Raw genomic sequence first — 57671 nt, forward strand, 5'->3', positions numbered from 1 at the left:
GGTGACAGAACGAAGTGGCCAGAAATCCTGGGTTCACTGGCGATGGCAATGTGCGAAGTTCGTCAGGCAGACCTTTGTTGAATGGGCTGCCAAGACGGTTAACTCATCATACTGGGCCAAATTGTATTATCAGGGGCAGCGAGAAAAGGGAAAATCTCATCAATCCGCGATCCGGGCTCTGGCATTCAAATGGCTAAGGATCATTTACCGCTGCTGGAAGACCAGAACCCGCTATGACGAAGCGAAATATTTGCTGGCACTGGAAGAGCGAAAATCGCCCTTACTGATGCCGTAAAAAACTTGTCGAATGTCTCAGGGCGTGAAGCTGGCCGTTGTTGGTCACAACCGGTGCCGTCACGGTCAGGCCATTACCCGCCGATATCACGCCGGTGCCCTGATTGGTCAGACTGCCGGTAACATTCACGCCGACGTTACCGCCGGAGATATTGCCCTGATTGACCAGCGTCTGGCCTTCCAGCGTCATCTGGTTCTGCGCAGACAGGCTGCCTTGCTGCTGCAAGGTACCGGCTTTCACATGCAGGCCGTCGTCGGCGGTGATGGCACCGCTGTTGGTCAGCGAGGTGGCCGTGATATCCACATTGTCCGCGCCCAGCGCCGCGCCGTTGGTCAGCGTACCGGCCTGCACCGTCAGCGTGCCCGGTGTCACCAGTTTCCCGGCCAGATCGGCTTTTTCAGACGCACTGATCCCCAGCGCGTTTTTGCCCTGCGTCTGCGAGCCGTTGCCGGTAGTGAGCTGTTGCGTGGTCAGCGCCGCGTTGCCATCTGCGGAGAGAAAACCCTTTAAGTTCGCAGTATCCGCATTGAGGTTCACATCGCCCTGGCTGGACTGTACCGATCCGGCGCGGGTGGTCAGCGCGGTGGCGTTAAGTGTTGCACCCTGCGTGCCGGTCAGCGTGCCACCCAGATCTGCCTGGGCGGTGTTGAGTGTCAGCTGACCATCGGCCAGTAAGGTTGCCGCATCACCGTTGGTCACGCCGTCCCGCGCGTTCAGTATGATGTCGCCGCGGGTGCCGGTCAGCCCCTGATTATTGAACTGACTGAGGGTCAGCGTCTGGTCACCGCCGGACTGCGCCGTGCCGTTGTTATTGAAGGTATCGCCGTCAAGCTGCTGCGTGCCGAGGGACTGCAGCAGGCCGTTATTGGTCAGGGTGCCGAAGCTGAACTGACCGTTGCGGTTGGCGGCCAGCGTGCCGCCGTTGCTGAAATCGTGCGAGGTGAAGTTCAGGTCACGCCCGGCAATCAGGCTGCCGGACCACTGCCCGCCGCTGGCAATCGTGGCCTGCACGTCATTTTGCGCCGAGGTTTTACCACCCTGTGCGGCATTAAGCTGGTCAGCGTTAATCGAAAGAGTATTGCCCGCGCTGGTGGTGCCGTCGAGCTGCTGCTGCGCGGCAGATAACTGCATATCTCCCGTGGAGGCCAGCGAACCGGTGCCGGTCACCTGCAATGTGCCGCCACCGGCTTGCAACGTGTTGCCGTCGAGCGCACCGGCCAGCGTGGCGCTGCCGGTTGCCGTCAGGGATAAATCTTTATCGCTGTGAACGGCCCCCTGCGCCCCGACGGACAGATCCGTAGCGTTCAGGCCGACGTTGCCGGAGGTCGACAACTGGCCGCCAAGCGTCTGCTGCGCGGCAGTAAACTGAATATCGCCGAGGCTGGTGATCAGCGAATTTTTCCCGGCGTTCAGGGAAGTGCTGTTGAGCGTCAGGCCATTTTTGCCGGTCAGCGTGCCGTCCACGTTCATCTGACCGCCGCCGATGTTCAGCCGGTCACCGGCAAACAGCGAGCCTTGTTCGCCCACGGTCATCTGGTCAGCAACCTGCAACCCCAGCCCCTGCTGCGAACCGATCAGCCCCTGATTGCTGAGGGTGCTGGCGGTAATATCTTGTTCGCCGCCGGACTGCATTTTGCCGCTGTTGTCCAGCTCTGTGGCGTTCAGAGTCTGTGTGCCCTGCGCCTGGATCAGGCCGCCGTTGGTCAGTTTTTGCGTGGTGAGCTGCGTGTTGCCGCTGGCGGCCAGCGTGCCGTTGTTGGTCATGTCGCCCGCACTGACGCCCAGATTACCGCCCGCCGTCAGGCTGCCGTTCCACACACCGTTATTGCCCGCATTGGCCTGCACATTCCCGACGGCGTAAAGCTTAGCGCTGCTGGCCGAACTCAGTGAGCCGCTGCTGAGCTGCAGGTTTTGTCCGGCACGGACGTTACCGCCGAGCATCGCACTGCCCTGCACGCCGATATCCGCATCATTACCGGACTGAATCTGCGACCCTGCGAGGGTGGAAAGCTGTCCGAAACGCCCGGTCAGCTGATTGTCGCTCGACAGCAATCCGCCAAGCTGCGTCTCTCCGGCGGTGAGGGTCAGGGCACCGCTGGCCTGCACCACCCCGCTGTTATCCAGCGTTGTCGCCTGAAGATCTTGCGTCCCCTGTGCCTGCAGCGTGCCGGTATTGGTCAGCCGCTGCGTGGTGATACGGGCGTTACCGTTTGCGGCGATCAGCCCGTTATTGGTCAGATCCCCGGCGTTCAGTTGGAGATCTTTCCCCGCCGTCAGCTTGCCCTGCCACTGGCTGTCATTACCGGCGGTAGCATGAATATTGCCTGCCGCAGACACCTGCGCGGTATTACCTGAATTGAGCTGGTCAGCGGCCAGCGTCATATTGCCGCCGCTGGTCACCTGACTCCCCTGAACGGCCAGTTCCCCCTGGCTGTTGAGCGCCATATCGCCGCCCGACTGCTGGGTACCGTTAAGGGCGATGGCCTGCGCATTCGCCGTCAGCTTGCCGGCGGCGGTCGCATTACTCAGCGTCAGCCTGCCGCTGGCATCAATCTGCATATCGCCGACCGAGGCGTTCAGGTTGCCGAGGTTGACCCCGACGCCCTTGTCGCTGGAAACCAGATGAATGCGGTTGGCGTACATACCGCCGAGTGCGCCGGTGTCAATCGCCACAGACGGTACGCCTGTGCCGGATATCGGCGTGGCATTGCCCTGCGCATCGACGTGATTGGCACCTAAGGTGACGTTAAGGTCTCTGGCATACAGCCCGGCGTTAATCTGCGCGGCGCGGGAAATCAGCGAGAAAGAATCGCTCGTGCGGGCGTCCAGGCCCTGACCTTCAACGGTGATCGCGCCCTGCGTGACGTCGAGGGATTGCAGCGAACCGTCCGCGTTCAGCACCGGCCTGCCGGTGGTCAGCGTGGCGTTCGGGGTATTGAGGAAGCCGCAGCCGTTACAGGTGATGCCGTAGGGGTTGGCGACCATGACGTTCGCGGCTTTACCGGCGACTTCCATGTAGCCGTTAAGCTGTGAAGGGTTCGACGACACCACTTCGTTAATGATGCCCTTCGCTTCCTGACCTGCCGTAAGATTGGGGTTGTTCTGGATCAGCCCGCCCAACTGAGTCTGGGTCAGTTTGCCGGTGGCGTTGTTGAGAATGAGGCCCTGCTGGCCGACGTTGAAATCGTTATATTTGTTATGCGAAATCCCGGCCTGATTCGGGGTGGCGATATTCACCACCGGCACGCCGTTGCCCGCCTGATCGGTTCGGGTGTTGCCTTCGGCTACCGTGATACCGGCGGCAAATGCGGGCATCACCGGTTGCCAGACCAGCCAGCCCATCAGCCCGTACGCCAGCGCTTTACGCCATAACGCGACCGGTTGCTCTTTGATCGATTTCATCGCCGAATTCCTTCTCTCTTATGCAGAGGTACAACGCTAAAGTGCAAAACCGATACGGTAGTAGACCGTGACGCGATCCGGTGCCAGTGAGTCCGGATAGCTCAGCGGCCAGCCGACGGTAAACTGGCTGGAGAAATGTGCGTTACTGCTCGATAAACCCACCGACCCGCCCCATAAGGTGCCGGACGCATTGGTGTCGTGATTGCTGCGTTGCAGGTAGCCGCCGTCGAGGGCCGTTACGCTGCTGATTTGTCCGAGCCCCGGCATGGCGAACAGTTGAGTGTCCAGCTCATTACGCCAGTAGCCGCCGTTGTCGCCGGAGAGGTATTGCTCTTTGAACCCCCGCACCGAGCTTTCACCGCCGAGTGTGAGGCGTTCGCTGCCGTAAAGACGGTCATCGCCCCACTGACCGTAGGCGCTGGTCAGCCAGGTAATGCGTTGGGTGACAGGCCGGTAATAGCTGGTGGACAGCGTCCATTTAGAGAACTCCGCGCGCGGGGCATCCGGATTTTTATCTTCATCGCTTTCGCCGCCAAACCACGGCACACCACGGCTGAACGCCGGATTGAGCGTGGCGTATCCGCCCCAGAGTTTCTGGCTGTGATTGATGCCTGCGGTCCAGCTGGTCAGGCTGCGGGTGCTGCTTTCCAGCGGGGCATCGTTGAGATAATTTCGGTTGAGGCGGTGCGTCAGCCCGAGGCTGGCGGCGGTTTTCATGTCGCCGTTGCGAAACAGTACGCGGGAAAGGGTGAAGCGGTGTGCCTGGCTGTCGCCGGTGGAGCGCCACAGATAGCCCTGCGATTCAATGGTGCTGAGGTAGTCGCTGTAGCTGTAATTGTAATCGAACAGCCAGTAGCCGTAAGGCAGATTAACGCCCGCCTGCACGCTTTTCGCGTCGTGGTCGCTTGCGCCGTCGCTGCTGCGTGACGCACTGACAAACCACTGATCCGCCAGCCCGAGCAGGTTATTGCCCGTCAGCGCGCCGCTGACCTGTCCGGTGCCGGTGCTTTTCTGCCCTGAGTTATCAAAACCGGCGCTGGCCTGCAGGGGAAACTCAGGCTTTGAGGTGAGGTTGACGATGGAGTATCCCGGCTGGCTGCCGGGCTGGATTTCAATCTGTACCGGCGTTTTGCGCAGCCGGTTAATCTGCTCCATCCCCTGTTCGATATCACGCAAATTAAGGATATTGCCGGTCAGCCCCGGAAACGCCATCGCCAGCATTGCGCCGCGCTGGTTTTCCATTTTGATGGCTTCCAGCTTGCCTTCCATCACCGTCAGACTGAGCGCGCCGGAAGACAAATCCTGTTCAGTGAGAAACGCGCGGCTGGTGATATAGCCCTGGCCGATATACCAGTCGGAGACCTGTTTCACCAGGGCATTAATCTGGCCAATGCCGAGGCACTGTTGCAGATAGGGTTGGGTCAGTTTTTGCCGGATGCGCGCGGGCATATGGTCTGCGCCGCTGAGGGTAACTTCGTGAATATCAAAGCACGGGCCGCCGGGTTGCGCTGGGGTTTGCGGTGCGGGGGCGACTGACGTGCTGCGCTCCAGTTCCTGACGCTGCTGCTGGTTCTGCTGCAGAAGTTGCCGCTGCTGTTGTTCGATACTGCCGCGGTCGGCGGGGCTGAGCGGCGCGGCCTGCGCGGTGAGGGAAAACATTCCGGTAAGTACCAGCAGGCAGGAAACTCGCCACCGCAGGGAAAGACACGCGCACGCCGAAACAGTGCGGGCTAATGGTGTAAGAAAGCTTATGATTTCCATATCCGGTGTTTTCTATCGCCAGAACCGCTTTCCTGTACGCCTCAAAAACACAGCATCAGAAGTGGCTATGGCATTGATTTAAGATTAAACATTCGGTTTCTATCGGCAGGGATAAGATTTACTTTAGGTTTTTTTTAAGTTTATAAAAAAAATTCTGCAAGAAGCATAGCGCGAAACATAAGAAATCATGGTTTATAGGGGTATTCATCCGGTTACCCCTGCCTGCGCCGTTTGTGGCCTTCAGGGATATTTTCTTCTGGCTTACAAGCAGGATACAGGGAATATAATTGAGAGGCTTAATAGCCATCCGCTTATTTAAAATTCAGTGCAAGATGCTGGTAAAAATAACCCATAAAAAAAGCCAGAGGATTTCTCCTCCGGCTTTTCTGCATAATTTCCCGGGGGAAATTACAGACCGTACACCAGGTTTACAGACGTCACGGTGTCGGTTTTATCCGGCGCACTGGCTGGTGGTTTGGTGTTATAGGTTACGTCATACGCCACTTTCAACGAGAAGTGGGAGTTGATCGCAACGGTCAGCGCGGTTTCTGAGTTCAGCGTAGTTTCGTCGTTCGCTAATACAGAAACCCCCTGCGTGAAACGCGCAGTGTCGCTGATCTGGTAACCGTAAGTGCCTGAAGCGTAAGCCAGCGCACGAGTGGTGTTACCGCCCTGTTCGAATTCATCATGACGAACACCAGGACCTGCTTCCAGGTTCAGCGTATGAACCGGGCCGCTCCAGATCTGACGACCATAACCGACAGCGCCCACAGTCCGCGAACGGTAACCGTTATAACGGTCGCTCAGCCAGCTCCCCTGACCGAAAATATAGTTCGCGTTGTCAAGGTTATAACGCGTACGGGCACCGGCCTGATACTTCTCGGATGAACGCACACCGGAAGAAGAGGTGTTACGCGCAGAACCCCACAGGCTGTTAGCCGTGTTGGTATCAAACCAGGTCATGGTGGTATCAGCATTCAGCGTGGAGTTGCTGGTGTTACCGGTTTGCGCACTGTAACCCGCCTGAATATTGCCCTCGAACGGCTTTTTCGCCTGAGCCGGATCATCTAACGCGGTGAAGATGGTGGTGTCTGCAAGGCTTGAAATACTGAACAGCGCTGCACCGCAGACTACGGCACAAGCTGGTAAACGACGTACAACCCGAAAAAACATTTTGTTTCCCCAATAAGACTTAAGGCAAATAACGAGACTGGAACCACACGATTTATGCCATTAATTAGGATCCGTTAATCAAGCCTGGCAACTCCATTTCGATGGCATATGCATACAAATATTTCTACCGCAACAAATATAACGCACTCAGCCCGGAATATCTTAATAAAGCGGCTTTTTTGGATAGTTCCGAGTGACATATATTTCCGGCAATAGAAACATACAAAATCATTACCCTTTCTTGCATTGATTTCTTATTTCAATGAGGAATGGAAATGGTTCATTACGCGCCACACTTTACGTCTTCCTGCCACTTTGGTTCGAAATATTGCGAGCCGGCAGCGTACAGATTTCCGCCTAACTCGTCGCTGAATCTTGTCCTTTTGAGCGATGCGGGGTAGTTTTGTCCTGATAACGTCTTATTTTTGCCTCGGGTTCCTCGAAGGCAGCCTTCAGGAGGAGTGGTCATGGCTTTACAACAAGAGATTATTCAGGCTCTGCACGTCAAACCCCACATCGATGCCGCACAGGAAGTTCGTGTCAGCGTCGATTTTCTCAAAAGTTATCTGCTGGCCCACCCGTTCATCAAGACACTGGTTCTGGGTATCAGCGGCGGGCAAGATTCTACTCTTACCGGCAAACTTTGCCAAACAGCAATTAGCGAATTACGCGCACAAACAAATGATAGCGCTTACCAGTTCATTGCGGTGCGCTTGCCATATGGCGTGCAAGCTGATGAATCGGACTGCCAGGATGCCATTGCGTTCATCCAGCCAGATCAGGTTCTGACCGTTAATATCAAGAATGCCGTCCTGGCAAGCGAAGCGACCTTACGTGAAATCGGTATTGAACTGAGCGATTTCATTAAAGGCAACGAAAAGGCCCGCGAGCGCATGAAAGCGCAGTACAGCATCGCCGGGATGAAAAAAGGCGTGGTGGTCGGGACTGATCATGCTGCCGAAGCCGTGACCGGTTTCTTCACTAAATACGGTGATGGCGGCACGGACATTAACCCGATTTTCCGTCTGAACAAGCGTCAGGGAAAAGCCCTGCTCAAAGAATTGGGTTGCCCGGAACATCTCTATACGAAAGTCCCGACCGCTGACCTTGAAGACAACCGCCCTGCCTTGCCAGATGAAGCTGCGCTCGGCGTGACTTACGAACTGATCGACGACTATCTGGAAGGCAAGAAAATCGACGATAAATATGCCACCATCATTGAGGGCTGGTACCTGCGCACTGAACATAAACGTCAGCCGCCGGTCACGGTGTTTGATGATTTCTGGAAGAAAAAATAAGTCTTTCGTCACCGCTTAGATCACGGGCACCTGCGGGTGTCCGTTTTTATTCACAGTGCCCGCCGCTCTGATTATCACAAGCTTCTTTCCATTCATTAACGAAATCATTACCCTTAGCGTCCTTTCGGATGACTGACAGTGATGTTTTCAATGCAAAAATTCCTTTTCCTGCTGCTGAGCATGGTGCTGCTTGGCCCTTTAGGTATTGATTTGTACCTGCCCGCCATTCCCGCCATCGCGCTCGGTTTACAGAGCACCGAGGCGGTCATTCAGTCCTCGATTTCATTATTTATTCTGGTGATGGGGCTGGGACAACTGGTGGCCGGTCCGCTGGTGGATAAATTTGGTCGTCGCCCGATCGCCATTATCGGCGTCATGGTGTATCTGGCAGGGGCGATAGTTGCCGCGACCTCCGTAACACCGTGGATGTTTTTATTATCCCGCGTCATTCAGGGACTGGCGGTGTGCTGCACTTCCGTGGTGATTTTCAGCGGCGTACGCGACCGGATGAGTGGCAACGATGCCGCCCGTGCATATGGTTTCCTCAATGGCACGCTGAATATCATTCCGGCACTGGCACCGCTGATCGGCGGCCTGATCGCGCAATATTATGGCTGGCGTGCGCCGTTCTGGGCATTAACCGGTTATACACTGGCTGTCTTACTGCTGGTTATATTCAAACTGCCTGAGACTCGCCCTGCTGATACGCAGACCAACACCGGCCTGCCATTCCGTCAGTACGCCCGCATTTTATTCAATGCGCGTTTCATTACTTTTGCTCTGGTGAATGCAGGTGCAATGGGTATGGCGCTGACCTATGTCTCGCTGGCGCCGACCGTTTTGATGAACACTGCCGGGCTGACGCCACTGCAGTTTTCACTGGTATTCGGCGCAAACGGATTCTGGATCATGGGAATGAGCTTTATCGCCAACCGGATTATCCGCAAAGTGGGGCGTCCGGTATGTCTGAAAACAGGCGGCATCCTGATGTTTATTGGCTGCCTCGGGCTAATCGCTGGGATCACGCTGGTTCCGCCTGCGGAACAAACAGCAACCTGGCTGTATATGGTACCAGTCGCCAGCGCCTGTGCCGGTCTGGCTTTCCTGATGGGCCCTGCCACCAGTTATGCGCTGGAACCGTTCTCCGGTGAAGCAGGCGTGGCTTCGGCACTGGCAGGTTCGGTGCAAATGGCGGGCGGTGCACTACTTGGTTTTATCGCGATGGCATTACCGTTGCAGCCTAAGCTGAGTCTGTCGCTGGTGATGCTGGCAGGAGGATGTCTGGCGATGCTGGCTCGACGCGCCAGCAAAAAATCGACGGGCCAGCTGACCCGCCTGGGACAGTAATACGTTTTTTAACCGATTGTCGACACCGGTACGCGGGGTGCCAGCGCACTCAGCAGTTCGTAACCCAGCGTACCCGCCGCTGTTGCCACGTCATCCACCGGTAAATTATTCCCCCACAATTCAACCGGCGCACCCATCTGCGCCTGCGGGCATGGCGTTAAATCCACAGCCAGCATATCCATTGAAACCGTGCCCGTCGTCGTCGTTCGCACGCCGTCTACCCAAACCGGTGTACCGGAAGGCGCATGGCGCGGATATCCGTCCGCATAGCCACAGGCCACCACGCCGATACGCTGAGGACGAGTTACACTGTAACGCCCGCCGTAACCCACGCGCGCACCGGCTTTAAGTTCCTGTACGGCAATCAGCTCACTTTTAAGCGTCATGACCGGTTGCAGACCGGTATGCGCAATATCTTTCCACTCACCGCTTGGCGACGCGCCATAGATAATAATTCCCGGACGGATCCAGTCATGATGTGTATGCGGATGCCACAGCGTCGCAGCGGAATTGGCCAGACATCGCGGGCCGCGAATGTTTTGCCCGGCGAGGTTAATCACACTCATCTGCGCATCGACACCTTCCACACTGTCAGCGGTGGCGAAATGGCTCATCAGCGTGATTTCCCCCACCTGCTTCAGCTCGCGTAACTGCTGCCAGACAGCACCGGCGCGCTCAGGCGCAAAACCCAGGCGGTTCATGCCACTGTTTACTTTCAGGTAGATACAGACCGGCAGGCTGACGCTGGCCTGCGCAAGGGCTTTTATCTGCCATTCGCTGTGTACGGCCGTGGTCAGGCGATATTTATCAACAATAGCCAGATCCTCGGCGGTAAAAAAACCTTCAAGCAGTAATATCGGTCCCTGCCAGCCGGACTCACGCAGTAAAATCGCCTCATTGAAATCAAGTAAAGCGAAACCGTCAGTGGCGGATAAACTGCGCCAGATACGGGATATACCGTGGCCGTAGCCGTTGGCTTTCACCACCGTCCAGACTTTACTGTTGGGGGCAAAACCACGAATGATGTTCAGGTTTTGAGTTAACGCAGACTGAGACAATGTGGCTGAAATCGGGCGAGGCATACCAGCTCCGGCAATAAGCAAAGTAAAAACCATGCGGCATCAAACCCCGCATGGGATCGGATTACAGCAGGTTCAGCCTACCGGATGCATTTTGTGCGGGCCAGCCGGACGGGCAATGAAATCCGGGCTGTAACGCTCAACCGAGAGATCATCGGATGGGATCGCAGGCGTCACGCCGGACATAATGTCCGAGAGCAACTGCCCGGAGCCGCAGGCCATCGTCCAGCCCAGCGTGCCGTGGCCGGTATTGAGATACAAATTCTTAATGCGCGTACGCCCGACAATCGGCGTGCCATCCGGCGTCATCGGACGCAACCCCGTCCAGAACGTGGCCTGTTCGACGTTGCCGCCGTTCGGATAGAGATCTTTGACCACCATTTCCAGCGTTTCGCGGCGCGCCTGCGCCAGCTTCAGGTTGAAGCCGACAATCTCCGCCATACCGCCGACGCGGATGCGGTCATCAAAACGGGTGATAGCAATTTTATAGGTTTCATCCAGTACGGTAGACACCGGCGCAGAAGCCGGATCAGTAATCGGAATCGTCAGGGAATAGCCTTTCAGCGGATAAACCGGAATGGAGACCAGATCACGCAGCAACGCTGTGGAATACGATCCGAATGCCACCACGTATGCATCCGCCCTGACGACCTCATTGCCACACTGCACGCCAGTGATTTCGCCATTTTCAATATGCAGCTTATCCACCGTGCGGTTAAATTCGAAGATAACTCCCGCCTGACGCGCCATGTCTGCCAGCTTGCGGGTAAACATCTGGCAGTCGCCGGTTTCATCATTGGGTAAACGCAGGCCGCCGGTCAGTTTGTGCGCAACCTGAGCCAGCGCAGGTTCTGCAGTCGCCAGCTGGCTGGATTCGAGCAACTGATACGGCACACCGGCGTCTTCCAGCACCGCAATGTCTTTGGCTGCGCTTTCAAACTGCTGCGCGGTGCGGAAAAGCTGCAACGTGCCGCCCTGCCGTCCCTCGTACTGAATGCCGGTATCTTCGCGTAACGCTTTCATGCAGTCACGGCTGTATTCCGCCAGACGCACCATGCGGCTTTTGTTGGTCTGATAGTGGTCCATGTTGCAGTTACGCAGCATTTGCCACATCCATTTAAGCTGGAACTGTGTTCCGTCGAGGCGAATCGCCAGAGGCGCGTGCTTCTGGAACATCCATTTGACGGCTTTGACCGGAACCCCCGGAGCCGCCCACGGCGCAGCATAGCCCGGTGAGATCTGTCCTGCATTACCCGCACTGGTTTCTTCTGCCGGGCCGGACTGGCGGTCAATAACCGTCACCTGATGACCCGCTTTAGCCAGATACCATGCACTGGCGACACCGACCACACCACTGCCTAAAATCACCACACGCATATCGACTCCACTCCACGACAAAACAAAGCATAATATTCTGATGACAGGAAATTAACCTGACTGAGAAAAATCACCAACACAGGCACTCACAACCGTGAGGTCTTTCACATTTATTTATCGTTCATGACAGCATTTATTTCAATAGCCAGAAATAAATAACGATATTCCGCAACATTCCGGCCATGCGGCAAGAAATTTATGGCGTAATGACAGCATTGATTGCATTGATGTCACAAGACTCCCGACGCTTCAGGGTCAGTTTTGTTGCAGGTTTTTATTCTTGTATACAAGCCGTGCATCAGCACAAAACACCACAAACAAACAGGCATGTGATATTCCCTCACGCTGCGCGGAGAATTGACGTTCAGGTTGAACGGGGATTTATAAAACGAGGCAAAGCGGAGGTGGCTGCGTAAAACATTAAGGCCACTATTCATAGTGGCCTTATATTGCGGGAATTTACCGGCGTAACAGAAAAAATCAGGCAGACGTCGTTTCCAGTCTCATCAGAGAGACAGGTTTAAACAGGCCCGTCTGCCCTTCCAGTTGTACGCAACTTTCGCGGCGAATTTCTTCCGGTGAACTCGATTTCACCCTGAACGCGGTAATTTTGCCGGTAACGCCCGTTTCGGCATCCATTACACGAACGCCCTGGCCGATACGATTTCTATATCTATCATAAGTAAAGGTATTTACCATTTTCTTGACCTCCTAAAGCATCAATAACAAACAATAGCGGGTTAATGCTATACCCGTAAAAATTAAGTTTCAATATATAAACCCTGCTAAGTATCCGGTTAAATTTCATATCCTGTCCCGCCACGTTGCCATTTTAAAAATGTGACTCATATCGCAACGACGCAATTACTGACCTACACTTCAATCGGTTTCTGTTTTGCACCGTTCATTTCAGCAATTTTCAGCAATAAGGAGTCGATTGTGAATAACTCAAACTTTCTGAAGCTTAAAGATGGTACACAACTTTTTTATAAGGATTGGGGCAGCGGGCAGCCGGTGGTTTTTAGCCACGGCTGGCCCCTGTCGTCGGATGCTTTTGAAGATCAGATGCTGTTTCTGGCAGAACATGGTTATCGCGTTATTGCCCACGACCGCCGCGGACACGGGCGTTCTTCTCATTCATGGGAAGGCAATAATATGGACCAGTACGGAGATGACATGGCCGAACTGACGGCTTATCTGGATCTCAAAGACGCGATACACGTCGGGCACTCTACCGGCGGCGGCGAAGTTGCCCGTTATATTGGCAGGCACGGCACCTCACGGGTGGCAAAAGCGGTGTTAATTGGTGCAGTGCCACCGATTATGATCAAAACAGATTTCAATCCCGGAGGATTACCTCTTTCTGTTTTCGATGGTATCCGTGGCGGTGTGACAAAAGATCGTTCCCAATTTTTCCTGGACTTGCCCGACGCATTTTATGGTTTCAACCGCCCCGGTGCTGAGGTGTCAGAAGGTTTACGCCAAAGTTTCTGGCTCCAGGGTATGCAGGGTTCAATAAAAGCACTTTATGATTGTGTTAAAGCGTTTTCTGAAACCGATCAGCGCGAAGACCTGAAGAAGATGACGATCCCGACGTTGGTGATTTACGGTGATGATGACCAGATTGTGCCACCCGCTTCCTCCAGCGAAGCTGCGCTTAAGTTGTTGCCAAATGGCAAAGGTAAGGTTTATGCGGGCGCATCTCATGGTCTGTGCAGCACCCACAAGAATCAGATAAATCAGGATTTGTTAGAATTTATCCGCAGTTAATCCCCCGCTGTTTGCGCCTGTCTCCTGATATTGTTCGCCCAAAGCCAGACTGTGCGCGGCTTTGGGCTCTTTATTGCCCGCCGATTGACAGTCTTCTGCCTTAAGGATATAGATTTGTTGAGGAATGGATTCATGGTGTTTATCTAACGACACACTCAGATTGAGCTACGATTATCAATGGACGTGCGAAATCTTAAGAAAAGGTTGTGAATCAAACACTCTGTAGCGTCCATAACTGAATGAGGGTGCGGCTTATGACGACAGTGACCCAAAAGCAAAAAACTGAGGACAAACGTCTTAGCGATGGACCGGACTGGACGTTTGAGTTATTGCAAACCTATCTCGAAGAGATTGACCGGGTGGCGAAGTCCTACCGGCTTGAAACTTATCCGCATCAAATCGAGATCATCACTTCCGAACAAATGATGGATGCCTATTCCAGCATTGGCATGCCGATCAATTACACTCACTGGTCGTTCGGCAAGAAATTCATCGAAACCGAACAGCTGTATAAGCACGGACAACAAGGTCTGGCGTACGAAATCGTCATTAACTCCAACCCGTGTATCGCTTATCTGATGGAAGAAAATACGATCACCATGCAGGCGCTGGTGATGGCCCATGCCTGCTACGGGCATAACTCTTTCTTCAAAAATAACTATCTGTTCAGAAGCTGGACCGATGCCAGTTCCATCGTCGATTACCTGCTGTTCGCCAAGCGTTATATCAGTGAATGCGAGGAACGCTATGGTGTCGATGAAGTTGAACGGTTGCTGGATTCCTGTCACGCGCTGATGAATTACGGCGTTGACCGCTATAAACGTCCGCAAAAAATCTCCCTGCAGGAAGAACTGGCGCGGCAAAAAAGCCGTGAGGAATACCTGCAAAGTCAGGTGAATTCTCTGTGGAAAACGCTGCCACGCAAAGACAGTGTAGACGCACCGGAACAGGCGCGACGTTTCCCGCCGGAACCGCAGGAAAACCTGTTGTATTTTATGGAAAAAAATGCGCCTTTGCTGGAATCCTGGCAAAGAGAAGTTTTGCGCATTGTGCGTAAAATCAGCCAGTATTTTTATCCGCAGAAACAAACTCAGGTCATGAACGAAGGCTGGGCGACATTCTGGCATTACACCATCCTGAATCATCTGTATGACGAAGGAAAAGTCTCCGACCGTTTCATCCTGGAGTTCCTGCACAGTCACACGAATGTGGTGTATCAGCCGCCTTATAACAGCCCGTATTACAGTGGTATCAACCCGTATGCTCTGGGTTTCGCGATGATGCAGGATATCAAGCGTATCTGTCAGGAGCCGACGGAGGAAGACCGTTACTGGTTCCCGGATATCGCCGGTTCAGACTGGCTCGACACGCTGCATTTTGCGATGCGTGACTTTAAAGACGAGAGCTTCATCAGCCAGTTCCTGTCACCGAAAGTGATGCGTGATTTCCGTCTGTTTACGGTGCTCGATGACGATCACAATAATTATCTGGAAATCGCCGCGATCCACAATGAGGAAGGCTACCGTGCAATTCGTCAGGAGTTGTCGGCGCAGTATAATCTGAGTAATCACGAACCGAATATTCAGGTCTGGAATGTGGATTTGCGCGGAGACCGCTCGCTGACATTACGCTACATTCCGCAAGACCGGGCACCGCTTGATAAAAGCCGCCGTGAAGTGATGAAACACGTCCACCGCCTGTGGGGCTTCGATGTCTTTATCGAGCAACTCAATGAAGACGGCAGCGTCGAGTTACTCGAACGTTGCCCGCCACGTCCGACACCGCTGTAAAATTTCCATTTTCAGGCATTAAAAAAGGGCGCTAAGCGCCCTTTTGTTATTACTGGCTCCCTCAATCCTTCAAATTATATCGAGGCAGCCAACGATGAGACTGTTTGAAGGATAAAGGGAATTAACGATGTTTTTGTTCGGCCAGGTCACCCGGCATAGCACCCTGCATGCTGTGCCAGATTTCACCGCTCTGACGGCCATAATTTCGCACACAATCCACAATCTGCTCGTAGCTTTTCTCGTGGCAGATATCAGACAACTTTTTATAGAAACTGATAGCCAGTTTGCGCGCTTCAGGATTGGAGAAATAATAGCGTCCGACGCGGGTATAAAGACCACGCAGTCCGTTGATGATCAAACCATAAATCGGGTTGCCAGAGGCGAATGCCAGACCACGGAAAATGCCGTAATCGAGCGCCGTAAAGGCTTCGGCATGATCTTCAACCTGAGTCGCTTTCGCGAGAACCTGTTGGGTTTCTTCCGGGTTGGTACGCATCGCCTTGCGGATAAAGATCGTCGCGATGTTGGTACGCACAGACAGCAAATTATCAATCAGCTGCGGTACGCTGTCATGATCCAGACGCGCCAGCGTTTCAAGAATATTCAGGCCGGATGTTTCCCAGAAATTATTCACTTTCGTCGGTTTACCGTGCTGAATGGTTAACCATCCATCGCGGGCAAGCCGCTGTAACACTTCACGCAATGTGGTTCGGGTTACACCAATGAGTTCTGAAAGCTCTCTTTCAGCAGGCAAAATTGAACCCGGAGGGAAGCGGCTATTCCAGATACTTTCGATGATATACTCTTCGGCAAAACCGGCAGGACTTTGTGCCTTAATAACCATGTGTTTGTCGTTCCGTGTGGGGCTTTTATTAGGGATATAGTTCATCTCATCATACCAGATGAAAATGCCCTGTTATAGCGTCCCGGCGGAAGTAATGTTGAAACTGTGGGTGGGCTGACAGAATTTCACATTTTTCATGGATTTATTGCATCGCCCTTTATTATTGAAAAATCCAGTCAGACGATTAAACTTACCTATCTTTTTGAAACATTAATAAAATATATATAAAGGACCTTTGGGCAATATGGAAACAACCTACAGCCGCGCATTCATAAAGAATTTTCTTGGCCAGTCGCCAAACTGGTACAAAATAGCAATTCTGGTTTTTCTGATTGTTAACCCGCTGATTTTCTTCCTCATCAGTCCCTTTATCGCGGGCTGGTTGCTGGTGATTGAGTTCATTTTCACATTAGGTATGGCGCTTAAATGCTACCCGCTTCAGCCGGGTGGATTGCTCGCCATCGAAGCCGTCATGATCGGCATGACCAGCGCAGGACGGATCCGCGAAGAAGTGTCTGCTAATCTGGAAGTCATCTTGTTGCTGATTTTCATGGTCGCTGGCATCTATTTCATGAAGCAGTTGCTGTTAACCGTGTTCACCAAATTGTTGTTGAATCTGCGCAATAAAATTGCCCTTTCACTGGCGTTTTGTTTTGCTGCCGCCTTTCTTTCCGCATTCCTGGACGCACTGACCGTTATTGCCGTGGTGATAAGCGTTTCAGTGGGCTTTTATTCCATTTATCACAACGTTGCTTCAAATCAGAATGAAAATACTGAGGTCAATGACGACAGCTCTTTTACCGGCAATCAGCAGCATCAGGCTGTGCTTGAACAATTCCGCGCATTTTTACGCAGCCTGATGATGCACGCCGGTGTCGGTACCGCGCTGGGTGGCGTGATGACGATGGTCGGCGAACCGCAAAACCTGATCATCGCGAAAAGCGCAGGCTGGCAATTCATCGATTTTCTGATCCGCATGTCGCCGGTCAGCGTGCCGGTCTTTTTCTGCGGATTTATTGTATGTGCGCTGGTAGAACGCTTCCGCTGGTTTGGTTATGGTGCGCAACTGCCACATCCGGTGTATGAAGTGCTTAAAAAGTTTGATCAAAAGAACAGCGAGAACAACACGAAGCAGGAGCGTATAAAACTGGCTGTGCAGGCGGTGATTGGTGTGTGGCTGATTGTTGCGCTGGCATTCCATCTCGCTGAGGTTGGCCTGATCGGCCTGACGGTGATTATCTTTGCAACCGCGTTATGTGGTGTGACGGATGAACATGCCATCGGCAAGGCATTCCAGGATTCACTGCCGTTCACTGCCCTGCTGACGGTATTTTTTGCCATTGTTGCCGTGATCGTCGAACAGCATCTGTTCAGCCCGATCATTCATTTTGTACTTCAGGCTGCACCGTCCAACCAGCTTTCACTCTTTTACCTGTTCAACGGTTTGCTCTCATCGGTTTCAGATAACGTTTTCGTCGGTACGGTCTACATCAATGAAGCCAAATCGGCGCTGGAAAATGGCATTATCGATCTGAAACAATTTGAGATGCTGGCCGTGGCCATTAATACCGGCACCAACCTGCCTTCAGTGGCGACACCCAATGGTCAGGCAGCCTTCCTGTTCCTGCTGACTTCTGCCCTTGCACCGCTGATCCGGCTTTCTTACGGAAGGATGGTCTGGATGGCATTGCCGTACACTGTGGTCATGACACTCGTCGGCCTGTTGTGTGTTCAGTATCTGTTGCCCGATATGACCCAGTGGTACAGCGACATGGGATGGCTGAGTTTGCCCCCGGTAACAGAGATCATGCCGGTGCATTGATGAAGGAAAGATTGAGTCAGTAATCTCCTGTAAGCACCTTCACTCAGGAAATTACAGAATTTAAAGTCGAATTGTCCGATTTATATTAATTATTTACCGAATATTGATTCGGACAGGCTGGCAGCAGCAAGCAATTGGTTTACACTGCGTGTCAGTAGCTAACTGCAGGGAAAAATTTTCTATGTTGCAATATCTTAACCGCTGTTCACAAGGTCGCGGTGCATGGCTTCTGATGGCTCTGACTGCACTGGCACTTGAGCTGGTTGCATTGTATTTCCAACACGTGATGTTACTTAAGCCCTGTGTCATGTGTATTTATGAACGTTGTGCTCTGATGGGTATTCTGCTGGCTGGCCTCGTCGGTGCTATCGCACCTTCCACATGGTTACGCTATGCCGGGATCCTCATCTGGCTCTACAGTGCTTACGAAGGTATCCGCCTGTCATGGGAACACACCATGATTCAGTTGCACCCTTCTCCGTTCGCCACCTGTGATTTTGCCGCGCGTTTCCCAAGCTGGTTGCCACTGGACAAATGGTTCCCGTGGATGTTTATCGCCAGCGGTGATTGTGCAGAAAAACAGTGGGAATTCCTGTCACTGGGCATGCCACAGTGGCTGGTCGTGATTTTCAGCGTGTTTATGGTGATTGCTGTTCTGGTGCTGCTGGCTCAGTTCGTTAAACCAAAACGTCGCGATTTATTTGGTCGTTAATTCAGTCCTTGCTGACACGGAAAAGCGCCTCTGATGGCGCTTTTTTTATGTCTGTGGAGGAGAAGATGTTTTCCAAAACAGACGTGATGTATTATCTGCAGCGCCCGGTCAACACGGGCTTTCTGCCTCTGTGCTTTTTATTACCATTATTGGAACGTGCAATGAAAAATCTTCCCGTCTGGGCCATTTGGATCATTTGTGTGGGAGCCTGCGTCGCCTTCTGGGTCGTCGCTGGTTTCGTGTTATACGGTCTGTTTAAATAAAATTTAAACATCAGGGATAGAAATCGACAGTGACGTTTAACGGAAATGGAATGACAGGTATTAACGCGGGTGCAATGGCGGAGTTCCATTAATCCCGGCGTTGCTTTTGATCAGAGGTAAGATTTCCCCCTTCCCCCTTCTGCACACAACACACTGCACAAAAAAAGACCTACGTTTGTAAATTCGTCAATGCATTCTATGCTACGAGGGCTAAAAGATTTATCAGAGGAACAAAAATGTTCATTAAAGGTTTTTCAAAAGGCTTTTTCATCGCAATTCTTTTTATCGTAACTTTGGCTTTTTTCGATGTATTAAGGCCTTACTACTCTTCCGTACTATGGGCCATTATTCTCGCCGTCATCTTCAATCCGTTAAAAAATCGGCTGAAACAGGTTGTCGGTGATCGCAACGGTGTGGTCTCTCTGCTGACCGTTTTGATTATTTGTCTGATTGTCTTCACCCCTCTGGCGATTATAACCTCGTCGCTGGCACTTGAATTCAATGCGGTTTATACCAAACTGCAGGGAAATCAGACACAGCTGCCCGTGATCCTGGCGGATTTCATCCATCATTTACCACGATGGGCACGGCACTTCCTGTCAGACCATGATCTCGACAGCACCGCTGAGATTCAGAAAAAACTTTCTGATGTGGCACTGCAAGGTAGTCAGTATCTGGCCGGCAGCGTTTTCGTAATAGGTAAGAGCACATTCGGCTTTGTCGTGGGTTTCGGCATCATGCTGTATGTCCTGTTCTTCCTGATCAAGGATGGCGCTTATCTGGTCAATCTGACACTCGCCACCCTGCCGTTGTCACGGTATGTAAAGCACCATCTGTTTATGAAGTTTGCAGCCGTTTCTCGCGCGACAGTAAAAGGCACCGTTGTGGTGGCGGTTGTACAGGGCGCACTGGGCGGTATTGCGTTTTACATCGCCGGTCTGGATGGAAGCCTGCTTTGGGGTGCTCTGATGGCGTTCCTGTCGATCATTCCGGCAGTGGGTTCAGCCATTATCTGGGTGCCTGCGGCGATTTATTTCTTCGCCTCCGGGATGCTGTGGCAGGGGATCTTTATTGTGGCCTTCTTCGTGGTGGTCATCGGCATCGTGGATAACGTGTTACGTCCGCTGCTGGTCGGCAAAGACACCAAAATGCCGGATTATCTTATCCTGGTCACCACACTTGGCGGTATGGAAGTGTATGGCATCAATGGCTTCGTGATTGGCCCGCTGATTGCCGCGTTATTCATCGCCTGCTGGAACATTCTTTCCGGCCGGGATCATCAGAACAATACCGATGAGATTAATGAAGACTTTATCGAAGAAGGAAAAAACCATCCAGATGCCTGAGGCTCTCAGCAACTGCGACAATCCACCGAGTTTTACCAAATATGATTATGAAGTTTTCATAACCTGGCGTAGAAATAAGAAGCAATAGATACTCTTTGTCTGAAGGGGCAATGAATGAAAAATATCATCTTAAGTATGGTCGCAAAAATCTCCCACATGGAAGCGGATTCCAAGCAACTTACCGCACAGGTTGAGGCTCAGTCCCTTTTGCTGAGTGCTATATTTTTAACTGTCGGCAAAAATGGCGGCCCCCAGGAAATTATCGAAAGCGTGAACAAAGCCATCAACTCAGTGCTGGACTCTGCTGATGAGATGCTTAAATCAGACGCTAAGATTTTGTTCGAGCAATTCCAGGCACTCATTGAACTGACCCGACTGATTGATAAAGAAGATCCTGAGCTGGATGCCGAGGCTCTCAGCGCCATGAACGGTGTCAGACCCGACTCTGAGATTTAGTGTAAAAATTCGTAATAAAAAGCCCCGGCAATCATTGCCGGGGCTTTTTGTTTTCTGATTGCGGGCAAAATCGGTTATCTGGCCCAGCTTGGCTTATTCATGGCATGCAGGTGTCGGGAAGCAAAGTGATGTGAAGTAAGATTTAATCACGGTTTAAACAGAGTATTACCGCAAACTGAAGCGCTGCTTGGCACGCAGTAACATCGCTTTGCGGTAATTTTTTGCCCCGAATATGCCCTGATGCTCATTTTACTCCCCCTTCAGCATGAAGTTGTCCAGACTGTCATCAAACTCCATGATTCCCTCGTGGTTGCCCCTCGTCAGTATCAAATGCTCCATTCCTCGCCAGGGCGATACCGGCTCCTCGATAACAAACCCAAACCAGTCATCGTAAACCTGACCAAGCCAATACCCCCTCCATGCTCCTTGCGACGCTGAAAGAAGACATAGCTGCCCGATGGTATCCGGTCGCGCGGCTCACCACGGTATACGATGTCAAAATTAGAATCCTTGCCCATATATCACCTTACAAAAACTGTTTATATATACAGTATAATCATGTGTTTCCTTGCTTGTGAAGGTTCTAGTAAGGATGGCGTGGTGGTTAATAAAAATTACTTTTATTTATTCAAGCAGGTGAAAATCTTTGCCAGCACGAAATACAACTAACAATTCTTTACGCTTCCTTGCGTTCTATGCAACAAATGCTAGGATCCTGCAATCTCTCATAATCTGACTATAACCATGTTAAAGATTTTTGTTAAATATGCATTTATTGGCGGACTTAACACAGCAATCCACTGGCTAACATTTGCTGCTGTATACTTTTCATTCGGTCATGACCAAATGGTAAGTAACTTCTCTGGGTTTTGTGTCGCTGTCACGTTTAGTTTTTTTGCTAACGCCAAGTGGACTTATCAGGCTGACCATACAGCTACAAAGTACTTTCTCTATGTCGGTTTTATGGGATCGATTTCGTTGGCCTGCGGTTATTTTGGCAATAAGGTTGAGCTTAATCCAGTATTAACTCTGATAGTATTTTCAGCAATAAGTCTAATTGTTGGGTTTCTGTATTCAACATTTATAATATTTAGGGAGGAATAATGAAAATATCTCTTATAGTCCCAGTATTCAACGAAGAGGATACAATCGATATTTTTTATCGAACCGTCCGCGAGCAGTTGTCGCAATATGAAGTGGAAATTGTTTTTGTCAACGATGGAAGTGTAGATAATACAAAAAAAATTATTACTGCATTGACAATATCTGATCCTCTTGTCACTTCGCTGTGCTTTACAAGAAATTTTGGTAAAGAACCAGCTTTGTTCGCTGGCCTTGAAGCATCAACGGGAGATGCAGTAATCCCAATCGATGTTGATCTTCAGGACCCCATCGACGTTATCCCCAGACTTATTGAAAAGTGGCAGGACGGAGCAGATGTTGTTCTAGCTAAACGATCTGATAGACTATCAGACAGCCATTTCAAGCGGAAAAGCGCTGAATGGTTTTACAGGCTACATAACATGATAAGTTATCCTAAAATAGAGGAAAACGTTGGCGACTTCAGATTAATGTCACGTGCTGTCGTAGAGAATATTAAGTCTCTGCCAGAGCGAAACTTATTCATGAAAGGAGTTTTATCATGGGTAGGTGGCCGAACTGAGATTGTTGAATATACAAGAGACGAGCGCGTAGCTGGCTCGACAAAATTCAACGGCTGGAAATTATGGAATCTTGCACTTGAGGGGATTACATCATTCTCCACGCTACCACTTAGAATATGGACATACGTAGGATTCTTCGTCGCAGCTCTATCGTTTGTCTATGGCGCATGGATGATCATAGATAAACTTATATGGGGAAATCCAGTCGCTGGATATCCATCTATCTTAGTTTCTATTCTTTTTCTAGGTGGTATACAGCTTATAGGAATTGGTGTACTTGGTGAATATATAGGTAGGATTTACATTGAAACAAAAAAACGCCCACGATACATACTTTCTAAGTCGGATAAAGAATAAAATGAACGGATTTAGTCGTTTAGAAAAATATATTGCGGTGGCGGGATTATTTATTTTTGTCTTTTCCGTAATCGTATCTCGTAGACCAGACATAATTTTCAACGCGCAGCCTTGGGCAGAGGATGGGAAAATATGGATGGAGAATATTTATAATAATGGTTTTTGGAACTCGCTAATTTACCCGCAAAATGGATATTATCAAACCATATCAAGAATCACTTATGGAATAGCAATACTTACTGGGATTTCAAATGCTGCATTGGTTGCCAACATTATAGCGATAAGCATTAGATGCTTTTTTGTGCTTTTTGTTTTATCTGGAAGAATGTCCTTTATAAGGATGCCTTATAGAATCGCGGCAGTTATATATTTTTTGCTGATGCCAAATCTGACTGAAGGATATGTGAACATTACAAATGTTCACTGGTACTTATCTCTATACCTTATGGCTGTTGTCCTGGCTGATGATGGTAAAGAGGTAGTCTGGAAGATACACGACTTTACACTTCTAATTATCAGTTCTCTCAGTGGGCCTTTTGTTGTATTCATTGCGCCATGTCTGCTGATTAAGCGAGTGTCTCAGCGTGGAGGTATTGTCAAGGCTATAAAGGGAATCAATGCTTTTGATATCACCATGGCCGTGTGTTGCATTATACAGGTCGCAGCTATCCTGAACTCCTCTGACACCGGTAGGTCTTCAGCCCCCCTAGGAGCAAGCTTTAGTCTCTTGGCCGATGTCATAAGTTACCGTGTGATAGGTGGTTCGCTCTTTATGAACGACCGAATTTCAGACATGGGGTCTATGCATGTACTGAACATCTTGCTTTTCATCGCACTAATCTTTCTGGTGGTTATTTTCTTCTTTAGGTGTGGGTGGCGTTTTAAATCGGCGGTTTTATTCCCGGTGTTGATGATCGGGTTTGCACTGGCAAAGCCTATGATGAGCCTTGATCAGCCGCAGTGGCCAACTTTACTGATCCCTGGGGGAGGTGAAAGATACTTTTTCATCACCAACTTTGCATTTTTTTCTCTTCTTCTTTATGTAGTGAGCCGAATTTCCCCCAAATCTTTGGCGCCACTTATGATAATTTCCATCATGGCACTTACTGTTTTATTACGTGGGTTCTCAATACCACCAATGGCCGAGGTGGGTTATCGTGAGGATATAAAATCATTCAATGCATTGCCGACAGGAGAGTCGATGCAGATTCGCATCAACCCGCCTGGATGGAGCATGCATCTACATAAAAAATAAAATAAGGGCATGATGGTAATGCCAGTCAGTTAAGCATTTTTATGAATACAAATTCATTTTTGTGCTTCAAAGGATAATGAAGGAATCAGGCTTATAGCGCTATTTTTCTTCATCGAAGGCCCAAATTCACGGGCCTCATTTCCTTAAGTGACTAGCATTAGGCCTGATGGCCCTTTTTTTATTTTCCTACCGATGTGTAATCAACTCGTACTGAAATACCTGACGTTCCGTTGATAAAGAATGATCCCTTCCCAATATCGGTGCCAGGATAAATCAGAGATCCGGGCCTGTTTGCAGGCTTCGGATAAATTCTGCCGGAGTCTGGTTATTTAACGAGGAATGTGGTCGATACTGGTTATATTCCTGCCGCCAGTGCTCGATCTTCTCCTGAGCATCTTCCAGTGACAGGAACCAGTGCACGTTCAGAAATTCATCACGCAGGTTGCCGTTAAATGACTCAACCAGGGCGTTATCTGTGGGCTTCCCGGGGCGTGAGAAGTCCATCGTTACCCGGTTTTCATACGCCCAGCGATCCAGCGCTTTCGAGATAAATTTGCTGCCGTTGTCCGTCTGTAGCCGCTGTGGTACACGCTGCTATGTCTGCCTGATCCGTTCCATCGCGGCGACCACATGGTCACCGCGAAGTCCCTGGCCTACCTCGATCGCCACGCATTCACGACTAAAATTATCGACTACAGTCAGGGCACGGATCCGGCGTACGTTGAACAGATTATCAGCAACGAAATCCATGCTCCAGCACTGATCCACAGCGGTCACGGCCGGGCGGATACGCCTGTGCCTGGCCGTCACGTGCCGCCGCGGGCGTTTTGACCGCAGGTTCAGCCCTTCCAGACAGTAAATCCGATGGGTTTTCTTGTGGTTAACCAGCCAGCCCTCGCGCCGCAGCAGGATATGGATCCGCTGCACACCATAACGAATGCGGGTTTCTGCAATCTCCCGTATCAGCTGCGTGAGGGCCCGGTCATCGCGGTAGCTGCGTTAGTGGTAGACCGTTCGGCTCTGCATCAGCAGCCGGCATTCCCTGCGAACCCCGATGCGGTTCGCCGCCCGCAGGTATTCGGCCGCCTCGCGTTTCTGCACCGGCCTCAGAACTTTTTTTAGATGACGTCCTGCAGCATTTCCTTGTCCAGACTGAGATCGGCGACCAGCCGTTTCAGGCGGTGATTCTCTTCCTCCAGCTGTCGCAGACGACGCGGTTCTGTCACGCCCATACCGCCAAACTTCTTCTTCCCATTGTAAAAAGTAGCCTCAGAAATCCCCATCTTTCTGCACACTTCCTCCACCCGAGTGCCGGTTTCGGCCTGTTTAAGGGCAAAGGCTATCTGTTCTTCGGTATAACGGGTCTTTTTCATGGTTGATATGCCTCTCAGTGAAATGAAAGAAAGACCGGATACTTCAGTTTAGACTGGCACTGCTTTCAGGGAGGAGATCACTGTACAGCGTTTACGGGTGATGCCCCGTATATACCCCGCGCTATATCACAGTGATGAAGTTCTTCAATCACTTCAGGTAGTTACTTCGCCCAGCTTGGCTTATTCAGAATGTGATCCTGCCAGTCTTCAACGTCGTCTTCGCGCACGGCGATGTAACGTACGGAGATCTGCGCTGTATGCATGGCCGATTTCGATGCTTTGTTCAGCAACGGATGCCAGGGAAGCAGCGGGCGTCCTTCGCCGATCAGGCGATAGGCGCAGGTTGGCGGCAGCCAGTCGAAGGTTGTCAGGTTTTCGCGGGTCAGTTTAATGCAATCTTCTTCCAGCGTGAAACGACGTTCATAGTTACGACACTGGCAAGACTTGATGTTGAGCTGGTTACAGGCGACGTTGGTGAAATAGATTTCATCGGTGTCTTCGTCGATCAGCTTATGCAGGCAGCATTGTCCGCAGCCGTCGCACAATGCTTCCCATTCTTCGTCGGTCATTTCAGGCAGCGTTTTGTGCTGCCAAAAAGCGGGTTCAGTCATAATGTGCATCCGGTATAAAGAAAATGAGGGTGCTTATATAGACGCTTTAGCCTGCAGATGCAAGTAAAGCCGCCGGAAATGGGTTCCGGCGGAGAGGAAAAACGCCGTCAGATCACGCGGGAACTTACCTGTTTACCATTAAGTGTAGCCACAATTTCATCACCCGCTTTTAGCGGGCCGACGCCGTGTGGTGTACCGGTCAGAATGATATCGCCCGCGCGCAGCGTGAAGAAGCGGCTCATATAGGCAATCAGCGGCAGAAGCGGCGTCAGCATATCGCGGGTATTCCCGCTCTGACGCACTTCTCCATTGATCTCTAACCGCAGTTCAGCCTGTTGTGCATCACCAAATTCACTTACCGGAATAAATCCGCTCATCGGGCAGGAACCGTCAAACCCTTTGGCTTTTTCCCAGGGTTGTCCGGCTTGTTTGAACGTCGACTGCAAATCCCGCAGCGTCAGGTCAAGTGCCAGCCCGTAACCAGCGATAGCATTGGCGACGCGATCTTCCGTCGCCTGCTTCAGTGGTGTGCCGATAAGTACCGCCAGTTCGACTTCATGATGTACCGCACCGAGATCCTTCGGGATGACGATGGGTTGGCGGAAATCGCACAAAGCGGTTTCCGGCTTGATAAATAACACCGGTTCCGCCGCTTTCTGCCCGCCCATCTCTTTAATATGATCGGCGTAGTTACTGCCGACACACACGACTTTGTTGACCGGAAAATCCAGTAACGCGCCGTGCCAGTCTCTGTGTTGGTACATACAGCTACTCCTTGAAGTTAGGAATTTCAGCCGCTGAACGGATTATGCGGTGCTGGCGCTAACGGTGCAGAAGGCGCCGGAGTTGTCGCCGGTGCTAAATCGCCGGAAACCACCGGTGACTGCGAGCCCATAATACCATCCGCCATCATGCCGATACTCAGCGCGAAATAGGTTGAACGGTTCCAGTGCATGATCGTACGGAAGTTATCGTAAACCAGGAACGCGCGCCCCTGCGTGTCATCCGGTGTGATAATCCATGAACGGGTCGCTGTCGACATTAGCGGGCTGCCGTCAACTTGCGTCACGCCGCGCTGCTGCCAGTAGCTGGCCGGATGCATCTGGTTATTTTTCAGCCCCGACAGAGCGCCATCAAAGTTAGCCGGTAATTTCACTTCCAGGCCCCAGCCCTGATCGCCTTTCCAGCCTTCTTTCGCCAAATAATTGGCCGTGGAAGCAAAAACATCATCGGTGTTTGCCCAGATGTCTATCTTGCCGTCGCCGTTACCGTCAGCGCCGTAAGTCAGATAAGAACTTGGCATAAACTGCGACTGCCCCATCGCACCCGCCCAGGAACCTTTCATCATGTCGCTGGTGGCTTTACCGGAATCGACAATTTTAAGCGCCGACATAAATTCTTTGGTGAAGAAGGCTTCACGACGTCCTTCGAAGGCCAGTGTGGCCAGCGCAGAGAATACATCCTCTTTACCCTGAATTTTGCCGAAGCTGCTTTCCATCGCCCATAACGCCACAATGTACTGCGGCTGAACCCCATAACGTTCGCTGGCTTTTGTCAGCGCAGGCAAATTACTCTGAAGCTGTTCCTGCCCTTGTTTAATCTTCCATTCAGGCAGAACGCGTGTCAGATAATCGTCGAGGGTAATTTTCTTTTCGAGCTGATTGCGATCTGAATTGATCACGCGGTCAACAAAATGAATGTTGGCGAAGGTGCTGTCGATGGTCTGCTGGCTGATCCCTTGCGAGAGCGCCTGTGCTTTGAGTTGTTCGACATAAGCCGGGAATTCCGCGGGGTCCCGCCCCTGTTCAGCCAGAGACGTTTTGCCAGAAGGCGCTGCCGGTGCGGCAGCAGCAGGCTGTGTTGCCGCAGTGGATGGTGTAGAGGGTTGCCCTGAGGTAGCTTTCTGTGCTGCACAACCACTGAGGATGATCAGCGGTGTTAACACGGCCAGTGCCGACAATTTCATCAATTTCTTCCTTTTGACTTCTGCAAGTGATTCATCGCTATAAGCTTTGAGCACGACCAAGATGAATGCAAGTCATGCCGTCTGAAAGTTCGAGGAGTGCCGAGACAAATGTCAGGAATGCGTTATTTACTGGCGTCGTTCAGATGAATATTCAATAAACTTTCTACCGGCGGTGGAACCTGCAGATAATAACCCTGCTCTTCCAGCGACTGACGCACTTTAGCAATATCTGCTGTGGCAAGTTTTTCACGGTTTGCCAGGTTTAGCATCATTGAGAACTGAGGCACGCCAAAACCTTTGAGTAATTCTTCAGGCACACGGGAAAAATCGTCTTTTTTTTCGACATACAGATAAGTCTGGTCGCGTTTAGTACTTCTATAGATCACACAAAGCATTTTTTTAACTCTATTTTATTGAAACGGTGGCTTGCCTAGATATAACTGTAACTATAACATGCTTATCGTACATCGGAATATCGCCCCCCGAGTGGTATTCCGGGGATTTAGAGTTGCTGAGACTGAGTCAGGATAGATGTCACAATCGCCAATAGAACTAAAAGGCAGCAGTTTTACCTTATCGGTTGTTCATTTACATAGTTCACAACCTGAGGTTATTTACCAGGCATTACAGGAAAAAGTGGAGCAAGCTCCAGCCTTTTTGAAAAATGCCCCTGTTGTTATCAACGTTGCCTCACTGACCGGTGAAGCAAACTGGAAAGACATTCAACAGGCTGTCGCTTCTGCAGGCTTTCGCATTGTTGGCATCAGTGGTTGCAAAGATGAAGCGCAAAAACGCGCACTTTCCCGCACCGGTTTACCGCTGCTGAGTGAAGGCCGCGCACAGCGTATCGCTGCAGAACCACCGGTTCCTGTCGTGCCCGACAATGCCCCGGCTAAAACCCGCATTGTCAGTACTCCGGTCAGATCCGGCCAACAAATTTATGCCCGTAACAGCGACCTCATCGTGACCAACAGTGTCAGCGCAGGTGCGGAACTGATTGCCGATGGCAATATCCACATCTACGGCATGATGCGAGGCAGAGCGCTGGCTGGCGCCGCAGGCGATGCAAATTGTCAGATTTTTTGCACGCAGTTAGGCGCTGAACTAGTCTCTATCGCAGGGCAATACTGGTTGAGTGATCAAATCCCGGCCGATTATCTCGGTCAGGCAGCGCGCCTCAGCCTGTTAAATAATGTGTTAACCATACAACCTTTAAACTAAGCCCTTTTGACAAGGAATCCATTCATGGCACGCATCATAGTTGTTACATCGGGTAAAGGGGGCGTTGGCAAGACCACTTCAAGCGCGGCCATTGCTACCGGTTTAGCTCAAAAAGGCAAAAAGACTGTAGTTATCGATTTCGATATCGGTCTGCGTAATCTCGACCTGATTATGGGCTGTGAGCGCCGGGTGGTTTATGATTTCGTTAATGTGATCCAGGGTGATGCCACGCTGAATCAGGCGCTTATCAAAGATAAACGCACCGAAAACCTGTTTATTCTTCCGGCTTCGCAAACACGTGATAAAGACGCACTGACCCGCGAAGGCGTTGAGAAGATCCTGAACGATTTAGCCGAAATGGAATTTGATTTCGTGGTGTGCGATTCCCCTGCGGGCATCGAAACCGGCGCACTGATGGCGTTGTATTTCGCCGATGAAGCCGTGATCACCACCAACCCAGAAGTCTCTTCCGTTCGTGACTCCGACCGCATTCTGGGCATTTTGTCTTCAAAATCTCGCCGTGCGGAACAAGGCTTAGAGCCTATCAAAGAACATCTGCTTCTTACCCGTTACAACCCGGGCCGTGTCAGCCGTGGCGACATGCTGAGCATGGAAGATGTGCTGGAAATCCTGCGTATTCCTCTGATCGGGGTTATCCCGGAAGATCAGTCTGTACTGCGCGCGTCCAACCAGGGCGAGCCGGTCATTCTGGATCAGGAATCCGATGCAGGGAAAGCGTATGACGATACTGTCAGCCGTCTGCTTGGGGAAGAACGTGCATTCCGTTTCATTGAGGAAGAGAAGAAGAGTTTCCTGAAACGCCTTTTTGGGGGATAAACCATGGCATTGTTAGATTTCTTTCTGTCCCGCAAAAAATCGACAGCCAATATAGCCAAGGAACGGCTACAGATCATCGTAGCCGAACGGCGTCGAGGGGATAGTGAACCATCATATCTGCCTGAACTGAAACGTGACATTCTGGCGGTCATCTGTAAGTACATTAAGATTGACCCAGAAATGTTGCAGGTTCAGTTCGAGCAAAAAGGTGACGATATTTCTGTACTGGAACTTAACGTCACCCTGCCAGAATCGGAAGAAACGCCTAAATGACAGCAGTCTGTTTGCCTTGTTCGCAGGTGTTTTTTTCAGCATAGCGCCCCCTGTTTTTTCAGGGGGCTACTGCTTTTTATCTCGTTCCCTTCCGCTATTCTCTTCCCGCCCCGAAATAACCACTGTATATAACCCCATTAAACAGGTTCTTTTTCTGTCTGTTTGCGCTTATTCCTGATAATTCTTGATTAAGACTTCTCTCATTCTGGCTGGAATTTAATATCCCCAGACTGGCCTGATTGCCGCTATTTTAGGATTAAGCGTTATCGGGAAATATAAAATAAAAAGAGCGGGACAATTGCCCGCTCTTTTTAACGCATATTCACTTTCCTTCTTAAAAGAAGGAATCAATAATTGCTCAAAATTTCATTCAGTCTTTCAGCTAACAACTTCCCGCGCCAGCCACTGATTAATTCAGGTTGTGATTCTTTATCTTTTAACTTCCAGTGATGGGTCAGTAACTGATTAATCTGGCGACGTGATGCCAGCATTTCAACGCTCAGTTTACTCTCTTCACTGACAGTCTGAATAAGTGCCTTAATATCCTTAAAGACTTTGCGGTAACCCGGCTGATCAATCAGGTTCAAAATCGGTGCGGGGAGTTCAGCTTCATCCAGTGCATTCGATTCCTCCACCAGCGCCAGCAACGTACGCCCGTGATAGCGAATCTCCGGGCCACTCAGACCAAGCGCTTCCAGCTCGCCCAGCGACGTTGGCTGATAGCGCGCCACCTGCCAGAGGTTTTCCTCACGGACTACAAAATTAACGGCCAGATCACGCTGACGGGCCTGGCTCAGGCGCCACGCGGCTAACAACTTCAGGCATCCCAACTGGCGTGGACGCAACTGAAAAGCGTTACTGATTTCCAGATAAGCCAGTTCCGGTTGCAGCACTTCCTTACGGCGGCGGCACAGAGCAAGGCATTCATCCAGCGCGGCATCCATCCACCCTGCGTCTTGTGTTTCACGCATCAGTTGATCGGCCAGCGGCAGCAGATACCACACGTCAGCCGCAGCATAGACGCATTGCTTTTCGCTCAGGGGACGGGCTATCCAGTCAGTGCGCGATTCGCTTTTATCCAGCTCAACGCCGGTGGTTTCAGCCACCAGACGTGCAAAACCACAGGACAACGGGCGTCCGCTGAAAGCAGCGAGGATCTGCGTATCAATCAGCGGCGAAGGCATCACCCCAAAGGCATTCAGGAAAACTTCCAGATCTTCGCTGCCGGCATGCAGGAATTTGATGACATCAGGATCAACCAGCAAATCAATGAAGGGTTGCCAGGCGGTGATTGGCAATGGGTCGATCAGCGTCAGCCGTTCGCCATCGAATAACTGTATGAGCCCCAGTTGCGGATAATACGTGCGGGTACGGACAAATTCGGTATCCAGCGCAATTTTACTGTGCGCTTTGGCCTGAAGACAAACTTGCTCCAGCGCGTCATTGGTGGTGATCAACTCATAATTCAAAACATCATTCTCTTAATCATTAATGCGTTATAACGTGATAACGCCGGACATCGCCGGCGTTAAGAATCTGACTCTTTCTGACTGAACAGGCAATCCGCTATGCCGCATCCTGCTTCGGACTGGCTTTCGGTTTCAGCTGCTCATCACGAAGTTCCCTTCTGAGAATTTTACCGACATTTGACTTCGGCAACTCGTCGCGGAACTCGACAATCTTCGGTACTTTGTAACCGGTTAATAACCGACGACAATGTGCGAGAAGCTCTTCGCTGGTCAGTGATGGGTCTTTCTTCACCACGCAAATTTTGACGATTTCACCCGACGACTCATCCGGCACGCCAATGGCGGCAACTTCGAGTACCTTGTCATGTTGTGAAACCACCTCTTCAATTTCGTTAGGGTAAACGTTGAAACCGGAAACCAGAATCATGTCTTTTTTACGATCAACAATCCGTAAGAAGCCCTGCTCGTCCACTGTAACGATATCGCCCGTCGATAACCAGCCATCTTTTAGCACCTCATCGGTGGCGGAAGGCCGTTGCCAGTAACCCAGCATAACCTGCGGGCCTTTAACCCACAGCTCGCCAGGCTGACCAGGCCCGACATCCTTGCCGTTATCATCCACGAGACGGACTTCCGTGGACGGCACTGGCAGACCGATACTGCCACTGTAATGTTTCAAATCATACGGGTTACCCGACACCAGCGGTGAACATTCTGTCAGTCCGTAACCCTCCAGCAGATGTTTACCGGTCAGTTTTTCCCACTTCTCTGCCACTGATTTCTGCACCGACATTCCGCCGCCGACAGAAAGACGCAACGAGGAGAAGTCAAGCTCACGGAAATCTTCATTATTGAGCAACGCATTGAACAATGTATTCACGCCGCTGATAGCCGTGAAAGGATATTTCCCGAGTTCTTTGACCATCCCCGGCACGTCGCGCGGATTGGTGATGAGCAGGCTTTTACCGCCCAGTTCAAGGAACAGCAGGCAATTCACTGTCAGTGCGAAAATGTGATACAGCGGAAGTGCGGTTACCACCAGTTCATGTCCCGGCTGTAACAACGGCGCGTAGGCCGCTTTCGCCTGCTCGAGATTCGCCTGCATGTTGCGGTGGGTCAGCATCGCCCCTTTCGCCACGCCCGTCGTTCCGCCGGTATATTGCAGGAACGCCAGATCATTATTAATGATATCGGGCTTGATGTATTGCAGACGACGTCCGCGCTGTAAGGCGGTGCGGAAGGAAATCGCGTTCGGCAAGTGGTATTTAGGCACCAGCCGTTTGATATATTTCACCACAAAGTTAACCAGCGTCCCCTTCGCCGCAGAAAGCTGATCGCCCATTCGGGTCAGGATCACATGCTTAACCTGGGTTTTGTACACCACTTTTTCCAGGGTATGTGCAAAGTTTGAAACAATCACAATGGCACTGGCACCGCTGTCGTTGAGCTGATGCTCGAGTTCACGCGGCGTATACAGAGGATTGACGTTGACTACCACCATGCCGGCGCGCAATACGCCAAACAGGGCAATCGGGTATTGCAGCAGATTCGGCATCATCAGGGCAACGCGGTCGCCCTTCCTGAGCCCAAGCTCATTTTGCAAATAGGCGGCGAAAGCACGGCTGCGCTCTTCGAGCTTGCGGTAAGTCATCACCTCGCCCATGTTGATAAATGCCGCATTGTCAGCGTAACGCAACGTAGCATTTTCAAACATCTCGACCAGCGAACTGTAGCGGTCAGGGTCGATGTTCTCAGGAACATCTGCCGGATATCGTTTTAGCCAAACCTTTTCCAAGGTATCACTCCTGAAATCATGTTCTGTTGCCGTCTCTATTCGACGAGTTTTATCACGTCTTTAACAATATTTTAACTCAGCTTACCAGTTGCGTTTCAAACAATGTCGAGGTTGAGAGGCGGGTCACTTTTTCTGTGCCCTTACTTTGTCAACCGTCCATGGCAGAAAATAAAAAGGCGGCAATTAAGCCGCCTTAACAACGCTTCTCTTCAGGTCATTTCCCGGGCAGCGGCACAACAGAATGCGTCGCTGCCGGTTTTACTGTTGCCGGGGGAAGCGCGCCATGAGAAGGCGGAGCTCCACGCGGCGGCGGCGGTCTATTCGGTGACGACGCTTTCGACCCGGGCCGGTGCTGTATTATACCAGCCGGGACCCCAACCGGGCCCAAACCCCCGCCCCCAGGAATCATACGGTCCGCCAAAACCATAGCCCCACGGGCCGATAGGTTGCGGAGGCATGACGACCTGTTGCTGTATCCGCCAGCGTTTGTAGCTGTTGACATTAACGGTAACGAAATCATAAGACGTCTGGCCGATAGTGCCCTTTTCCACGCCGGTAATTGGCCCGACGACGGTCACTAACTGATTGCGGTAATCCACCGGATCCACAAAACCGTTAATGTAAGCCATAATGCGTCCGCGTGATGCTGCCCCTAAAATCGGGCGAGCACCGTCATCCAGCGGAACAGTTGCGATTTCCAGACGCGTCTTGTTTTGCAGGTTGGTTACGGCAATCACTTTGCCGCCAAAACGCGACTCCTGCCCGACGTACAAATTCGGCGCGCCCTGCACGGCCTGTAAATTCATTTGCGGCGTAGCCGTGGTCCCACGAATTTCATCGGGCACGGTGACACACCCTGATAATACCAACACGCTGAGTGCAACAGCACTCAGCACCATTTTATTACCCGTTACACCTGATAACTGCTGAACAACAGACCACTTACGCATTACGATGACTCCTGTGCAAACTCTTCATTTTGACCGTCTTTTGATGCACAAGTTGCCATGACTTATCGGCCTGGCAGCTTTTTCCACGTAACTTCATTACGCAGGTAAGTCGGTTCAGCATCTTCCGGATTAACGCGAATACCGTTTTCCCAGAGCTGCAGCGCCAGCGGCAACATATCTTCCGCCTGCGGCAGTAACATTTTTCCATCAAATAAATCTGCCGCCGGGGATTCACCCAGTAAATGCGGATAGGCTTCCCAGCCCGTACCCACGGTGGCAAAGCGCCCGTTTCGCTCAACGGTACGCGCCAGCAGTTGTTCAGGTTTGATGACTGTCTCGGTATTTTCACCGCTCCAGACACCTTGTGTATTGCGGGTAAATTCACCCCAGTACACTTCGCCCATGCGGGCATCAATGGCTGCCAGCACCTGTTCCGCGCCGGTCTGGCGGTAAGCACCCTGCGCCATGGTGAGTAAGGTGGAGACGGGCAACAAAGGCAGTTCCGCGCCGAGCGATAAGCCTTGCGCGATACCAATGCCGATGCGCACGCCGGTAAAACTACCCGGTCCCCGGCCAAAGGCCAGTGCGTCGAGTTGTTTCAGGGAAAGCCCCGCTTCGGCGAGGATCTGCTGCACCAGCGGCAGAATGCGCTGCGTATGTTCGCGGGCGCAGAGTTCAAAATGAGCGAGCGTTTCGCCCTGATCGTAAAGCGCAACCGAACAGGCTTCTGTCGCCGTATCAATTGCTAAAATTCGCGTGGACATGCCAAACCTCAGGCGGGGAAATTAATAAGTTATACCCTCAATACCTCGCGCGCAGTCAACGCATCTGCAACGTGAAATATGACGGGTATAAGAGCCTTTTTCGGGGCGGCATCTTAGCATAAACAAAGGGCTAATTCTGCTCTTCAGCGTTTTGTAAAAAGCGGATCGCTTGCGTCAGATCTCGCGTGCGTGGCGTCGGCGGCAAGCTGTTGAGAAAAACTTCACCATACGGACGCATTACCAGCCTGTTATCGCAAATCACCATCACCCCGCGATCATCCGTATCACGGATCAAACGTCCGACACCCTGTTTAAGCGTAATGACAGCATCCGGTAATTGTACGTCATTGAACGGATCTCCGCCGCGCAGACGGCAATCCTCAATACGGGCTTTGAGCAATGGATCATCAGGCGACGTGAACGGCAGTTTGTCGATAATTACGCACGACAGCGCGTCACCGCGCACGTCCACCCCTTCCCAGAAACTGCTGGTGGCGACCAGTAAGGCGTTACCGGCTTCGACAAACTGCGCCAGCAACTGGCCCTTGCTGGTTTCGCCCTGCAACAAAACCGGCAGCGTCAGGCTGGCCCTGAATTCTTCCGCCAGTTCACGCATCATTTTGTGAGACGTACACAGGAAAAAACAGCGGCCTTTATTAGCTTCGATAAGCGGGCGCAACATACGCGCCAGCTGTTTCGAACTGCCCTGCACATTTGATTCAGGCAGAAAACGCGGAACGCACAACAGCGCCTGTTTGGCGTAATCGAACGGGCTCGGCAGCAGCAACGTTTCTGCCTCATCCAGCCCCAGACGCTCAGTAAAATGATGCAGCTGATCGTTCACCGAAAGCGTTGCCGAGGTGAAAATCCACGCCCCCGGTTTTTCTTTCATCATCTCGCTGAATTTGTCGGTCACCGACAAGGGAGTCAGCGCCAGGACGAAATGGCGTGAATTACATTCGTACCAGTAACTGTAACCGGGGATCGACACGTCTTTCAGGCGTTTGAGACGGTTGCGGTAAAGCGTGGCGCGCTCGAAAGCCGCATCCAGCAACGCAGAACGGCCGAGGGACAATTTAACCACGTCGTAGCAAAGTTCCAGCGCGTCATCGAGCAACAGTAAGGCACGCTGAATGGCGGGCTGACTGAGAACATCGCGAAGATTGCCGCGAAAACCGGGCTCGCCGAGCGCCAGACGGAAATCCATCGTGCTCTGGCTAAGCCGGTCAGCGCTTTTCTGCAACTGCACAGAGTCACGGACTTCCGTGCGGTAAGCAATAGTAATGTCTTTTGCCATATCAAGCAGCTGGCGGCTGGTGACCTGCTGGCCAAAATACTGGCTGGCGATGTCAGGGATCTGATGGGCTTCGTCGAAAATCATCACGTCAGCTTCGGGGATCAGCTCACCAAAGCCGCTCTCCTTCACCACCATGTCCGCCATAAACAGATGATGGTTCACCACCACCACATCGGCGTCCATCGCCTTACGGCGGGCTTTTACCACGAAACATTCTTTGTAAAGCGGGCAGTCACTCCCCAGACAGTTGTCGTTGGTACTGGTCACCAGCGGCCAGACAAAGCTGTCTTCAGGTACCACGGTGCAGGTGCTGATATCGCCCTCTTCCGTGCTGCTCGACCAGTGACGCAGATGCGCCAGTTCGCTGAGCGCCTGGCTGGCAAGATCGCCGCCGGAGAGCGATTGCTGCTCCAGACGTTCCAGACATAAATAGTTTGAGCGCCCTTTCAGCAGCGCCAGACGGCCCTTGAAATTCAGCGCGCTGGCAACTTTGGGCAAATCGCGGGAATAAAGCTGATCCTGTAAGTTTTTCGAACCGGTGGAGATAATGACTTTTTTGCCGGAGCGCAATGCCGGTGCCAGATAAGCGTAGGTTTTACCGGTACCAGTACCGGCTTCCACCACCAGCCCTTGCTTACCGCTGATGGCTTTGCTGACAGCCTGCGCCATCAGACGCTGAGGTTCACGGGGTTTAAAACCTTCAATTTTCTGCGCCAGTGCGCCGTCTGTTGCGAAATCGTCTGTCACTCTGTCTCTCTACCTGTACGGATCAGCAGTGATTATGCCAATCCCTCGCCCCGACTACCACCGCCATCTGCCAATCCAACGTATTCATCCTTTGTGATACCCTTAGCGGCATCATAAAAAAGTGACTAACTGGAGCCATAATATGACCATCGAGCGTATCCGACCTGAGCCACGGATGTCCGACATCGTTATCCATAACAACACCATTTATTACACGGCAGTGCCGGAAAATCTGGACGCGAATGCAAAAGACCAGACCGCAGAAACGCTGGCCATTATCGATGCTGCGCTGACGGAAGCGGGCTCGGATAAGAGCAAAATTCTCGATGCCACACTGTTTCTGGTCAATAAAGAAGATTTCCCGGCGATGAATGAAGCCTGGGATGCCTGGGTATCACCGGGCAATGCACCGGAACGCTGCACGGTTCAGGCTAACCTGATGAATCCGAAATACAAAATTGAAATCAAGATCATTGCCGCACGCTAAGCACTGATCAGCAGACATAAAAAAACCTCCCGCGGGAGGTTTTTCATTTTCAGCACGTCGCTGTTTTAGATCTTTGCACCGGCGACCGCTTCTTTCGCCAGCTCAGTAATGCGTGCGTAATCACCGCTTTCCAACGCATCGGCTGGCACCAGCCATGAACCACCGATACACAGCACGCTTTTCAGCGCCAGGTAATCACGGTAGTTCGCTGGCGAAATTCCGCCAGTCGGGCAGAAACGCACCTGCGGGAACGGACCGGCAATCGCCTGCAACGCTTTCACGCCGCCATTGGCCTCAGCCGGGAAGAACTTAAATTCGCGCAGACCAGCATCCAGACCCATCATCAGTTCGGATACCGTACAAATCCCCGGGATTAAAGGAATAGAACCGGCATTGGCTGCTTTCAGCAAAGCATCAGTCAGGCCAGGGCTAATCGCAAACTGGGCACCCGCCTCGGTCACTTCAGCCAGTTGCTCAGGATTGAGTACCGTACCTGCGCCAATGATAGCGTCCGGCACTTCTTGAGCAATGGCACGGATCGCATCCATCGCGCATGGGGTGCGCAACGTCACTTCCAGCACACGGACGCCACCCGCAACCAGCGCTTTAGCCAGCGGAACCGCATGCTCCAGTTTGTTGATAACAATCACAGGAACAACCGGCCCTGAGGTCAGAATTTGTTCCGCGCGTGTTTTCCAGTTTTTCATCTTGTTCTCCATTCATGCCCGCAGGCACCGTTGTGATTGATGGCGCGCCCCTGCCACAGGGACCAGCAGAATTTAAACCCTGCCAGTAACCGACCACACCCGATTGGACGATACTACTCTCCCCGTCATACTTGAAGCCGCAGCGGCGTTGCTGCAACTCCAATTATTTTGGGGAGTAATGACTCAATAAATTATTCGTTACTCGAACTCGTTCCAGGAACGGCCGTCGCGGGTGATCATCGCCACGGAAGCCACCGGCCCCCACGTCCCTGACTGATACGGTTTTGGTGCTTCGCTTTCCGCAGCCCATGCGTTCATGATGGAGTCGACCCATTTCCAGGCTTCTTCCACTTCGTCACGACGGACGAACAGCGCCTGAATTCCACGCATGGTTTCCAGCAGCAGACGCTCGTAAGCATCGGCAATATGCTGTTCATTGAAGGTTTCAGTAAAGCTCAGATCCAGCTTGGTGGTTTGCAGACGGTGTTTGTGCTCAAGACCCGGCACTTTGTTCAGCACTTCGATCTCGATACCTTCGTCCGGTTGCAGACGAATAGTCAGTTTGTTCTGCGGCAACTGCTGGTAGGAATCACGGAACAGGTTCAATGCCGGGTTTTTAAAATACACCACGACCTCAGAACATTTGCTCGGCAGACGCTTACCGGTGCGCAGGTAGAATGGCACACCCGCCCACTGCCAGTTGTCGATATCCACACGAATAGACACGAAAGTTTCGGTGCTGCTGGTTTTTTTCGCACCTTCTTCTTCCAGATAGCCAGGGACTTTTTTGCCCTGTACGAAACCGGCTGTGTACTGGCCGCGCACGGTGTTTTCACGCACGTTTGACTGGTCGATACGACGCAGTGAGCGCAGCACTTTCACCTTTTCGTCACGGATACGGTCGGTGCTCAGATCAGCCGGAGGTGACATGGCGATCATGGTCAGAATTTGCAGCAAGTGGTTCTGGATCATGTCGCGCATCTGACCGGCGTCATCAAAGTAACCCCAGCGGCCTTCGATACCGACTTCTTCAGCGACCGTGATCTGCACATGATCAATGGTGCGGTTATCCCAGTTGCTGGCAAACAGATTGTTAGCGAAACGCAGTGCCAGGAGATTCAGTACCGTTTCTTTACCCAGATAGTGGTCGATACGGTAAACCTGGGACTCAGCAAAGTATTCCGCGACTTGATCGTTGATAACCTGAGAAGACTCCAGAGAGTGTCCCAGTGGTTTCTCCATCACGACGCGCGCAGGTTCTTTGTTCAGCCCTGCTTCGCCCAGACCGCGGCAAATCGCACCGAAGTGGCCTGGCGCGATCGCAAAGTAGTTAATGGTGGCGCGATTTTGCTGGTCAAGCATTTTGCCCAGCACTTTGAAATGCTTCACATCGTTGACATCAAGGTTACAGAAATCAAGACGGGCGCTGAGCTTATCCCACAGTTCCGGATCAATTTTTTCTTTCATGAAGGTGGTCAGTGCTTCTTTGACCACTTCGGTATAGGCCGCTTTGTCCCATTCCGCACGTCCGACACCGATGATGCGGGTGTCCGGGTGAATGTGACCCGCTTTCTCTAACTGATACAGGGAAGGCAACAGCTTACGGCGCGCAAGATCGCCCTTTGCACCGAAAATTACCAGATCACAAGCCTGGGCTGTCTGAGTTACCGCCATGTTCTTCTCCTCAATGCAGGAATACCTAACATATTTCTGGTTGCTGTGCGTGAGCCGCAACTCGAATTATCTCGGGTACATATTGTAATTTTATTTCAGCAACAATGTACTCTGATTGTCCGTGAGCCGTAAACCATGTTCTGACAGGGGGATAACTCTGCGGAAAAGCTTGTTTTTATCATAAATGTCTCAGCGGATAGTAAAACCCACCACATTCTGTAATTTTATGACAAAACTGAACAGAATTTACCATACTGAAAGTTAGATCCCGGTCAAACTCTGACAAAAAAAGCGTTTTTTCGCCTGACTGACGCTGCCAACAGCATTAAGCGCGTAGTATATTTTCATCAAATCAACACGATTTCCTCTTTTCAAAGAAATCGTTGAAACCTATGAGTGTCATGCTTATGAATACGTTGGAAAAAATCCAGACCCACCTTGACATTCTGAGCAAGTCAGAACGCAAAGTCGCCGAAGTGATCCTGGCATCCCCACACATTGCAATCCACTCCAGTATTGCCACTCTCGCCCGCATGGCGGACGTCAGTGAACCTACTGTAAACCGTTTTTGCCGTCGCCTCGACACAAAAGGGTTTCCAGATTTTAAATTACATCTGGCACAAAGTCTGGCAAACGGCACACCTTATGTGAACCGTAACGTGGATGAAAGCGACAGCGTCAGCGCTTACACCAGCAAAATTTTTGAATCCGCTATGGCCAGCCTCGATCAGGTGAAAAATACTCTCGATATCGCTGCCATCAACCGCGCAGTCGATTTACTCACCCAGGCGAAAAAGATTTCTTTCTTTGGGCTGGGCGCATCGGCTGCAGTGGCGCATGATGCCATGAACAAATTCTTCCGCTTTAACATTCCCGTGGTGTATTTCGATGACATCGTCATGCAGCGCATGAGTTGCATGAATTCCAGCGAAGGCGATGTGGTGGTGTTGATTTCCCACACCGGCCGTACCAAAAACCTGGTCGAGCTGGCGCAACTTGCCCGCGAAAACGACGCTACGGTCATTGCCATCACGTCCTTTAATACGCCACTGGCGCATGAGGCCACGCTGGCTCTGTTACTGGATGTTCCGGAAGATACCGACGTTTATATGCCGATGGTTTCTCGAATCGCTCAGTTGACGTTGATTGATGTGCTGGCTACCGGGTTTACGCTGCGTCGTGGTGCAAAATTCAGAGATAACCTGAAGCGGGTCAAAGAAGCGTTGAAAGAATCGCGCTTTGATAAGGGAATGGTCGTCCCTAACCTGCCGGAGTAAGCTCGTCATGCGAGTCGGCACATCAAACCATTCATAGAATATATGAACAAATCATCATTGATTTAATAGGGAGTCTGGCGGGAAATCTACGCGCAAAGTGCGCAGGGTAAATGTCAGACATGAGGTCAGCGGGTCACACAGGTGAAACCCTTTTGTATTACAATTACACCTAAACCCAATGTGGGCTCGCTGTTTTTTTGCATTACCATGTTTCATCAGTTAACGGAGTTAGGCATGTCCAGAAGGCTCAGAAGAACGAAGATTGTTACCACGCTCGGCCCTGCAACTGACCGCGACAATAATCTTGAGAAGATCATTGCTGCTGGTGCGAACGTTGTGCGTATGAATTTCTCCCACGGAACCGCTGAAGATCACATTCTTCGCGCGAACAAAGTGCGTGAAATAGCCGCGCGTCTCGGCCGCCACGTCGCGATTCTTGGCGATCTGCAAGGTCCGAAAATCCGTGTATCGACCTTCAAGGAAGGTAAAGTTTTCCTCAATATCGGTGACAAATTCCTGCTCGATGCCAACATGAGCAAGGGTGAAGGCGATAAAGAAAAAGTCGGCATCGACTATAAAGGTCTCCCTGCTGATGTGGTGCCGGGTGATATTTTGTTACTTGATGACGGCCGTGTGCAGCTGAAAGTGCTCGAAGTTCAGGGCATGAAAGTGTTCACGGAAGTGACCGTGGGCGGCCCGCTGTCTAACAATAAAGGCATCAATAAGCTGGGCGGAGGTCTTTCTGCCGAAGCGCTGACTGAGAAAGATAAAGCAGACATTATTACTGCGGCCAAAATGGACGTAGATTATCTGGCAGTTTCATTCCCACGCACCGGCGAAGATCTTAACTACGCGCGCCGTCTGGCACGCGATGCAGGCTGTAATGCGCAAATCGTGTCTAAAGTCGAGCGCGCTGAAGCGGTGGCGTCAGATGAAGCAATGGATGACATCATTCTGGCATCCGATGTCGTGATGGTGGCCCGCGGTGACCTGGGCGTTGAAATCGGCGACCCTGAGCTGGTGGGTATCCAGAAAAAACTGATTCGTCGTGCACGTCAGCTGAACCGCGCGGTGATCACTGCGACCCAGATGATGGAATCGATGATCACTAACCCGATGCCAACCCGTGCAGAAGTGATGGACGTAGCGAACGCCGTGCTCGATGGCACAGATGCGGTCATGCTGTCAGCGGAAACGGCTGCGGGTCAATATCCTGCTGAAACTGTGGCAGCCATGGCGCGCGTATGTCTGGGCGCAGAAAAAATCCCAAGCATTAACGTTTCCAAACACCGCCTGGACGTGGAATTCGATAACATCGAAGAAGCCATTGCAATGTCCGCCATGTACGCGGCAAACCACCTGAAAGGGGTCACGGCGATCATTTCCATGACCGAGTCCGGGCGTACCGCGCTGATGTTGTCACGTATCAGCTCCGGCCTGCCGATCTTTGCCATGTCGCGCCACGAACACACACTGAATCTGACCGCGATTTACCGCGGCGTTACCCCTGTCTTCTTCGACAGCGCAAATGACGGCGTAGCGGGCGCACAGGATGCCGTGAACTTACTGCGTGATAAAGGTTATCTTTTGTCAGGCGATCTGGTGATCATCACCCAGGGTGATGTCATGAGTACCGTCGGTACCACCAATACCAGCCGCATACTGCGTGTAGAATAATGGTGAAATGTAATAAGATATAAACATATGGCCGATCATCGTGATCGGCCTTTTTTATTTTCGGCCTGCCCCTGAATCTATTACCCCCTCCTGCTGGTCAGTGAACAGTCTTAATTTGATCATTATTTTGCCATTCGTTTGAAATAATCAGGTTCACTGCATAAAACATTGCGTGATGAAAATTCATTACACCTACAAACATTGCGCTTAAATATAACTTTTTATCGCAAGACAACCCTTCTTTTAAGTCAGCAAACGTATAACAAATACAGATTCATCTCATAGGAATGTGTACTCCGAACTTATCCTTCAGAAATTTATGTGACATACATCACATTAAACAATCAAAAAGTTCTGTTATGGGCAAATGTTCAATGTCGTTGTTGAATGATAATGATTTGCATTTATAATGATTCTCAATCGTTAAAACCTTGTATAAGTCCGCACTAAGGAATCCAAACAAGACATATCACTGTTTATTTTTTATAACATAAAATATTTAACCATACACTTTACAGGCATGGCCATCAGCCCTGCCTGCTGATGCTTACGTTCACTGCTAAATCCTGACTTTATCCGGGTGGCCGCCCCACGCCTGCTGAGGATGAAAAGGACTAACCAAAAGGATCCAGAATGAGCCAGATAAATAACTGGGAATTAATGCAATCCGGCACTCAAGACCTGACAATCACTCAGGCGAATATAAGCAAAAATAAAGGTTATATTTTTAACCAGAACAGCACTTCTGAATGGCAGACCCTGATTGAGCAAGGCCTCGAATTAATTAAAACCCATATTAACCATACTGAGAAACCTTTTTCCGGCGTTTCTCCGGCTGAATTAGCCGAGCAATTTCGCCATATTGACCTGACCAAACCTTTAGACGGAACGCGGCTGGCGCTGGAAGAACTGGATGATTTATATCTTCAGCACGCGGTCTATTTCCACCATCCGAAATACCTCGCGCATCTCAACTGTCCGACCGTAGTACCTTCCCAACTGGCGGAACTGTTTATCAGCGCCATCAACTCCTCTGTGGATACCTGGGATCAGAGCGCAGGCGGCACACTCATCGAGCAAAAAGTTATTGACTGGACACTCGCCCGGATCGGTTTTGGCGCACAGTCAGATGGTATTTTCACCAGCGGCGGTACGCAGTCTAATCTGATGGCAATGCTGCTGGCACGAGACAGTCATTGCAAACGCACCCGCCCGCAACACAGCATCAAGTACCAGGGGCTGCCGCCGGAAGCCAACCGCTGGCGTATTTTCAGTTCACAGGTCAGCCATTTCAGTATTCAGAAATCCGCTGCCCTGCTCGGCCTGGGTTATGACGCCGTGGTGCCAGTCGCCTGCGACAGCGCTTTCCGTATGGATATTGCTGCGCTCCGTCAGGAAATTGAGCGCTGCCACACTGAAGGGTTGATTCCAATTGCGGTCGTGGCAACCGCCGGTACGACTGACTTTGGCAGCATTGACCCGCTGAATGACATCGCTGAAATCTGCCGCCAGGAAAAAATCTGGATGCATGCTGATGCCGCGTACGGCTGCGGTTTGCTGGTTTCACCTCAGCATCGCCAGCGCATTGAAGGGATCCATCTGGCCGATTCCGTTACCGTGGATTATCACAAATCCTTCTTCCAGCCGGTGAGCTGCAGCGCATTCCTGGTTAACGATCACAGCCATCTGGAGCACGTCACGCACCACGCTGAATACCTGAATCCGCTGAGTGCGAAACTGGAAGGCACGCCAAATCTGGTGAACAAAAGTATCCAGACCACCAAACGTTTTGATGCCCTCAAAATGTGGCTGACGTTGCGCATTATGGGTCAACAAGCACTGGGAGAATCGTTCGATGTGCTGCTGGCACGCGCAACAGAAACGCATCAGATGATGGAACAAAATCCGAATATCGAAGTGCTGCATAAACCGGAACTGAGCACGCTGGTATTCCGTTTTGTGCCGCGTATCTCCATGAGTCATGAACAGATTGACGAAATCAATGCCGGGATCCGCAAGGCCATTTTCCGCGACGGCAGCGCCGTTATCGCCGGTACCAAAGTGCATCAGCGTCAGTATCTGAAATTCACTTTACTGAACCCCACCACCACCAGGGAAGACGTTGCCGATGTGCTCAGCCTGATCACGCATTACGGCAAAGAACTGACTGCCAGCGCGCTGAGCGCCGCGAAAAACCGGTAAAAGGAGCCGCACCATGAATATCCATTCAAACGACCAAACGTATGATTTCATCGCCGTGGGCATCGGCCCGTTTAACCTCGGGCTGGCCTGTCTGACTGAACCGGTGAAAGAGCTGAACGGTCTGTTTTTAGACCAGAATGACAGCTTCGACTGGCACACCGGTATGATGCTGGAAAGCGCGCATTTACAGACGCCGTTCATGGCAGATCTGGTAACTCTCGCCGATCCGACCAGCCCTTACAGCTTCCTGAATTACCTGAAATTACAGGGAAAACTTTACTCGTTCTACATCCGTGAAGACTTCTTCATGATGCGTAAAGAGTTCAATCAGTATTGCCAGTGGGCATGCAGCCAACTGACCAGCCTGCAATTCTCCACGCGCGTGGAACTGGTCACCTGGGATGCCGTGCAGGAATGCTATCTGGTTGAAACGCGCTCAACCAAAAGCGGCGAAAAGCAGATCTACCGCACCAAAAGGCTGGTTCTCGGCACAGGACCGTCGCCGTGGATACCCGCCTGTGCGCGGGATGCCGGCAGGAACGTGCATCATTCTTCGGCCTATTTGCCGAACAAAGAACAGGTACAGAATTCGAAATCCATTACCGTGGTCGGCAGCGGCCAGAGTGCCGCAGAAATTTACTATGACCTGCTCTCTGATATCGATAAGCACGATTACCACCTGACCTGGGTGACCCGCGCCCCGCGTTTCTACCCGCTGGAATACAGCAAACTGACGCTGGAAATGACCTCACCGGAATACATCGATTATTTCCACGCGCTGCCAATGAGCAAGCGCGATCAGCTCAATCGTGAACAAAAATGCCTGTATAAGGGCATTAACATCAGTCTGATCAACGACATTTATGATCTGATGTACGTCAAACGTCTCGACGGACCGCTGAATGTCGATTTGTATACACATTCGGAACTGAAAGCACTGACCCGCAGCCGCAGCGGCGAACTGGAAATGACCCTGCTCCACCACGAACAACAACAGGAATACCGACACCGCACGGAATCCGTGATCCTCGCAACGGGTTACGGCTATCAGCCACCGCAGTTTGTTGAAGGCATTTACAACCGTATTCAGTGGGATGACGCGGGCCGTTACGCCGTCAGGCGCAATTACAGCATCGATGCGCACAACCAGATTTTCGTACAAAACGCCGAGCTGCATACGCACGGCTTCGTCACTCCGGATCTGGGCATGGCGTGCTATCGCAACAGCACCATAATCCGCGAGATGCTCGGCACTGAAGTGTATCCGCTGGAGAAATCCATCGCCTTCCAGACCTTTGGGTCCCGCATCCCTGGCGCAAACTAACGGAGAATTTACCCATGTCTGATGCCATTTCAACCGCCGTATTCTCCTGCCAGCGCGACGCAGGAAAACTGTCTTTACGCCCGCTGGCGCTGGAGAAAGATGCCGCCGTTTTACATGACTGGATGACGCAGCCCTACGCACATTTCTGGGGAATGCAGAACAGTACCCTCGCAGAAGTCGACAGCTTCTATCGCAACCTGACTCACGGTAAACCGCTGGCGGCGCTGATGGGCGAAATAGACGGTCAGCCGCAATTTCTCATCGAATGCTATCCGGTTCAGGATGACCCGTTGCATGAATATTACGACGTCCAGCCCGGCGATATGGGCATGCATATTCTGCTGTCACCGGCTGAAAAACCGGTGTCAGGCTTCAGCTGGCAGGTGTTCTCGGCCGTGATGGAATACCTGTTCAGCCAGCCCGAAGTCCGCCGCGTAGTGGTCGAGCCGGATGTTCGTAACGAAAAGATTCACAAGCTGAATAAGCGCGCCGGTTTCCGCTATCAGAAACAAATTCAACTGACACATAAAACTGCATGGCTGGCATTTTGCCAGCGTGAAGATTTTTTTCAGGCAAGCCAGAAGGAAAAACACACCATGACTCCTGCAAATCTGCAAACCGGTGAGCACCTGCAACCGGAAATCTGGGCAAAAGCGAATGCCCTGCTGCTGCGTAAATGCCTGGCGGAACTGACCCATGAACGTCTGCTCGCGCCGCAGTCGTTGAAAACGACCGGCACCTGGACTGACTATCAGCTGGCAGTACCGGCCTCGGAAATAGAATATCGCTTCCGTGCCCACCAGTTGCCTCTGAATGACTGGATGATTGATCTCGACAGCATTCAGCGCCTGGATAATTTTATCCCGCAGCCGCTGGACGCGGTTAAATTTATCATTGAATTCGCGGAGCAAATTGGTATTTCCCAGGCCATGCTGCCGACCTATCTGGAAGAAATCAGCAGCACGCTTTACAGCAGTGCCTACAAACTGGCAAACAATCACACCACAGCAAAACAACTGTCGCAGGCCGATTTCCAGACCGTCGAAACCAGCATGACCGAAGGCCATCCGAGCTTTATCGCCAACAACGGCCGTATCGGTTTTGATGCTGGTGATTATGTCCGTTACGCGCCGGAAGCGGCCAATCCACTGCAACTGGTCTGGGTGGCGGTTCATCATGACAAAGCACATTTCGCCAGTGTCGAAGGTTTACCGTATGAAAAACTGATCGCGGAAGAACTGGGTGAAGCGCAGATTTGTGCTTTCACGCAAAAGCTGGTTGATAAAGGTGTCGACCCGAAAAACTACTACTTCATGCCGGTACATCCGTGGCAGTGGCAGAACAAATTACTGACCGTCTTCGCACCGGATATCGCCCGTCAGTTTCTGATTTATCTCGGTGAAGGTGATGATAACTATCTGGCACAACAGTCAATCCGCACCTTCTACAATGCCAGCCGTCCGAAAGGACGTTACGTTAAAACGGCGCTGTCGATCCTGAACATGGGTTTTATGCGCGGGCTTTCACCTTACTATATGGCGACCACTCCGGGCATTAATGAATGGCTGGCGGATCTGGTCGAAAACGATGCGTATCTGCAATCCACCGGTTTCAGCATTTTGCAGGAAGTGGCGTCACTCGGTTACCACAATCACTATTTCGAGCAAGCCATCAAAGGCGACAGCCCGTACAAGAAAATGTTTGCGGCGTTGTGGCGCGAAAACCCGGTCGCCTTGTTGCAGCCAAATCAGCGTCTGATGACCATGGCCGCCCTGCTGCACACCGATAAACACGGCGATGCGCTGATTGTCGAGATGATCAAATCATCCGGTCTGGCCACCGGCGACTGGCTTAAACGCTACATGCACGCCTATCTCAGCCCGCTGCTGCACTGCTTTTATCAGTACGACCTGGTGTTTATGCCGCATGGCGAAAACCTGATCCTGCGGTTCGAAAACAATATTCCGGTTAATGCTTTCATGAAGGATATCGCCGAGGAAATTGCGGTGATGAACCCCGACGCCAGCCTGCCGGAAAAAGCCAAACGTCTGGCGGTGGACGTACCGGAAAATCTTAAAATTTTGTCGATTTTCACTGACGTCTTTGCCGGGGTATTCCGCTTTATCGCCCGTATTCTGGAAGAACATGGCAATTATCCTGCCGGGCAGTTCTGGCAGGTGGTGGCCGAAGTGGTACGCGACTATCAGATTCAGTATCCGGAACTGTCGGAGAAATTTGCCCGCTATGACATGTTTGGCGCCGAGTTTACGCACTCATGCCTGAACCGTCTGCAACTGGCGAATAACCAGCAGATGATCAACCTGTCAGATCCGGCGCAGAACCTGAAATTCGCCGGCACGCTGGAAAACCCGATTGCGGCCTATGCTAACCGCTACTGAAAACCCGGTTTAATCTGATGAAGCTTTAATGCCATGAATAGTAGCGCGGCTTTCACAGGCCGCGCTTTTTCGATTTTAAGACCCGGAGAATTAAGGTTATGTCGTCCGTTTCCGAACCCGCTTCGCGGCTGAATTTCCGCCAGTGGCTGTTCCCGCTGTCACTGGTGCTATTCGAGTTCGCCACCTATATTGCCCACGATATGATCCAGCCGGGTATGCTGCAGGTGATCAGTGATTTCAGCGCAAGTGCCGACTGGGTTTCAACCTCGCTAACCGCTTATTTGTGCGGCGGTATTTTGCTGCAATGGTTGCTCGGGCCGCTTTCCGACCGCCTTGGCCGCAGGCCGGTGCTGCTGACAGGCGTGGCCTTTTTCACCGTCACCTGTCTGCTGACGGTTTTCACCCGAAACATTGAACAGTTCATTCTGATGCGTTTTTTACAGGGAATGAGCCTGTGCTTTATCGGCGCGGTAGGTTATGCCGCCATTCAGGAAGCGTTCAGTGAAACAATGAGCGTTAAACTGATGGCGCTGATGGCGAACATCACGTTAATCGCTCCCCTGCTCGGACCGCTGGCTGGCGCGGCGTTTATTCATTACGCACCATGGAAAGCCATGTTTGCGTTATTCTCACTGGTCTCTGCATTCTCATTCTGGGGGCTGTGGCGCAGTATGCCGGAAACCGCCAGCGGTCGCGGGGAGCGTTTTTCAATGCGCAGGCTACTGACCGATTACCGCGAAGTTTTCACCAACAAAGGCGTGGTGCTTGGTTCGCTGTCTATCGGGTTGATCACCCTGCCGTTGCTGGCGTGGGTGGCGCAGTCGCCGGTATTACTGATTCAGGATGGCGGAATGACGCCGTTACAGTACGGATGGTGGCAAGTGCCGGTATTTACCGGATTGATTATCGGTAACATCACGCTCAGCAAACTCAGTGGCAAAGTGAATATCCGCACGCCTGTCTGGCTCGGTATCGCGCCGATAGTTCTCGGTCTGGCAGTCAGTGCCTATGCCGCGCTGTTTATGGTACATGCCTGGGGCTGGATGATTGGCGGGCTGAGCCTCTATGCGCTGGGCTCGGGACTGGTAAATGCCGGGCTTTACCGCCTGACACTGTTTTCCAGCCCGACCGGTAAAGGCACGGTCGCCGCTGCACTTGGGCTGCTTACCATTGTGGTTTTTGCGGCGGGTATAGAAGTGGCAAAGCAGTTATATTTCGCACTGGGTAACGGCATTTTTATGCTGGCAGGCATGATTTCCGGTGTCACCGGCACATTGCTGATTGCCGTGTTTCTCAAGCGTGTCCCTGAAAAAACATAAAAAAAAGCTGAGGTGTGAGCCTCAGCTTTTTCAAATCTTTTTACCGTTACTTTTTGGGATAAAGCTCTTTGCGTGAATAGGGCTCAGGCTCACCCGGTTTGCGGGTTTTAAGCAACTTGAGGATCCAGGTGTACTGTTCCGGATTCGGCCCGACCAGCACTTCCACTTCCTCATTCATCCGGCGCGCAATGCGGTTATCATCGGCAGTTGCCAGATCATCCATTGGCGGGCGCACATAAATATCGAGACGTTGTTCGTGGCCGTTATACACCGGAAACAACGGTATGATCGACGCACGGCACACTTTCATCAGGCGTCCTACCGCAGGCAATGTCGCCTTGTAGGTCGCGAAGAAATCGACGAACTCGCTGTGCTCAGCACCGTGATCCTGATCCGGCAGATAGTAGCCCCAGTATCCCTGACGCACCGAACTGATAAACGGTTTGATGCCATCATTACGCGCATGCATCCGGCCACCAAAACGACGGCGAACGGTATTCCACAGATAATCGGTCAGCGGGTTTTTCTGATTATGGAACATGGCGGCCATCGGATGTCCGTCAGCGGCCATCAGCATCGCCGGAATATCCACAGCCCATCCGTGTGGCACCAGAAAAATCACATTTTTACCTTCGGCATGCATCTGATCGACAATTTCCTTGCCGTGCCAGTGAACGCGCTGCATGACTTTTTTGGGGTCACGGATCGCCAGTTCAGCCATCATCACCATGGATTGTGGCGCGGTGGCAAACATTTCATCGATGATATGTTCACGCTCCGCTTCAGAGGTTTCCGGCAGGCAGTACAGCAGATTAATTTGCGCACGACGACGTGCGCCTTTCGCAAACTTTCCGGCCAGACGGCCAAGACTGCCTAATATAGGGTCACGAACCTTTGCGGGCAGATACGCCATTGCGGCCATCGCTCCGACGCCCAGCCAGACGCCCCAGTAACGCGGATAATAGAAGGCTTTCTGAAACTGCGGAATAAATTCTACGGTAGATCGTTTTTCTTTTTCTGGCTGCATGCTCAGGCTCTTATGACAAATTCTGCCTTAATGATAAGTGCAGTGATTTATTTTGCAATAAATCACTGCCTCACAACATTAAGAAGCGCAAAAGGGGATCCTGAAGGTCAGTCCAGCTTCAGTTGAGGAACAACCTGACGAACGGTGGCCAGGTAAGTACTGCGATCTTTACCTGTCAGCCCTTCGGTGCGCGGCAGTTTAGCCGTCAGCGGATTCACAGCCAGCTGGTTAATCCACATTTCAAAGTGCAGATGCGGGCCGGTTGAGCGACCAGTATTGCCGGAAAGCGCGATGCGATCCCCCCGTTTCACTTTCTGACCGGGTTTCACCAACAGTTTACGCAGATGCATATAACGGGTCATGTACTGACGACCATGACGAATGGCCACATAGTTACCCGCAGCGCCGCCGTTCTTGGCAACAACCACTTCGCCATCACCCACCGCCAGCACAGGCGTACCGACAGGAACGGCGAAATCGACGCCACGGTGCGGCGCAATACGCCCGGTCACCGGGTTCAGACGACGCGGATTGAAGTTAGACGAAACGCGGTACTGTTTGCCCGTCGGGAAGCGCAGGAAACCTTTCGCCAGCCCGCTGCCGGTACGGTCATAGAACTTACCGTCTTCGGCGCGCACGGCATAGTAGTCTTTACCGCCAGTGCGCATACGCACTGCCTGCAATTCACTTTGCTCGTTCTTACCGTCCAGCACTTCGTTGGACATCAGTACCGCAAAGTCGTCGCCTTTCTTCAATTTACGGAAATCGAGTTGCCATTGCAGCGCCTTAATGACAGCACTGACTTCAGCGCTGCTCAGCCCTGCCGCTTTGGCACTGGTGACAAAACTGCCGTTCAGCGTCCCTTTCAATACGGAGTCTTTCCATTCCCCTTTCAGGGTTTCCAGAGACGATTTGAAGGTATTGCCGGAACGGTCAAAGGTATAGGTTTCGCGACGTGATTTTTCCCACGTCAGACGCTGTAAATCCCCGGCATCGTTAAGTGTCCAGGAAATCTGCTGGCCGATTTTCAGGTTACGTAAATCACGGTTGGCGTCAGAAAGCGCAGCAATTTCCGACATATCAATGCCGTACTGATTCAGAATGCTGCTGAGGGTATCACCGGTAGAAACCACATACTCATGCACGCCCGCTTCATTGACAGTTTTATCGTCAAGATCATCTTGCGGAATGTCATCATCAGCGGGGGGAGACTGGTCGATGGGTTCGCTGGCTTCAGGAAGCAGTGAACGCAGTTGCTGATTATCAAGTGTGATATTTTTAACCAGCGGTCGGGTATCAGAAAGGTCATTGTCCGGGTGGTAAGCTAACGGTTTCCATACGGCCACAGCCAGTGTGACGACGGTAAGAGACCCCAGCATAATGCGATGGGGCCGTGGAAGGTTGCTATACGCCAGAGCGATAGATCGGGCTATCAGCTGCACTTAAATTCTGTCCTTTTAGCTTACTTCAGGCAGCTCAGGTACTGGTTCGTCAGCTGTGACAAAAAGTTCACATAGCTGTCCGCACCCAGTGCAATGCTGCTCCCCAGAGGATCCAATGTGCCCATACGCACTTTTGTTCCCTGGGCAACAGCCGTTATGACGGCCGGCCTGAATTGTGGCTCAGCAAAAACGCAGGTCGCTTTTTGCTCAACCAACTGTGTTCGAATGAGATGTAATCGCTGTGCACCGGGTTGAATTTCGGGATTGATCGTAAAGTGACCAAGTGGCGAAAGGCCGAAGTGTTTTTCAAAGTAGCCATAGGCATCGTGAAAAACAAAATATCCCTTACCCTGAACAGGTTGCAGAATACTACCAAGGTTTTTGTCAGCTTTTGTCAAGGTGTCTTCAAAATGAGATAAATTTGCATCTAATTGTTGCTTTTTTTGCGGAACCAGCGCTACGAGCTTGTTATGGATCACAATAGCAGCCTCGCGGGCAATTTCCGGCGACAGCCAGACATGCATATTGTATTCGCCATGATGATGATCAGCGTCATCGTGATCATGGTCATGATCAGCCTCATGTTCGTCATCATCACTGCCCTTAATCAGCAGCGGTTTCACTGCCGGTAACGTCGCGATGGCCACCTGACGGTTCGGCGACAACTGCGCCGCAGATTTGGTCATGAAAGCTTCCATTTCCGGCCCCACCCACACCACCAGATCGGCGCTACGCATGCGTGCAATATCCGAAGGGCGTAAGGCGAAATCATGTGGAGATGTGCCGTCCGGCAGCAACACTTCCGTCGGCATAACGCCATCGGCAATGGCTGACGCGATAAAACCCAGCGGGCGTACGGAAGCCAGAACCACGGCCTGCGTGCTGAAAACCGCGCCTGAACTCAATATTGCGGCTGCCAGAAACATCCGTTTAACGCTTTTTTTCTGTATCATGCTGAGTGAACTCATCTTCAGGTTGGGGGAAAACTGGTTATTTTTAGCGAAACGCAATATTATAACATCCGATTTGTTCTGCAAGACCCTATGACATGCCCACATTAGCTACGCTCCAAAATATTTCAGTGACTTTCGGTTCGCGACGCGTGTTGTCCAACATCTCGCTAAGCCTGCAACCGGGGAAAATTCTGACCCTTCTCGGCCCGAATGGCGCAGGGAAATCCACATTAGTGCGCGTTGTGCTTGGCCTGATTGCGCCGACAGAAGGCACGATGACTTGCGAACCCGGTTTACGTATCGGCTATGTTCCGCAAAAAATTCATCTTGATCCCACCATGCCGCTGACCGTCAGCCGCTTTATGCGACTGAAACCCGGTGTGAAGAAAAGCGATATTCTGCCCGCGCTCAAACGCGTACAGGCTGCGCACCTGCTGGATCAACCGATGCAAAAACTCTCCGGCGGCGAAAATCAGCGTGTTTTACTGGCACGTGCGTTAATGAACAGCCCGCAGTTACTGGTGCTCGATGAACCGACGCAAGGTGTTGACGTCAACGGACAACTGGCGCTGTACAACCTGATCGACAGCCTGCGCTGCGAATTGGGGTGCGCGGTGCTGATGGTGTCGCATGACTTGCATCTGGTGATGGCGAAAACGGACGAAGTGCTGTGCCTGAACCAGCACATCTGCTGTTCCGGCTCGCCGGAAGTGGTCTCTACGCATCCGGAATTTATTGCGATGTTCGGTAACCGTGGCGCCGAGCAACTGGCGATTTACCGTCACAACCACAACCATCGTCATGATTTAAAGGGAAAGATAATTTTGCGCAACACCGGAGGTCGTGACGCATGATCGCGCTGTTATTACCCGGCTGGCTGGCGGGTGTATTGCTGGCGATTGCCGCCGGTCCGCTGGGCTCGTTTGTCGTCTGGCGCCGCATGTCCTATTTTGGCGATACGCTGGCCCACGCCTCTCTGCTCGGCGTAGCGTTTGGCTTGCTGCTTAATGTAAATCCTTTCTATACCGTTATCGCCGTCACGTTATTGCTGGCCGTGTTACTGGTGGTGCTCGAGCGTAAACCGCATCTGGCCGTCGATACCCTGCTCGGAATTATGGCGCACAGCGCCCTGTCACTCGGTCTGGTGGTGGTCAGCCTGATGTCCGGCGTACGTGTGGATCTGATGGCGTATTTGTTTGGTGATTTGCTGTCAGTGACCTACAGCGACATCTGGATGATTGGTGCTGGCGTGACGGTGGTGATTGCGGTGCTGTGCTGGCAATGGCGGGCATTGCTTTCCATGACCATCAGTCCGGAACTTGCTCATGTTGATGGCGTAAAACTGCAACGCACACGTATCGTCCTGATGCTGGTAACAGCGCTGACGATCGGTCTGGCGATGAAGTTCGTCGGCGCGCTGATCATCACCTCGTTGCTGATTATCCCCGCCGCGACAGCGCGACGCTTCGCTAAAACGCCTGAGCAAATGGCCTGCGTCGCGGTGGCGGTTGGCATCATTGCGGTGACCGGCGGCCTGACGTTCTCTGCATTCTATGATACGCCTGCTGGCCCTTCTGTCGTGCTGTGCGCTGCGGTGTTGTTTATGCTCAGCCTCAGTAAAAAACAGATTGCCTGACCGCAACGCCAGAAACAGAAACGGACGCCCTGAGCGTCCGTTTTTTATGCCTTTTCTTCCTGGCTTTTTTCCCGTGCCTCCCGCTCTTCCTGTGCTGCTTCCTGCCTTGCCTGCCGCCAGTGCAGCACCGGTGATACGGTTATGCCGTGGATCACCACGCTGGTGACAATCACCGTGAACGCGATGTTGGTCATATAGTTGGCGTCCGCGCCATGCAATCCGTGCGTCCAGGCGTAAGCGATATAGTTCATACTGCCGATACCGCGAATACCAAACCAGCCAATCATCAGCCGCCTGCCCTTGGGCACGTGTACGCCTATTGTCGTGATATAAACAGCCAGAGGACGGATGACGATAAACAGCAGCGCAGCGATCAACAGCCCCATCGGCTCCCAGTGTTCCGACAGCGTTATCCCGAGCACCATGACAATCCCGGCGGCAAAAATCCGCTCAATGGTATCGCCAAATGACAGTGCATCACCCACCATCAGTCCGATCGAATTGCGCGGCATTTCAGCTTGCATCGAATGACGCTGGTGTGGATTGACCATGCCTTCAGCAGGTGGCGGGCGAGAACCGTCCGTCAGATCCTCCGGCGGATGCAAAGAGACCACGCGCACTTCCGCGCTGCGCAACCCGACACCGGCGGCAAAGGCCGCAAGGAAACCGGAAGCATCAAGAGACTGTGCGGCCGCATAACTGAGCGCAATCAGTGACAACGCCAGAAAATCACTCGGTGCGACCGTACGCTGACGGCTGTGAAAACGCGTCGCACTTAGCCCGACCAGTTTCCCCATCGCGAAGCCAATTGCCAGCCCGCCGAGCAATGCCCAGACCACATCGCGCCATGCCCAGTGCCACAATTCTTGTGAAGATAATCCTTCATGCGCGGTAAACAACATCAGCGCCAGCATCAGGATGGGCAGCGCGGAGCCATCATTCATCCCCGCCTCGCTGGAAAGCGCAACCCTGAGTCCGTCATCATCATTGGCATCATTCACTGCAATCATGCTGGCCAGCACCGGATCCGTCGGCGCAATGATGGCACCCAACGCAAGAGCCAGTGGCCATGAAATACCTGTAATGTAATGGGCAATAGCCGCGACGCACAGGACGGTCAGTAACATGGCAGGAAAAGCCAGTAACACACCGACGCGCCAGCTTTGTGCGCGAAAGGGCAACCGGAGTTTCAGTCCGGTAATAAATAATGACGCCGCCATGGCGATTTCAGTGAAATGTGCGGTGAGGGTGGAATACGCCACCAGATCGATATGCAGTAAATCCAAAACCCAGGGACCGCAGACGATCCCTGCGGCCAGATATAAACCAAACGTCGTCACCGGACCGCGGGAAATCCACCCCGATGCGAGTGACATAATCAATAGCAGTCCTCCGACCGCCGCTGTCCAACCTAAAAATCCCATGTCTATCCCATACTAAATATCAATCTATTAAGCATAGTACATGTATGCAGATGAATGATTTTTCAGATAAATAACATCGGGCACAAATGGCGCGGTGTATTCTTAGCCGGTAGGCTAAAATTGATTTTTATCCGGGAAAAGACGAGTCATAAAATGATTAAATACAGTGTGCTGTATCCAAATATCGAAAACGGAACCTTTGATCATGATTATTATCGTGATGTGCATTTACCGCTGATCAAACGCCGCATGGGCGAGTTTTGCCATTCTTACGCTATTGATAAAATGCCTGAGGGCGCTCCGGCTGAGTCGCCATTCATCGCCGCCTGCCATATCTATTGCAACTCAATGGAAGATTTTGAAAAAGGCATGAAAGACAATGCTGCGGATTTCATTGCGGACGTACCGAACTTTACCAATATCGAACCGGTGAAGATGATTTTCGACGTCGTTGTCTGAGCCATTCACCCTGCCCTGAAGGTAAAAAAGGCGATTAACCCGTCAGGTTAGCCGCCTTTTTTATTGTCGTGTGGACGCTGTATAAAACCCTGCCAGCGCCATTATTTCATCAGTAACTTTTTGATTGGCGCACTCGGCTCGCGCCTGATGGTATGCAAAAACTCCTGCGCCTTATCATTGACCGCATAATCGGCGGTGACGCCAAAATCCTGCACCATTGCCCACTTTTCAAACAGTGCTTCATCACTCTTACGCATAAACCACAGCATTCTGACTGCCGTTACCGCCACTTGTGGGATCTGCGTCACAGTGCCGTTGATCCACTTATTTAACGTGCTGCGAGGCAGTCC

Annotated in this window: 48 protein-coding genes and 2 pseudogenes (1 of these 50 running past the window's edge); 26 read left to right on the forward strand and 24 right to left on the reverse strand. The window is 51.7% G+C overall.

Annotation, left to right across the window (positions count from 1 at the left end):
- Nucleotides 1–295, forward strand: a pseudogene (locus EX31_RS10450) (IS110 family transposase); the annotation flags it as partial.
- On the opposite strand, the gene EX31_RS10455 reads toward EX31_RS10450, so the two are convergent.
- The 3 genes from EX31_RS10455 to EX31_RS10465 form a co-directional block, all read right to left on the reverse strand.
- Nucleotides 281–3697 (reverse strand): two-partner secretion domain-containing protein, encoded by a 3417-nt coding sequence (locus EX31_RS10455; RefSeq protein WP_231576047.1) that lies wholly within the window; start codon nt 3695–3697, stop codon nt 281–283. The pseudogene EX31_RS10450 and the gene EX31_RS10455 sit on opposite strands and share 15 nt — an antisense overlap.
- A gap of 36 nt (nt 3698–3733) precedes the next feature.
- Nucleotides 3734–5356 (reverse strand): ShlB/FhaC/HecB family hemolysin secretion/activation protein, encoded by a 1623-nt coding sequence (locus EX31_RS10460; protein ID WP_037034644.1) that lies wholly within the window; start codon nt 5354–5356, stop codon nt 3734–3736.
- Between the two features lie 510 nt (nt 5357–5866).
- Nucleotides 5867–6631, reverse strand: a complete 765-nt coding sequence (locus EX31_RS10465) for a DUF481 domain-containing protein (RefSeq protein WP_013575345.1) — start codon at nt 6629–6631, stop codon at nt 5867–5869.
- Nucleotides 6632–7098: 467 nt separating this feature from the next.
- Between EX31_RS10465 and nadE the strand changes: the two genes are divergently transcribed.
- Both nadE and EX31_RS10475 read left to right on the forward strand, forming a co-directional pair.
- Complete coding sequence (gene nadE, locus EX31_RS10470) at nt 7099–7929, forward strand: ammonia-dependent NAD(+) synthetase (RefSeq protein WP_037034647.1); 831 nt, start codon at nt 7099–7101, stop codon at nt 7927–7929.
- Nucleotides 7930–8079: 150 nt separating this feature from the next.
- Nucleotides 8080–9276: a multidrug effflux MFS transporter gene (locus tag EX31_RS10475; RefSeq protein ID WP_037034912.1), complete on the forward strand. Its 1197-nt coding sequence runs from the start codon at nt 8080–8082 to the stop codon at nt 9274–9276.
- Between the two features lie 8 nt (nt 9277–9284).
- Here the strand turns inward: EX31_RS10475 and dadX are convergent, their stop codons facing one another.
- From dadX to ydfZ, 3 genes are all read right to left on the reverse strand, one after another.
- Nucleotides 9285–10358 carry a catabolic alanine racemase DadX gene (dadX, locus tag EX31_RS10480; RefSeq protein ID WP_037034650.1) on the reverse strand — a complete coding sequence of 358 codons (1074 nt, stop codon included), beginning with the start codon at nt 10356–10358 and terminating at the stop codon, nt 9285–9287.
- Nucleotides 10359–10430: 72 nt separating this feature from the next.
- Nucleotides 10431–11732 carry a D-amino acid dehydrogenase gene (locus EX31_RS10485; protein WP_037034652.1) on the reverse strand — a complete coding sequence of 434 codons (1302 nt, stop codon included), beginning with the start codon at nt 11730–11732 and terminating at the stop codon, nt 10431–10433.
- 480 nt (nt 11733–12212) lie between these two features.
- Entirely contained in the window at nt 12213–12431 is a 219-nt protein-coding gene (gene ydfZ / locus EX31_RS10490) for a putative selenium delivery protein YdfZ (RefSeq protein ID WP_013575338.1), read from the reverse strand.
- A gap of 240 nt (nt 12432–12671) precedes the next feature.
- Here ydfZ and EX31_RS10495 point away from each other — a divergent pair, with 240 nt between their 5' ends.
- Together EX31_RS10495 and EX31_RS10500 are read left to right on the forward strand one after the other, a co-directional pair.
- Nucleotides 12672–13502 carry an alpha/beta fold hydrolase gene (locus EX31_RS10495; protein WP_037034655.1) on the forward strand — a complete coding sequence of 277 codons (831 nt, stop codon included), beginning with the start codon at nt 12672–12674 and terminating at the stop codon, nt 13500–13502.
- A gap of 254 nt (nt 13503–13756) precedes the next feature.
- Nucleotides 13757–15292, forward strand: coding sequence for a SpoVR family protein (locus EX31_RS10500; protein WP_037034657.1), 1536 nt, complete (start codon nt 13757–13759; stop codon nt 15290–15292).
- A 121-nt stretch (nt 15293–15413) separates the two neighbouring features.
- Here the strand turns inward: EX31_RS10500 and fadR are convergent, their stop codons facing one another.
- The gene (gene fadR, locus EX31_RS10505; RefSeq protein WP_037034660.1) at nt 15414–16136 is read right to left on the reverse strand and encodes a fatty acid metabolism transcriptional regulator FadR; all 723 of its coding nucleotides are present in this window, start codon (nt 16134–16136) and stop codon (nt 15414–15416) included.
- A 244-nt stretch (nt 16137–16380) separates the two neighbouring features.
- Between fadR and nhaB the strand changes: the two genes are divergently transcribed.
- The 8 genes from nhaB to EX31_RS10545 all read left to right on the forward strand — a co-directional run bounded on the left by nhaB (nt 16381) and on the right by EX31_RS10545 (nt 24011).
- Complete coding sequence (gene nhaB / locus EX31_RS10510) at nt 16381–17958, forward strand: sodium/proton antiporter NhaB (RefSeq protein ID WP_013575334.1); 1578 nt, start codon at nt 16381–16383, stop codon at nt 17956–17958.
- 181 nt (nt 17959–18139) lie between these two features.
- Nucleotides 18140–18670: a disulfide bond formation protein DsbB gene (dsbB, locus tag EX31_RS10515; RefSeq protein WP_013575333.1), complete on the forward strand. Its 531-nt coding sequence runs from the start codon at nt 18140–18142 to the stop codon at nt 18668–18670.
- Nucleotides 18671–18735: 65 nt separating this feature from the next.
- Nucleotides 18736–18933, forward strand: coding sequence for a hypothetical protein (locus EX31_RS10520; protein ID WP_013575332.1), 198 nt, complete (start codon nt 18736–18738; stop codon nt 18931–18933).
- A 236-nt stretch (nt 18934–19169) separates the two neighbouring features.
- Nucleotides 19170–20279 carry an AI-2E family transporter gene (locus EX31_RS10525; protein WP_037034663.1) on the forward strand — a complete coding sequence of 370 codons (1110 nt, stop codon included), beginning with the start codon at nt 19170–19172 and terminating at the stop codon, nt 20277–20279.
- Between the two features lie 114 nt (nt 20280–20393).
- Nucleotides 20394–20735 carry an anti-adapter protein IraP gene (gene iraP / locus EX31_RS10530; RefSeq protein WP_013575330.1) on the forward strand — a complete coding sequence of 114 codons (342 nt, stop codon included), beginning with the start codon at nt 20394–20396 and terminating at the stop codon, nt 20733–20735.
- A 744-nt stretch (nt 20736–21479) separates the two neighbouring features.
- Nucleotides 21480–21839: a GtrA family protein gene (locus EX31_RS10535; protein WP_037034665.1), complete on the forward strand. Its 360-nt coding sequence runs from the start codon at nt 21480–21482 to the stop codon at nt 21837–21839.
- Nucleotides 21839–22756 (forward strand): glycosyltransferase family 2 protein, encoded by a 918-nt coding sequence (locus EX31_RS10540; protein WP_037034667.1) that lies wholly within the window; start codon nt 21839–21841, stop codon nt 22754–22756. Before EX31_RS10535 ends, EX31_RS10540 begins: the two co-directional genes overlap by 1 nt.
- Nucleotide 22757: 1 nt before the next feature.
- Entirely contained in the window at nt 22758–24011 is a 1254-nt protein-coding gene (locus tag EX31_RS10545) for a hypothetical protein (protein WP_037034668.1), read from the forward strand.
- A gap of 273 nt (nt 24012–24284) precedes the next feature.
- Here the strand turns inward: EX31_RS10545 and EX31_RS25995 are convergent.
- The 5 genes and pseudogenes from EX31_RS25995 to EX31_RS10575 all read right to left on the reverse strand — a co-directional run bounded on the left by EX31_RS25995 (nt 24285) and on the right by EX31_RS10575 (nt 28356).
- A pseudogene (locus tag EX31_RS25995) lies at nt 24285–25384 on the reverse strand (IS3 family transposase).
- Between the two features lie 161 nt (nt 25385–25545).
- Nucleotides 25546–25995 (reverse strand): YcgN family cysteine cluster protein, encoded by a 450-nt coding sequence (locus tag EX31_RS10560; RefSeq protein WP_037034672.1) that lies wholly within the window; start codon nt 25993–25995, stop codon nt 25546–25548.
- 107 nt (nt 25996–26102) lie between these two features.
- Nucleotides 26103–26759 carry a fumarylacetoacetate hydrolase family protein gene (locus tag EX31_RS10565; RefSeq protein WP_013575328.1) on the reverse strand — a complete coding sequence of 219 codons (657 nt, stop codon included), beginning with the start codon at nt 26757–26759 and terminating at the stop codon, nt 26103–26105.
- A gap of 26 nt (nt 26760–26785) precedes the next feature.
- Nucleotides 26786–27961, reverse strand: coding sequence for a lytic murein transglycosylase (locus EX31_RS10570; RefSeq protein ID WP_037034674.1), 1176 nt, complete (start codon nt 27959–27961; stop codon nt 26786–26788).
- Between the two features lie 122 nt (nt 27962–28083).
- Nucleotides 28084–28356 carry a YcgL domain-containing protein gene (locus EX31_RS10575; RefSeq protein ID WP_013575326.1) on the reverse strand — a complete coding sequence of 91 codons (273 nt, stop codon included), beginning with the start codon at nt 28354–28356 and terminating at the stop codon, nt 28084–28086.
- Between the two features lie 136 nt (nt 28357–28492).
- Here EX31_RS10575 and minC point away from each other — a divergent pair, with 136 nt between their 5' ends.
- From minC to minE, 3 genes are read left to right on the forward strand one after another with little or no spacing between them, the layout of a single operon-like run.
- Entirely contained in the window at nt 28493–29182 is a 690-nt protein-coding gene (minC, locus tag EX31_RS10580) for a septum site-determining protein MinC (protein WP_013575325.1), read from the forward strand.
- A gap of 24 nt (nt 29183–29206) precedes the next feature.
- Nucleotides 29207–30019 carry a septum site-determining protein MinD gene (minD, locus tag EX31_RS10585; protein WP_013575324.1) on the forward strand — a complete coding sequence of 271 codons (813 nt, stop codon included), beginning with the start codon at nt 29207–29209 and terminating at the stop codon, nt 30017–30019.
- 3 nt (nt 30020–30022) lie between these two features.
- Complete coding sequence (minE, locus tag EX31_RS10590; protein ID WP_013575323.1) at nt 30023–30292, forward strand: cell division topological specificity factor MinE; 270 nt, start codon at nt 30023–30025, stop codon at nt 30290–30292.
- 347 nt (nt 30293–30639) lie between these two features.
- On the opposite strand, the gene rnd is transcribed toward minE, so the two are convergent.
- The 5 genes from rnd to EX31_RS10615 form a co-directional block, all read right to left on the reverse strand.
- Nucleotides 30640–31761 (reverse strand): ribonuclease D, encoded by a 1122-nt coding sequence (rnd, locus tag EX31_RS10595; RefSeq protein ID WP_037034676.1) that lies wholly within the window; start codon nt 31759–31761, stop codon nt 30640–30642.
- A 97-nt stretch (nt 31762–31858) separates the two neighbouring features.
- Nucleotides 31859–33556, reverse strand: coding sequence for a long-chain-fatty-acid--CoA ligase FadD (fadD, locus tag EX31_RS10600; protein WP_037034678.1), 1698 nt, complete (start codon nt 33554–33556; stop codon nt 31859–31861).
- A gap of 317 nt (nt 33557–33873) precedes the next feature.
- Nucleotides 33874–34506: a Slp family lipoprotein gene (locus EX31_RS10605; protein ID WP_037034680.1), complete on the reverse strand. Its 633-nt coding sequence runs from the start codon at nt 34504–34506 to the stop codon at nt 33874–33876.
- Nucleotides 34507–34568: 62 nt separating this feature from the next.
- The gene (gene tsaB, locus EX31_RS10610; protein ID WP_015689882.1) at nt 34569–35270 is read right to left on the reverse strand and encodes a tRNA (adenosine(37)-N6)-threonylcarbamoyltransferase complex dimerization subunit type 1 TsaB; all 702 of its coding nucleotides are present in this window, start codon (nt 35268–35270) and stop codon (nt 34569–34571) included.
- A 130-nt stretch (nt 35271–35400) separates the two neighbouring features.
- Nucleotides 35401–37314 (reverse strand): ATP-dependent DNA helicase, encoded by a 1914-nt coding sequence (locus EX31_RS10615; RefSeq protein WP_037034682.1) that lies wholly within the window; start codon nt 37312–37314, stop codon nt 35401–35403.
- 142 nt (nt 37315–37456) lie between these two features.
- Between EX31_RS10615 and EX31_RS10620 the strand changes: the two genes are divergently transcribed.
- Nucleotides 37457–37801: a RidA family protein gene (locus tag EX31_RS10620; RefSeq protein ID WP_037034683.1), complete on the forward strand. Its 345-nt coding sequence runs from the start codon at nt 37457–37459 to the stop codon at nt 37799–37801.
- A gap of 65 nt (nt 37802–37866) precedes the next feature.
- Here the strand turns inward: EX31_RS10620 and EX31_RS10625 are convergent, their stop codons facing one another.
- Both EX31_RS10625 and zwf read right to left on the reverse strand, forming a co-directional pair.
- Entirely contained in the window at nt 37867–38508 is a 642-nt protein-coding gene (locus EX31_RS10625; protein WP_037034685.1) for a bifunctional 4-hydroxy-2-oxoglutarate aldolase/2-dehydro-3-deoxy-phosphogluconate aldolase, read from the reverse strand.
- A gap of 198 nt (nt 38509–38706) precedes the next feature.
- Nucleotides 38707–40182 (reverse strand): glucose-6-phosphate dehydrogenase, encoded by a 1476-nt coding sequence (gene zwf / locus EX31_RS10630; RefSeq protein WP_013575315.1) that lies wholly within the window; start codon nt 40180–40182, stop codon nt 38707–38709.
- Between the two features lie 407 nt (nt 40183–40589).
- On the opposite strand from zwf, the gene EX31_RS10635 reads away from it, so the two are divergent.
- From EX31_RS10635 to EX31_RS10660, 6 genes are all read left to right on the forward strand, one after another.
- Nucleotides 40590–41459: a MurR/RpiR family transcriptional regulator gene (locus EX31_RS10635; protein ID WP_013575314.1), complete on the forward strand. Its 870-nt coding sequence runs from the start codon at nt 40590–40592 to the stop codon at nt 41457–41459.
- Nucleotides 41460–41693: 234 nt separating this feature from the next.
- Nucleotides 41694–43136, forward strand: coding sequence for a pyruvate kinase (gene pyk, locus EX31_RS10640; RefSeq protein WP_013575313.1), 1443 nt, complete (start codon nt 41694–41696; stop codon nt 43134–43136).
- A 633-nt stretch (nt 43137–43769) separates the two neighbouring features.
- Complete coding sequence (locus EX31_RS10645) at nt 43770–45338, forward strand: pyridoxal phosphate-dependent decarboxylase family protein (protein WP_037034687.1); 1569 nt, start codon at nt 43770–43772, stop codon at nt 45336–45338.
- Between the two features lie 13 nt (nt 45339–45351).
- A complete protein-coding gene (locus tag EX31_RS10650) occupies nt 45352–46662 on the forward strand; it encodes a lysine N(6)-hydroxylase/L-ornithine N(5)-oxygenase family protein (RefSeq protein WP_037034688.1) in 1311 nt (436 codons plus the stop codon).
- Nucleotides 46663–46676: 14 nt separating this feature from the next.
- Complete coding sequence (locus tag EX31_RS10655) at nt 46677–49061, forward strand: GNAT family N-acetyltransferase (protein ID WP_037034689.1); 2385 nt, start codon at nt 46677–46679, stop codon at nt 49059–49061.
- 98 nt (nt 49062–49159) lie between these two features.
- On the forward strand, nt 49160–50380 hold the full coding sequence (locus tag EX31_RS10660) for an MFS transporter (RefSeq protein WP_037034691.1): 1221 nt from the start codon (nt 49160–49162) through the stop codon (nt 50378–50380).
- Nucleotides 50381–50426: 46 nt separating this feature from the next.
- Here the strand turns inward: EX31_RS10660 and lpxM are convergent, their stop codons facing one another.
- From lpxM to znuA, 3 genes are all read right to left on the reverse strand, one after another.
- Nucleotides 50427–51407 (reverse strand): lauroyl-Kdo(2)-lipid IV(A) myristoyltransferase, encoded by a 981-nt coding sequence (lpxM, locus tag EX31_RS10665; RefSeq protein WP_037034697.1) that lies wholly within the window; start codon nt 51405–51407, stop codon nt 50427–50429.
- Between the two features lie 107 nt (nt 51408–51514).
- The gene (mepM, locus tag EX31_RS10670; protein ID WP_013575307.1) at nt 51515–52849 is read right to left on the reverse strand and encodes a murein DD-endopeptidase MepM; all 1335 of its coding nucleotides are present in this window, start codon (nt 52847–52849) and stop codon (nt 51515–51517) included.
- A gap of 20 nt (nt 52850–52869) precedes the next feature.
- Nucleotides 52870–53802, reverse strand: a complete 933-nt coding sequence (znuA, locus tag EX31_RS10675; RefSeq protein WP_015689879.1) for a zinc ABC transporter substrate-binding protein ZnuA — start codon at nt 53800–53802, stop codon at nt 52870–52872.
- Between the two features lie 95 nt (nt 53803–53897).
- Here znuA and znuC point away from each other — a divergent pair, with 95 nt between their 5' ends.
- Nucleotides 53898–54656, forward strand: a complete 759-nt coding sequence (gene znuC / locus EX31_RS10680) for a zinc ABC transporter ATP-binding protein ZnuC (RefSeq protein ID WP_013575305.1) — start codon at nt 53898–53900, stop codon at nt 54654–54656.
- On the forward strand, nt 54653–55438 hold the full coding sequence (znuB, locus tag EX31_RS10685) for a zinc ABC transporter permease subunit ZnuB (protein ID WP_013575304.1): 786 nt from the start codon (nt 54653–54655) through the stop codon (nt 55436–55438). The genes znuC and znuB overlap by 4 nt, the downstream gene beginning before the upstream one ends.
- Nucleotides 55439–55482: 44 nt before the next feature.
- Here the strand turns inward: znuB and EX31_RS10690 are convergent, their stop codons facing one another.
- On the reverse strand, nt 55483–56862 hold the full coding sequence (locus tag EX31_RS10690; protein ID WP_037034700.1) for a cation:proton antiporter: 1380 nt from the start codon (nt 56860–56862) through the stop codon (nt 55483–55485).
- 153 nt (nt 56863–57015) lie between these two features.
- Between EX31_RS10690 and EX31_RS10695 the strand changes: the two genes are divergently transcribed.
- Nucleotides 57016–57321 (forward strand): EthD family reductase, encoded by a 306-nt coding sequence (locus tag EX31_RS10695; protein WP_037034703.1) that lies wholly within the window; start codon nt 57016–57018, stop codon nt 57319–57321.
- Between the two features lie 101 nt (nt 57322–57422).
- Here the strand turns inward: EX31_RS10695 and EX31_RS10700 are convergent, their stop codons facing one another.
- A protein-coding gene (locus EX31_RS10700) for a hypothetical protein (protein ID WP_037034705.1) crosses the window boundary here: on the reverse strand, nt 57423–57671 show its 3' portion. It continues 78 nt past the right edge of the window; only the last 249 of its 327 coding nucleotides appear in the window; the start codon falls outside the window, past its right edge; the stop codon is at nt 57423–57425.

The organism is Rahnella sp. WP5, from assembly GCF_000745615.1.
Lineage (GTDB): Bacteria > Pseudomonadota > Gammaproteobacteria > Enterobacterales > Enterobacteriaceae > Rahnella > Rahnella aceris.

Excerpts from the sequence above, each read along its gene's own strand:
- EX31_RS10455 (WP_231576047.1), bottom strand. The coding sequence starts at position 3,697 with ATGAAATCGATCAAAGAGCAACCGGTCGCGTTATGGCGTAAAGCGCTG.
- EX31_RS10460 (WP_037034644.1), bottom strand. The coding sequence starts at position 5,356 with ATGTTTTCCCTCACCGCGCAGGCCGCGCCGCTCAGCCCCGCCGACCGC.
- EX31_RS10465 (WP_013575345.1), bottom strand. The coding sequence starts at position 6,631 with ATGTTTTTTCGGGTTGTACGTCGTTTACCAGCTTGTGCCGTAGTCTGC.
- nadE (WP_037034647.1), top strand. The coding sequence starts at position 7,099 with ATGGCTTTACAACAAGAGATTATTCAGGCTCTGCACGTCAAACCCCAC.
- EX31_RS10475 (WP_037034912.1), top strand. The coding sequence starts at position 8,080 with ATGCAAAAATTCCTTTTCCTGCTGCTGAGCATGGTGCTGCTTGGCCCT.
- dadX (WP_037034650.1), bottom strand. The coding sequence starts at position 10,358 with ATGCCTCGCCCGATTTCAGCCACATTGTCTCAGTCTGCGTTAACTCAA.
- EX31_RS10485 (WP_037034652.1), bottom strand. The coding sequence starts at position 11,732 with ATGCGTGTGGTGATTTTAGGCAGTGGTGTGGTCGGTGTCGCCAGTGCA.
- ydfZ (WP_013575338.1), bottom strand. The coding sequence starts at position 12,431 with ATGGTAAATACCTTTACTTATGATAGATATAGAAATCGTATCGGCCAG.
- EX31_RS10500 (WP_037034657.1), top strand. The coding sequence starts at position 13,757 with ATGACGACAGTGACCCAAAAGCAAAAAACTGAGGACAAACGTCTTAGC.
- fadR (WP_037034660.1), bottom strand. The coding sequence starts at position 16,136 with ATGGTTATTAAGGCACAAAGTCCTGCCGGTTTTGCCGAAGAGTATATC.
- nhaB (WP_013575334.1), top strand. The coding sequence starts at position 16,381 with ATGGAAACAACCTACAGCCGCGCATTCATAAAGAATTTTCTTGGCCAG.
- dsbB (WP_013575333.1), top strand. The coding sequence starts at position 18,140 with ATGTTGCAATATCTTAACCGCTGTTCACAAGGTCGCGGTGCATGGCTT.
- EX31_RS10520 (WP_013575332.1), top strand. The coding sequence starts at position 18,736 with ATGTTTTCCAAAACAGACGTGATGTATTATCTGCAGCGCCCGGTCAAC.
- EX31_RS10525 (WP_037034663.1), top strand. The coding sequence starts at position 19,170 with ATGTTCATTAAAGGTTTTTCAAAAGGCTTTTTCATCGCAATTCTTTTT.
- iraP (WP_013575330.1), top strand. The coding sequence starts at position 20,394 with ATGAAAAATATCATCTTAAGTATGGTCGCAAAAATCTCCCACATGGAA.
- EX31_RS10535 (WP_037034665.1), top strand. The coding sequence starts at position 21,480 with ATGTTAAAGATTTTTGTTAAATATGCATTTATTGGCGGACTTAACACA.
- EX31_RS10540 (WP_037034667.1), top strand. The coding sequence starts at position 21,839 with ATGAAAATATCTCTTATAGTCCCAGTATTCAACGAAGAGGATACAATC.
- EX31_RS10545 (WP_037034668.1), top strand. The coding sequence starts at position 22,758 with ATGAACGGATTTAGTCGTTTAGAAAAATATATTGCGGTGGCGGGATTA.
- EX31_RS10560 (WP_037034672.1), bottom strand. The coding sequence starts at position 25,995 with ATGACTGAACCCGCTTTTTGGCAGCACAAAACGCTGCCTGAAATGACC.
- EX31_RS10565 (WP_013575328.1), bottom strand. The coding sequence starts at position 26,759 with ATGTACCAACACAGAGACTGGCACGGCGCGTTACTGGATTTTCCGGTC.
- EX31_RS10570 (WP_037034674.1), bottom strand. The coding sequence starts at position 27,961 with ATGAAATTGTCGGCACTGGCCGTGTTAACACCGCTGATCATCCTCAGT.
- EX31_RS10575 (WP_013575326.1), bottom strand. The coding sequence starts at position 28,356 with ATGCTTTGTGTGATCTATAGAAGTACTAAACGCGACCAGACTTATCTG.
- minC (WP_013575325.1), top strand. The coding sequence starts at position 28,493 with ATGTCACAATCGCCAATAGAACTAAAAGGCAGCAGTTTTACCTTATCG.
- minD (WP_013575324.1), top strand. The coding sequence starts at position 29,207 with ATGGCACGCATCATAGTTGTTACATCGGGTAAAGGGGGCGTTGGCAAG.
- minE (WP_013575323.1), top strand. The coding sequence starts at position 30,023 with ATGGCATTGTTAGATTTCTTTCTGTCCCGCAAAAAATCGACAGCCAAT.
- EX31_RS10605 (WP_037034680.1), bottom strand. The coding sequence starts at position 34,506 with ATGCGTAAGTGGTCTGTTGTTCAGCAGTTATCAGGTGTAACGGGTAAT.
- tsaB (WP_015689882.1), bottom strand. The coding sequence starts at position 35,270 with ATGTCCACGCGAATTTTAGCAATTGATACGGCGACAGAAGCCTGTTCG.
- EX31_RS10620 (WP_037034683.1), top strand. The coding sequence starts at position 37,457 with ATGACCATCGAGCGTATCCGACCTGAGCCACGGATGTCCGACATCGTT.
- EX31_RS10625 (WP_037034685.1), bottom strand. The coding sequence starts at position 38,508 with ATGAAAAACTGGAAAACACGCGCGGAACAAATTCTGACCTCAGGGCCG.
- zwf (WP_013575315.1), bottom strand. The coding sequence starts at position 40,182 with ATGGCGGTAACTCAGACAGCCCAGGCTTGTGATCTGGTAATTTTCGGT.
- EX31_RS10635 (WP_013575314.1), top strand. The coding sequence starts at position 40,590 with ATGAATACGTTGGAAAAAATCCAGACCCACCTTGACATTCTGAGCAAG.
- pyk (WP_013575313.1), top strand. The coding sequence starts at position 41,694 with ATGTCCAGAAGGCTCAGAAGAACGAAGATTGTTACCACGCTCGGCCCT.
- EX31_RS10645 (WP_037034687.1), top strand. The coding sequence starts at position 43,770 with ATGAGCCAGATAAATAACTGGGAATTAATGCAATCCGGCACTCAAGAC.
- EX31_RS10650 (WP_037034688.1), top strand. The coding sequence starts at position 45,352 with ATGAATATCCATTCAAACGACCAAACGTATGATTTCATCGCCGTGGGC.
- EX31_RS10655 (WP_037034689.1), top strand. The coding sequence starts at position 46,677 with ATGTCTGATGCCATTTCAACCGCCGTATTCTCCTGCCAGCGCGACGCA.
- EX31_RS10660 (WP_037034691.1), top strand. The coding sequence starts at position 49,160 with ATGTCGTCCGTTTCCGAACCCGCTTCGCGGCTGAATTTCCGCCAGTGG.
- lpxM (WP_037034697.1), bottom strand. The coding sequence starts at position 51,407 with ATGCAGCCAGAAAAAGAAAAACGATCTACCGTAGAATTTATTCCGCAG.
- znuA (WP_015689879.1), bottom strand. The coding sequence starts at position 53,802 with ATGATACAGAAAAAAAGCGTTAAACGGATGTTTCTGGCAGCCGCAATA.
- znuC (WP_013575305.1), top strand. The coding sequence starts at position 53,898 with ATGCCCACATTAGCTACGCTCCAAAATATTTCAGTGACTTTCGGTTCG.
- znuB (WP_013575304.1), top strand. The coding sequence starts at position 54,653 with ATGATCGCGCTGTTATTACCCGGCTGGCTGGCGGGTGTATTGCTGGCG.
- EX31_RS10690 (WP_037034700.1), bottom strand. The coding sequence starts at position 56,862 with ATGGGATTTTTAGGTTGGACAGCGGCGGTCGGAGGACTGCTATTGATT.
- EX31_RS10695 (WP_037034703.1), top strand. The coding sequence starts at position 57,016 with ATGATTAAATACAGTGTGCTGTATCCAAATATCGAAAACGGAACCTTT.